45 protein-coding genes, 1 tRNA gene and 1 pseudogene (1 of these 47 only partly in view) are annotated in these 57381 nt (G+C 73.3%); 13 read left to right on the top strand and 34 right to left on the bottom strand.

Annotated elements, in window-relative coordinates:
- Window positions 1-66: 66 nt before the first annotated feature.
- From ACSNOG_RS05825 to rsmI, 11 genes are all read right to left on the bottom strand, one after another.
- Complete coding sequence (locus tag ACSNOG_RS05825; RefSeq protein WP_436751444.1) at window positions 67-1881, bottom strand: ABC-F family ATP-binding cassette domain-containing protein; 1815 nt, start codon at window positions 1879-1881, stop codon at window positions 67-69.
- 61 nt (window positions 1882-1942) lie between these two features.
- On the bottom strand, window positions 1943-4471 hold the full coding sequence (locus tag ACSNOG_RS05830; RefSeq protein WP_436751445.1) for an ABC transporter permease: 2529 nt from the start codon (window positions 4469-4471) through the stop codon (window positions 1943-1945).
- 85 nt (window positions 4472-4556) lie between these two features.
- Window positions 4557-4739 (bottom strand): DUF397 domain-containing protein, encoded by a 183-nt coding sequence (locus ACSNOG_RS05835; protein WP_436751446.1) that lies wholly within the window; start codon window positions 4737-4739, stop codon window positions 4557-4559.
- Window positions 4736-5545 (bottom strand): helix-turn-helix domain-containing protein, encoded by an 810-nt coding sequence (locus tag ACSNOG_RS05840; protein ID WP_436751447.1) that lies wholly within the window; start codon window positions 5543-5545, stop codon window positions 4736-4738. The genes ACSNOG_RS05835 and ACSNOG_RS05840 overlap by 4 nt, the downstream gene beginning before the upstream one ends.
- A 113-nt stretch (window positions 5546-5658) precedes the next feature.
- Window positions 5659-6078 (bottom strand): hypothetical protein, encoded by a 420-nt coding sequence (locus ACSNOG_RS05845; protein WP_436751448.1) that lies wholly within the window; start codon window positions 6076-6078, stop codon window positions 5659-5661.
- A 51-nt stretch (window positions 6079-6129) separates the two neighbouring features.
- Entirely contained in the window at window positions 6130-7029 is a 900-nt protein-coding gene (locus tag ACSNOG_RS05850; protein ID WP_436751449.1) for a 4-(cytidine 5'-diphospho)-2-C-methyl-D-erythritol kinase, read from the bottom strand.
- Window positions 7030-7285: 256 nt separating this feature from the next.
- The gene (rsmA, locus tag ACSNOG_RS05855) at window positions 7286-8161 is read right to left on the bottom strand and encodes a 16S rRNA (adenine(1518)-N(6)/adenine(1519)-N(6))-dimethyltransferase RsmA (protein WP_436751450.1); all 876 of its coding nucleotides are present in this window, start codon (window positions 8159-8161) and stop codon (window positions 7286-7288) included.
- A complete protein-coding gene (locus ACSNOG_RS05860; RefSeq protein ID WP_436751488.1) occupies window positions 8158-9414 on the bottom strand; it encodes a ubiquitin-like domain-containing protein in 1257 nt (418 codons plus the stop codon). Before ACSNOG_RS05860 ends, rsmA begins: the two co-directional genes overlap by 4 nt.
- 555 nt (window positions 9415-9969) lie before the next feature.
- Window positions 9970-10956: a TatD family hydrolase gene (locus tag ACSNOG_RS05865; RefSeq protein ID WP_436751451.1), complete on the bottom strand. Its 987-nt coding sequence runs from the start codon at window positions 10954-10956 to the stop codon at window positions 9970-9972.
- A gap of 32 nt (window positions 10957-10988) precedes the next feature.
- Window positions 10989-11471 (bottom strand): hypothetical protein, encoded by a 483-nt coding sequence (locus tag ACSNOG_RS05870; RefSeq protein ID WP_436751452.1) that lies wholly within the window; start codon window positions 11469-11471, stop codon window positions 10989-10991.
- Window positions 11472-11666: 195 nt separating this feature from the next.
- A complete protein-coding gene (rsmI, locus tag ACSNOG_RS05875; protein WP_436751453.1) occupies window positions 11667-12512 on the bottom strand; it encodes a 16S rRNA (cytidine(1402)-2'-O)-methyltransferase in 846 nt (281 codons plus the stop codon).
- A 174-nt stretch (window positions 12513-12686) separates the two neighbouring features.
- On the opposite strand from rsmI, the gene ACSNOG_RS05880 reads away from it, so the two are divergent.
- From ACSNOG_RS05880 to ACSNOG_RS05895, 4 genes are all read left to right on the top strand, one after another.
- Window positions 12687-14447 (top strand): dolichyl-phosphate-mannose--protein mannosyltransferase, encoded by a 1761-nt coding sequence (locus ACSNOG_RS05880; protein WP_436751454.1) that lies wholly within the window; start codon window positions 12687-12689, stop codon window positions 14445-14447.
- Window positions 14448-14639: 192 nt separating this feature from the next.
- Complete coding sequence (locus ACSNOG_RS05885) at window positions 14640-16295, top strand: penicillin-binding transpeptidase domain-containing protein (protein WP_436751455.1); 1656 nt, start codon at window positions 14640-14642, stop codon at window positions 16293-16295.
- 89 nt (window positions 16296-16384) lie between these two features.
- The gene (locus tag ACSNOG_RS05890) at window positions 16385-17740 is read left to right on the top strand and encodes an acyltransferase family protein (protein WP_436751456.1); all 1356 of its coding nucleotides are present in this window, start codon (window positions 16385-16387) and stop codon (window positions 17738-17740) included.
- A 49-nt stretch (window positions 17741-17789) separates the two neighbouring features.
- Complete coding sequence (locus tag ACSNOG_RS05895; protein WP_436751457.1) at window positions 17790-18641, top strand: EamA family transporter; 852 nt, start codon at window positions 17790-17792, stop codon at window positions 18639-18641.
- Between the two features lie 25 nt (window positions 18642-18666).
- Here ACSNOG_RS05895 and ACSNOG_RS05900 read toward each other — a convergent pair whose 3' ends face one another.
- From ACSNOG_RS05900 to ACSNOG_RS05920, 5 genes and pseudogenes are all read right to left on the bottom strand, one after another.
- A complete protein-coding gene (locus ACSNOG_RS05900; RefSeq protein WP_436751489.1) occupies window positions 18667-19452 on the bottom strand; it encodes an SDR family NAD(P)-dependent oxidoreductase in 786 nt (261 codons plus the stop codon).
- A 157-nt stretch (window positions 19453-19609) separates the two neighbouring features.
- The gene (locus tag ACSNOG_RS05905) at window positions 19610-20788 is read right to left on the bottom strand and encodes a serine hydrolase domain-containing protein (protein WP_436751458.1); all 1179 of its coding nucleotides are present in this window, start codon (window positions 20786-20788) and stop codon (window positions 19610-19612) included.
- A 90-nt stretch (window positions 20789-20878) separates the two neighbouring features.
- Complete coding sequence (locus ACSNOG_RS05910) at window positions 20879-21673, bottom strand: energy-coupling factor ABC transporter ATP-binding protein (RefSeq protein ID WP_436751459.1); 795 nt, start codon at window positions 21671-21673, stop codon at window positions 20879-20881.
- A 38-nt stretch (window positions 21674-21711) separates the two neighbouring features.
- Window positions 21712-22491 carry a cobalt ECF transporter T component CbiQ gene (cbiQ, locus tag ACSNOG_RS05915; RefSeq protein WP_436751490.1) on the bottom strand — a complete coding sequence of 260 codons (780 nt, stop codon included), beginning with the start codon at window positions 22489-22491 and terminating at the stop codon, window positions 21712-21714.
- An 18-nt stretch (window positions 22492-22509) separates the two neighbouring features.
- Window positions 22510-23595: pseudogene (locus ACSNOG_RS05920) on the bottom strand (energy-coupling factor ABC transporter permease); the annotation flags it as partial.
- 169 nt (window positions 23596-23764) lie between these two features.
- Between ACSNOG_RS05920 and ACSNOG_RS05925 the strand changes: the two are divergent.
- Both ACSNOG_RS05925 and ACSNOG_RS05930 read left to right on the top strand, forming a co-directional pair.
- On the top strand, window positions 23765-25813 hold the full coding sequence (locus tag ACSNOG_RS05925) for a DHA2 family efflux MFS transporter permease subunit (RefSeq protein ID WP_436751460.1): 2049 nt from the start codon (window positions 23765-23767) through the stop codon (window positions 25811-25813).
- 285 nt (window positions 25814-26098) lie between these two features.
- The gene (locus tag ACSNOG_RS05930) at window positions 26099-26959 is read left to right on the top strand and encodes an HNH endonuclease family protein (RefSeq protein WP_436751461.1); all 861 of its coding nucleotides are present in this window, start codon (window positions 26099-26101) and stop codon (window positions 26957-26959) included.
- Between the two features lie 23 nt (window positions 26960-26982).
- Here the strand turns inward: ACSNOG_RS05930 and ACSNOG_RS05935 are convergent, their stop codons facing one another.
- From ACSNOG_RS05935 to ACSNOG_RS05945, 3 genes are all read right to left on the bottom strand, one after another.
- The gene (locus ACSNOG_RS05935; protein WP_436751462.1) at window positions 26983-28179 is read right to left on the bottom strand and encodes a MarP family serine protease; all 1197 of its coding nucleotides are present in this window, start codon (window positions 28177-28179) and stop codon (window positions 26983-26985) included.
- Between the two features lie 479 nt (window positions 28180-28658).
- Entirely contained in the window at window positions 28659-30875 is a 2217-nt protein-coding gene (locus ACSNOG_RS05940; protein WP_436751463.1) for an MMPL family transporter, read from the bottom strand.
- A 111-nt stretch (window positions 30876-30986) separates the two neighbouring features.
- On the bottom strand, window positions 30987-31586 hold the full coding sequence (locus ACSNOG_RS05945) for a TetR/AcrR family transcriptional regulator (RefSeq protein WP_436751464.1): 600 nt from the start codon (window positions 31584-31586) through the stop codon (window positions 30987-30989).
- 170 nt (window positions 31587-31756) lie between these two features.
- On the opposite strand from ACSNOG_RS05945, the gene ACSNOG_RS05950 reads away from it, so the two are divergent.
- A complete protein-coding gene (locus ACSNOG_RS05950; protein WP_436751465.1) occupies window positions 31757-35089 on the top strand; it encodes a S41 family peptidase in 3333 nt (1110 codons plus the stop codon).
- Window positions 35090-35153: 64 nt separating this feature from the next.
- Here the strand turns inward: ACSNOG_RS05950 and ACSNOG_RS05955 are convergent, their stop codons facing one another.
- The 4 genes from ACSNOG_RS05955 to ACSNOG_RS05970 form a co-directional block, all read right to left on the bottom strand.
- Entirely contained in the window at window positions 35154-35345 is a 192-nt protein-coding gene (locus ACSNOG_RS05955) for a hypothetical protein (RefSeq protein ID WP_436751466.1), read from the bottom strand.
- 14 nt (window positions 35346-35359) lie between these two features.
- Entirely contained in the window at window positions 35360-35542 is a 183-nt protein-coding gene (locus tag ACSNOG_RS05960) for a hypothetical protein (protein ID WP_436751467.1), read from the bottom strand.
- 117 nt (window positions 35543-35659) lie between these two features.
- Window positions 35660-36538, bottom strand: coding sequence for an SDR family oxidoreductase (locus tag ACSNOG_RS05965; RefSeq protein WP_436751468.1), 879 nt, complete (start codon window positions 36536-36538; stop codon window positions 35660-35662).
- On the bottom strand, window positions 36535-38058 hold the full coding sequence (locus ACSNOG_RS05970) for a flavin-containing monooxygenase (RefSeq protein WP_436751469.1): 1524 nt from the start codon (window positions 38056-38058) through the stop codon (window positions 36535-36537). Before ACSNOG_RS05970 ends, ACSNOG_RS05965 begins: the two co-directional genes overlap by 4 nt.
- 160 nt (window positions 38059-38218) lie before the next feature.
- On the opposite strand from ACSNOG_RS05970, the gene ACSNOG_RS05975 reads away from it, so the two are divergent.
- Window positions 38219-39019, top strand: coding sequence for a MerR family transcriptional regulator (locus tag ACSNOG_RS05975; RefSeq protein ID WP_436751470.1), 801 nt, complete (start codon window positions 38219-38221; stop codon window positions 39017-39019).
- A gap of 188 nt (window positions 39020-39207) precedes the next feature.
- Here ACSNOG_RS05975 and ACSNOG_RS05980 read toward each other — a convergent pair whose 3' ends face one another.
- Complete coding sequence (locus ACSNOG_RS05980) at window positions 39208-39996, bottom strand: exodeoxyribonuclease III (RefSeq protein WP_436751471.1); 789 nt, start codon at window positions 39994-39996, stop codon at window positions 39208-39210.
- A 35-nt stretch (window positions 39997-40031) separates the two neighbouring features.
- Between ACSNOG_RS05980 and ACSNOG_RS05985 the strand changes: the two genes are divergently transcribed.
- Window positions 40032-40529 (top strand): GNAT family N-acetyltransferase, encoded by a 498-nt coding sequence (locus ACSNOG_RS05985; RefSeq protein ID WP_436751472.1) that lies wholly within the window; start codon window positions 40032-40034, stop codon window positions 40527-40529.
- Window positions 40530-40557: 28 nt separating this feature from the next.
- Here ACSNOG_RS05985 and ACSNOG_RS05990 read toward each other — a convergent pair whose 3' ends face one another.
- Together ACSNOG_RS05990 and ACSNOG_RS05995 are read right to left on the bottom strand one after the other, a co-directional pair.
- The gene (locus tag ACSNOG_RS05990) at window positions 40558-41052 is read right to left on the bottom strand and encodes a hypothetical protein (RefSeq protein ID WP_436751473.1); all 495 of its coding nucleotides are present in this window, start codon (window positions 41050-41052) and stop codon (window positions 40558-40560) included.
- A 37-nt stretch (window positions 41053-41089) separates the two neighbouring features.
- Window positions 41090-42373 carry an ATP-binding protein gene (locus tag ACSNOG_RS05995; RefSeq protein WP_436751474.1) on the bottom strand — a complete coding sequence of 428 codons (1284 nt, stop codon included), beginning with the start codon at window positions 42371-42373 and terminating at the stop codon, window positions 41090-41092.
- A 260-nt stretch (window positions 42374-42633) separates the two neighbouring features.
- Here ACSNOG_RS05995 and ACSNOG_RS06000 point away from each other — a divergent pair, with 260 nt between their 5' ends.
- Window positions 42634-44982: an alpha-N-acetylglucosaminidase gene (locus ACSNOG_RS06000; protein WP_436751475.1), complete on the top strand. Its 2349-nt coding sequence runs from the start codon at window positions 42634-42636 to the stop codon at window positions 44980-44982.
- A gap of 74 nt (window positions 44983-45056) precedes the next feature.
- On the opposite strand, the gene ACSNOG_RS06005 is transcribed toward ACSNOG_RS06000, so the two are convergent.
- The 7 genes from ACSNOG_RS06005 to galU all read right to left on the bottom strand — a co-directional run bounded on the left by ACSNOG_RS06005 (window position 45057) and on the right by galU (window position 50470).
- Window positions 45057-45130, bottom strand: a tRNA-Ala gene (locus ACSNOG_RS06005).
- Between the two features lie 91 nt (window positions 45131-45221).
- Entirely contained in the window at window positions 45222-46355 is a 1134-nt protein-coding gene (sepX, locus tag ACSNOG_RS06010; protein WP_436751476.1) for a divisome protein SepX/GlpR, read from the bottom strand.
- A gap of 146 nt (window positions 46356-46501) precedes the next feature.
- The gene (locus ACSNOG_RS06015) at window positions 46502-47071 is read right to left on the bottom strand and encodes a GNAT family N-acetyltransferase (protein ID WP_436751477.1); all 570 of its coding nucleotides are present in this window, start codon (window positions 47069-47071) and stop codon (window positions 46502-46504) included.
- Between the two features lie 56 nt (window positions 47072-47127).
- On the bottom strand, window positions 47128-47634 hold the full coding sequence (locus ACSNOG_RS06020; protein WP_436751478.1) for a MogA/MoaB family molybdenum cofactor biosynthesis protein: 507 nt from the start codon (window positions 47632-47634) through the stop codon (window positions 47128-47130).
- A complete protein-coding gene (gene moaC / locus ACSNOG_RS06025) occupies window positions 47631-48134 on the bottom strand; it encodes a cyclic pyranopterin monophosphate synthase MoaC (RefSeq protein WP_436751479.1) in 504 nt (167 codons plus the stop codon). The genes ACSNOG_RS06020 and moaC overlap by 4 nt, the downstream gene beginning before the upstream one ends.
- A gap of 82 nt (window positions 48135-48216) precedes the next feature.
- A complete protein-coding gene (gene glp / locus ACSNOG_RS06030) occupies window positions 48217-49497 on the bottom strand; it encodes a molybdotransferase-like divisome protein Glp (protein ID WP_436751491.1) in 1281 nt (426 codons plus the stop codon).
- Between the two features lie 70 nt (window positions 49498-49567).
- The gene (galU, locus tag ACSNOG_RS06035) at window positions 49568-50470 is read right to left on the bottom strand and encodes a UTP--glucose-1-phosphate uridylyltransferase GalU (protein WP_436751480.1); all 903 of its coding nucleotides are present in this window, start codon (window positions 50468-50470) and stop codon (window positions 49568-49570) included.
- Between the two features lie 51 nt (window positions 50471-50521).
- Between galU and ACSNOG_RS06040 the strand changes: the two genes are divergently transcribed.
- Window positions 50522-51145: a 5-formyltetrahydrofolate cyclo-ligase gene (locus ACSNOG_RS06040; protein ID WP_436751481.1), complete on the top strand. Its 624-nt coding sequence runs from the start codon at window positions 50522-50524 to the stop codon at window positions 51143-51145.
- A 151-nt stretch (window positions 51146-51296) separates the two neighbouring features.
- Here the strand turns inward: ACSNOG_RS06040 and ACSNOG_RS06045 are convergent, their stop codons facing one another.
- A complete protein-coding gene (locus ACSNOG_RS06045; RefSeq protein WP_436751482.1) occupies window positions 51297-54149 on the bottom strand; it encodes a penicillin acylase family protein in 2853 nt (950 codons plus the stop codon).
- 253 nt (window positions 54150-54402) lie between these two features.
- On the opposite strand from ACSNOG_RS06045, the gene ACSNOG_RS06050 reads away from it, so the two are divergent.
- Window positions 54403-55980, top strand: a complete 1578-nt coding sequence (locus ACSNOG_RS06050) for a potassium/proton antiporter (protein WP_436751492.1) — start codon at window positions 54403-54405, stop codon at window positions 55978-55980.
- Between the two features lie 214 nt (window positions 55981-56194).
- Window positions 56195-57381 carry the 5' portion of an MFS transporter gene (locus tag ACSNOG_RS06055; RefSeq protein WP_436751483.1) on the top strand. The gene runs 85 nt beyond the window's last position, so only the first 1187 of its 1272 coding nucleotides appear in the window; it begins with the start codon at window positions 56195-56197; its stop codon lies beyond the right edge, outside the window.

Raw genomic sequence — 57381 nt, forward strand, 5'->3', positions numbered from 1 at the left:
GCCCGCGCCGGACAACCAGGTTCAAGGAAGCGCAGCTTCCTTGAACCTGCGGGCCGCCCGCAAGGCCTAAGCGTCTTCCGCCAGTTCCAGCCAGCGCAGCTCCAGGTCCTCGCGCTCGCTCGCCAGTTCCCTCAGCTCGGTGTCGAGTTTGGCGACCGCCTCGAAGTCGGTGGCCTGTTCGGCGATGCGCGCGTGGAGCTTCGTCTCCTGTTCGCTGATGCGGTCCAGGCGGCGCTCGATCTTCTGGAGCTCCTTCTTCGCGGCGCGCGCGTCCGCGGCGGACTTCTGCCCCGGCGCGTTCGCCGCCGGGGCCGCGGCCGGTGCGGCGGCGGGCACGGCGGCCTCGATGACGCGCTGACGCCGCTCCAGGTACTCGTCCAGGCCGCGCGGCAGCATCCGCAGCGCTTGGTCGCCGAGGAGCGCGAAGACGCGGTCGGTGGTGCGCTCCACGAAGTACCGGTCGTGGCTGATGACGACCATCGAGCCCGGCCAGCCGTCGAGGAGGTCCTCCAGCTGGGTCAGCGTCTCGATGTCCAGGTCGTTGGTGGGCTCGTCCAGGAACAGGACGTTCGGCTCGTCCATCAGCAGGCGCAGGATCTGCAGACGCCGGCGCTCACCGCCGGAGAGGTCGCCGACCGGCGTCCACTGCTTCTCCTTCGTGAAGCCGAACTTCTCGCACAGCTGCCCCGCCGTCATCTCCCGGCCCTTGCCGAGGTCGACGCGGTCGCGCACCTGCTGGACGGCTTCCAGCACCCGCTTGGCCGGGTCGAGTTCGGCGACCTCCTGGGAGAGGTACGCCAGCTTGACGGTCTTGCCGACCACGACCTTGCCCGCGGCGGGCTGCTTCTCGCCCTCGCTGCCGGCCGCCTCGGCCAGCGCCCGCAGCAGCGAGGTCTTGCCCGCGCCGTTGACGCCGACGAGGCCGATCCGGTCGCCCGGGCCCAGCTGCCAGGTCAGGTGCTTGATGAGGACCTTCGGGCCCGCCTGGATCGTCACGTTCTCCAGGTCGAAGACCGTCCTGCCCAGGCGCGAGCTCGCGAACTTCATCAGCTCGGCGCTGTCGCGCGGCGGCGGCACGTCCGCGATCAGCTCGTTCGCGGCCTCGATCCGGAAGCGCGGCTTGCTCGTGCGGGCCGGGGCGCCGCGGCGCAGCCAGGCGAGCTCCTTGCGCATCAGGTTCTGCCGCTTGGCCTCTTCGGTCGCGGCGATGCGCTCGCGCTCCGCGCGGGCGAAGACGTAGTCGCTGTAGCCGCCCTCGTACTCGTGGACGACTCCGCGCTGCACGTCCCACATGCGCGTGCAGACCTGGTCCAGGAACCAGCGGTCGTGCGTGACGCAGACGAGCGCCGAGCGGCGCCCCCGCAGGTGGCTCGCGAGCCAGGAGATGCCCTCGACGTCGAGGTGGTTGGTGGGCTCGTCCAGGACGATCATGTCCTGGTCGGCGATCAGCAGCTTCGCGAGGGCGATGCGGCGGCGCTCACCGCCCGAGAGCGGGCCGATGACCGTGTCCAGGCCGTCGGCGAAGCCCGGCAGGTCCAGGCCGCCGAAGAGGCCCGTGAGCACGTCGCGGATCTTCGCGCTGCCCGCCCACTCGTGATCGGCGAGGTCGCCGATGACCTCGTGCCGGATCGTGGCGGCCGGGTCCAGCGAGTCGTGCTGCGTGAGCACGCCCAGGTGCAGGCCGCCGGCGTGCGTGACGCGGCCCTTGTCCGCCTCCTCCAGCTTGGCGAGGATCCGGATCAGGGTGGTCTTGCCGTCACCGTTGCGGCCGACCACACCGATCCGGTCGCCCTCGTTCACGCCGAGGGAGATGCCGTCGAGCAGTGCACGGGTGCCGTACACCTTGTCGACGGCTTCCAGATTGACGAGGTTGGCTGCCATGCCGCTCCTTGTGTGGGTTCCTGGCTTCCAGGATCCCATGCCGGGAAACGTCGCCCGGAGGTCAGCCCCGGGCCGCCTCCACCGGCCGGGACCGCAGCGCCCACCACGTGGGGACCAGGGTCGCGGCGAGCGTCAGGGCGAGCCCCCCGCCGATCACCGTCAGGGCGATCGACGGCGGCCCCGAGAGCGTCCCCGCGCCGCCCAGCGCGTACCCGAACGGCACCAGCGTGCTCGCCGCCGCCACCCCGCCGAGCAGCAGGCCGACCGCGGCCACCAGGGCGCCCTCCACCGTCATCATCCGCAGCACCTGCCCCCGCGTGGCTCCCGTGAGCCGCTGCAGCGCGAACTCCTTGCGGCGGTCCCCCACGGCGACGGCCGTCGTATTGACGACCGACAGCGCGGTGTACGCGACGAGCATCGCGATGATCAGGTGGTTCACCGACGCCTGCGTGCGGTTGTTCTGTGCCTGCGCGGCCGTCACCGCCTCCCGCCCGGCGACCTTCAGCCCCGGGTGCTCCGCGGCCAGCGCAGTGAGGTCGGCCATCAGCCGGTCGCGGTCCCCGGACGCCCGCACCAGCAGCTGCGCCGGCAGCCCGGCCGTGGTGTGCGGCGCCAGCAGTTCCGCGCTCGTCAGCGCCGTGTCGAACCCCTCGCGCCCCGCGAACAGCGCCACGATCCGTACGTCCGCGCGCTCCCCGTCCCCCAGCCGCAAGGTGATCGTGTCCCCCACGGTCCGGTGCATGCGGTGCGCCACGGTCTCCGGCAGGGCCACCGCGTTGCCGCGCAGCCCGTCCAGGCTGCCCGCGCTCGCCTCGACGGCGAGGATCCGCCCGACGCCCTCCGCGCTCACGCCCTGCAGCGGCAGGCCCTTCTTGTTCTCGTCCCCGTCGTGCGGCTGCTCCGTGTGCGCCCTGCTCGTCACGTACGCGCCGGCTCCGGCAGCGGACGGCAGCGCGCGCACGCGGGCCAGCAGCGCCGGGTCCACCCCGCCCGCGGAGGAGGTGACGACGGCGTCCGCACGAAGGTTGTCCGCGAAGGCCTTGTCGGCCACGGCGGCCGTCGTCGTCTGCAGGTACAGGTTCCCGGTGGCGATGGCGCTCGCGAGCATGACCGGCGTCGCGATCGCCGCCACCTTCGCCGTACGGGCCCGGCAGTTGAGGGCCGCCAGACGGCCCGCGGGCCCGGTCAGGAGCCGCACCGGCCAGTGGAGGAGGAGAGTGACGGCTTTCGCGAACCACGGCCCGAGGAGAGCGAGGGCGATCGCACAGCACATGACCGTCGGCCCCGCCGTACTGGCGGCCACCGGCCCGCGCAGGACCAGCGCCGTGACGAGCGCCAGGGCGACCGTCCCGGCCAGGAACAGCAGCCCCGCCACGATCCGCACGGGGTGCAGGCCCGGCTTGCGGACCGCAGCCTCCCCGAGCGCCTCCACGGGCTTGGCCCGCACCGCCCGCACACTGCCGAGCAGTCCGCCCGCCAGGGCCGTGAGGAGCAGCGCCCCGTACGCGGGCATCGCCGGGATCCAGCCCTGCCGGAACCGGACCGCGTCCGCGACCATCCCGCTGTCGACCAGCGTGTCGAACAGCCAGCGCCCCACGGCGGGCCCGGCGGGCCAGGCCGCGGCGCCCGCCAGGGCCATGACCATGAGCGTCTCGCCGAGCAGCATCCGCCGCAGCTGCCGCGTCGTCGTGCCGACGGCCCGCAGCAGCGCCAGCTCGCGGCTGCGCTGCGACGCGGACAACGCGACGGTTCCGGCGACGACGAACGCCGCGACGAGGACGACGAGCCCGCCGACCACGCCGGACAGCGCGATCAGGTCCTCACCGCCCTGCAGCACCTCCGGGTGCTCTACGGCGCCCCGGTCGTCACCGGAGAGGAGAGTGACGGGATTGCCGGTGAGGGCTTCCCGCAGGCCCTCGCGGACGTCATCGAGGCGCGCGCCGGGGGCGAGAGTGACAGCGATGTCCGCAACGCTCTCCGGCCGCCCGGACAGGCGGCTCGCCTCCGGCGCGGAGAAGAAGACAGTGGCCTGGGGCACGCCCTGCGCGGCAGCGACCCCGCTCACGCGGTAGACGGCGGAGTCGCCGTGCGCGGCGATCCGTATCCGCTCGCCGGTCGTCACGCCTGCGCGGCGAGCGGTGGCGTCATCCAGCACGACCTCGCCTGCGGCGGGCTCGCGGCCCGACGTGAGCCCGTACGGGGTGAGCGCCGCGGACTCCCAGCCGTGCGCCTGGACCTTGGCCTCGGCGCCTCCGCCGAGCACGGCCGCGTCGAAGGTGCGCTCCCCGGTCGCCGACCGCACGCCGGGCACGGCGCGCGCCTTGTCGACCAGGGATGCCGGAAGTACCACCCGCTCCGGCAGAGCCGTCGTCTTCTTGTGCTTCTTGCTGGTCGCGACCTCGTGGGTCCGGTCCCCCGTGACAAGCAGGTCGGCGCCCGCGAGCCGCTGCGGCGGGGCGTCGTTACGAATGCCGGTCTCCATGAGACCGCCGCACGCCATCACCAACGTGGCGCCGATGAACAACGCGAGGAAGGTGGCGGCAAAGCCGCCGATTCTGTAGCGCAGCGACCGCGCTGCGAGCTTGCCCATCACCGGGTTCACGCTAGGGAACGGGGGGACTCCGTCCCATGGGAACAGCCGGTGAGTGGGAGTGGGGGTAGCCCTACCCCTACCGTCACCCGTACGTCGCGTAGGCGACGAAGGCCGCCCAGGTGCGGGGGCCTATGGCCAGTTGGGGGCCGTCCTTGCGCTTGGAGTCGCGTATTCGGATGGCTTGGGGGAGCACGGCAACTTCGACGCACACACCAGCGTCGTCATCGCTGTAGCTGGACTTGAACCACACCAGTTCACCGTTCACAGTTCCTCTGCCACCCTTCTGATCAGTTCGGCCGAGCTCTCCGCATCGAGTGCGCTCATGCGGATCATGGAATGGCGCTTCGTGAGGGCGCCCACCCGGTCCAGGTCCGTGTACAGCATGCTGGCCCCCTGGCCCTCTTGATAGCCGTAGACCCTGTGGTCGGTAGTCTCCAGCACAGAGAACGGGCCACCGATCGCAGGACCGGCACCCTGCCCGAGAGGCAGCACTTGGATGGACACGTTGCGCAACTTGCCCACCTCCAAGAGGTGGTTGAGCTGCCCCTTCATCACTTCGGGGCCGCCGACGAGTCCCCTCAGGGCAGCCTCGTGGATCACGAAGCTGAACAGCGTCGTCTGCTTCTTCAGCAGTTCCTGACGCTCCAGTCGGCCCGCCACTCGCGCTTCGACAGTCTCGTCATCGACCGGCGGGCAGTGACTGGCCATGAGTACGCGGGCGTAGTCCTCGGTCTGCAGCAAGCCGGGGATGACCAGCACGTCGTACCAGTGGTGGGCGACAGCCTCGGCTTCGATGCCCATGTACTCGCGGATCCGGTTGGCGTACCGGTCCGGCTCCAGGTACGGATGCGCCGACTCCAGCTTCCCGTTCGCGCCGAACATCGCGTCCGCCACCTGTAGCAGGTGCTGGGACGGCCTGCGCCGTCCCATCTCCATCGACCTGACGGCCTCGACTCCGTACCCCGCCTCCGCCGCGAGCTCTTCACGGGAGACGTTCGCCGCTTGGCGCCACAGCTTGATCTGGTTACCGCACAGCCGCCATGCCATCGGCGCATCGGGTCGTGCTTCCATCCGGCATCCCCGCCCTTCTGCCTACTTCCGTCGGTAGCAACGGACGCTAGGGCGGGCAAGCCGCAAACACGCCGGAGTCGAAGAACTACTCCACGAACGGGTGAACTAGGGAACTAAAGCCACTGCTGGCCAGAGCCCTGGTTGGGCATCTGCGCGGGGGTCGGCGGCGGGAGCTTCTGCAGCTTCGACTTCACCGTCATGTTCCAGATCAGCGTGAACGGCGTGAAGATCGCCAGGGACATCGGGCCCCACCAGCCCTGCCACAGCGTCTTGCCCGTCATCTCGCGTTCGACCGCGAGACCGCAGTTCCGGCAGAACGGCCCCTTCAGATGCATGAAGGTCATCCAAAAGAGTATTCCCCGGTGCTGGCGGATCGTCGCCTCGATGGCGGGGAACCCGCCGCACATGCGGCACGACGGCCCCGCGGGCATCGGGCCGGGGCCCGGCGCGGGCGCGTGCCCCTGTGCCGGGTAGCCGTACGGGTTCTGGCCCTGGTACGGGTTCTGCTGCTGGTAGGGCGGCGGAGTCGCCACGGTAAAACCCCCGATTCGGGCGCCCCGCATCGGGGCGCGGAAGCGCAGAGCCTAACCGACAGTGATCGTCGCCCCGGGCACCGGCCCCGCCGCCACCCGGACCGCCCGGCACGTACCGGACGTGCGCAGCGCCTCCGCGACCTTCTCCGCCTGGGACTCGTCACTCACCAGGAACGCCGTCGTCGGGCCCGAGCCCGACACCATCGCCGCCAGCGCGCCCGCCGCCGTACCCGCGTCCAGCGTCGCGCGCAGCGACGGCCGCAGCGATACCGCCGCCGCCTGCAGGTCGTTGCTCACCGCGCCCGCCAGCGCCGCCGCGTCGCCCGCCCGCAGCGCCGCCATCAGCTCGGGCGACGGGTCCGGCGCCGGCACGAACGCCTCGCCCCGCAGGCGGTCGCACTCCCCGTACACCGCCGGGGTCGACAGGCCGCCGTCCGCGACGGCGAACACCCACCAGAAGTTTCCGCCCGTCTCGACAGGCGTCAGGAGTTCGCCCCTGCCCCGCCCCAGGGCGGCCCCGCCCACCAGGCTGAACGGCACGTCGCTGCCGAGCTCGGCGCAGATCTCCAGGAGCTCCTCGCGCGACGCGCCCGTGCCCCACAGCTCGTCACACGCCACCAGCGCCGCCGCGCCGTCCGCACTGCCGCCCGCCATGCCGCCCGCGACGGGGATGTCCTTCTCGATGTGGATGTGGACGTTCGCCTCGCGCCCGTACCGCGCAGCCAGCGCCGCTGCGGCCCGCGCCGCCAGGTTGGAGGGGTCCAGCGGAACCCTGTCCGCGTCCGGGCCCGAGCACGTCACCCGCAGCTCGTCCGCCGACGTCACCGTCACCACGTCGTACAGGCCGACCGCCAGGAACACATTGGCCAGGTCATGGAAGCCGTCGGGCCGCAGCGGGCCGACGGCGAGCTGGACGTTGACCTTGGCGGGGACGCGAACGGTCACGGACACGGAGCGGGCTCCTCAGGTCGTACGGGACGGACGGGGTCGCCCACGATCGTACGGGGGACGTGGGCGTCAGCCGGAAGACGGCAGGAGGTGACGGGGGCGCAGGGGCGGGGGTCCGGGACGCTGACGTGTATTTGCGGGCCCGACGGGGCAGAGGATGCCATCGCGTCACCGCTTACGGGCCCGTAAATATACGGTCCCGGACCCCCGCCCCGGAGCCCCCGGCGCCGCACCCACGACGCACCGCACCCCGCGCCGCTCAGCCCTGCTTGTTCTCCGCGATCGCCGCGAACTCGTACACCGTCAGCGCCTCGCCCCGTGCCTGCGGCGAGATCCCGGCGGCGACCAGCGCGGCCTCCGCCGCCGCGGCCGAGCCGGCCCACCCGGCCAGCGCGGCCCGCAGCGTCTTGCGCCGCTGGGCGAACGCCGCGTCGACGACCGCGAACACCTCTTCCTTCGTCGCCGTCGTCTCGATCGGCTTGTCCCGGCGGACGAGCGACACGAGCCCCGAGTCGACGTTCGGCGCGGGCCAGAAGACGTTCCGGCCGATCGCTCCGGCCCGCTTGACCTCCGCGTACCAGTTGGCCTTGACGGACGGCACGCCGTAGACCTTGTTGCCGGGACGGGCGGCGAGCCGGTCGGCGACCTCCGCCTGGACCATGACCAGCGTGCGCTCGATGGTCGGGAAGCGGTCGAGCATGTGCAGCAGCACCGGCACGGCGACGTTGTACGGCAGGTTCGCGACGAGCGCGGTGGGCGCCGGGCCCGGCAGCTCCTGAACGTGCATGGCGTCGCTGTGGACGAGAGCGAAACGATCCGCCCGCTGCGGCATGCGCGCCGCGATGGTCGACGGCAGGGCCGCCGCCAGCACGTCGTCGATCTCGACCGCGACGACCCGGTCGGCCGCCTCCAGCAGGGCGAGGGTCAGCGACCCCAGCCCGGGCCCGACCTCGACGACGACGTCGTCGGGCCGCACCTCCGCGGTCCGGACGATGCGCCGGACGGTGTTGGCGTCGATCACGAAGTTCTGACCGCGCTGCTTGGTGGGGCGCACCCCGAGGGCTGCGGCCAGCTCCCGGATGTCGGCAGGGCCGAGCAGGGCGCCGGACTCGTCTGTACTGGGGCTGGAGCTCACCCGTGAAGTTTACGGCCGCACACGGGCCACGGGCTCGCCCCCCGGCTGACGTACAGCTTCTTGGCCCGCAGGGTCTGCTCGGCGGCGGACGCGTCCTGCGGCCGTCCGGTGCCGCCGAGGGAGCGCCAGGTGTGCACGTCGAACTGGTAGAGGCCCCCGTACGTACCCGACGGGTCGACGGCGTTCGGGCGGCCGCCGGCCTCGCACTGGGCGAGCCCGTCCCAGTTCAGGCCGTCCGAGCTCTGCACCGAGACGGGCCGGGCCTTGGTGCCGACCTTGACGATCTGGGTGCGGGGCTGCCGGACGGTCTCGGAGGCGATGCGCCTGGGCTTCTGCTTGACGCCGTTGACGGTGCGCAGGGCGTACGTGATGCGTTCCACGCCCTTCTCGCCGCGCTGGGCGACGACCTCGGTGCCCTTGAAGAGGTCGGGGTCGTCGTGCCGCTCGGTGGTGAAGTCGATGGGCTCCTCGCGGACCTCCTCGCTGCCGGTGATCCGCATGACGGAGATCGTCTGGCCTTCGCGGGGGAAGCTGTCGGGGCTGACGGAGGTGGTGTCCTCGCCGTGGAGGGTGATGCCGGCCTGCTCGACGGCCTCGTGGACGGTGGCGGCGTTGGTGCGGATGGTGCGCTCGCGGCCGTCGGCCATGAAGGTGACGGTGCGCTCGGTGCGGACGTGGAGGTCCAGGCCGTCGCGGCTGATGGGAGCGGTCCGGTCCGTGGACAGGTAGGCCCCTTCGGCGCGCACGCCGAGCTGGCGCAGGGCGCCGTCGACGGTGCGGGCGGTGGTCCACATGCGCTGGTGCTCGCCGTCGAGGGTGAGGGTGACGGGTCGGCCGTAGCGGACGGTGATCTCGTCGCCGCGGGCGAGGTCGTGGCCGTGCCCGGGGTAGACGGCGTCGTGCTCGCCGAGCGGGATGCCCTGGTCGGCGAGGAGCTCGTCGACGTCGTCGGCGAAGGTGTGGAGCTCGCGCGAGGTGCCGTCGATGTTCAGGTGAACGGTTTTGTCGTCGGCGACGAAGGCGGAGGTACCGCCGGCGAGGAACGCGACGACGAGGGCCTGCGGGAGCAGCTTGCGCAGGGCATCGGGGCGGTCGGCACCGGGCCGTTTGCGCCCGCGGCCGCCGGAGCGCCGGTCGGGGGCGGGCGCGGGCACGGACGAGGGCGCGGACGAGGGCGCCACGGGCGAGGGGGCCCCCGCGGGAAGGGGGGCGACGGGGAGCTCGTCCACGGCGGGCTCGGCCACGCGGTACACGGCGGTGTCCGCGACCGCGAGGTCCGCGGCGCCGTCGTAGGGCTCGCCCTCCCCCGCCGCGTACCCCCGGATGACGGGCTGACGCGGCAGGTGGGCCGCCTCGTAGCCCCGCTCGTAGCCCCGCTCGTAGCCGGCACCGGCACCCGCACCCGCACCGGCACCCGCACCGGCCTCGCGAGGCTCGGGCAGGAAGGGGTCGTACGGCCCGGAGGAGTCGTACGCCCCGGAGGCGCCGGGCACGGGAACCGGGCCGACGGGGACCGGCTCGTATATCGGGTAGGGCCCGGCGGGCGCGCCGTAGGCGGCGTACGCGTCGTAGCGGCCGGCGTGCGGATCGTACGGGTCGTACGGCGCATACGGGCCGTAGGGGTCATACGGGTCGTACGGCGGTGCTTCCGCCGCACCGCTGCGTGCGGCGCGGGGGCTGCCCTGTGCATGAGTCACGTGACGCTCCCCTGGGTCGGGCTTCGGCCCGGGACTGTAGCGGAGGGAGCATCACTCTCCAAAGTCGGATCATCACACGGTGTCGCGACGGGAGGGGGCGCGGAGTGACCGTCAGTAGCCGAAAGCCCGCGCGGTATTCGCCGCTACGGCTGTGGCCAGCGCGTCCTCGTCGATCTCCTTGTAGCCCGCCATGGCGCGCAACGTGACCGGAATGAGGTACGGCGCGTTGGGCCGTCCGCGATAGGGGGCGGGCGTCAGGAACGGCGCGTCGGTCTCGACCAGGATCAGGTCGAGGGGGGCCACGGCGAGGGCGTCGCGGAGCGGCTGGGCGTTCTTGAAGGTGACGTTGCCCGCGAAGGACATGTAGTAGCCGTTGTCGGCGCAGGTCTTCGCCATGGCGGCGTCGCCGGAGTAGCAGTGGAAGACGACGGCGTCGGGCGCGCCCTCCTCGTCCAGGACGCGCAGGACGTCGGCGTGGGCGTCGCGGTCGTGGATGACCAGGGCCTTGCCGTGCCCCTTGGCGATGTCGATGTGGCGGCGGAAGGAGTACTCCTGGGCGGCCATGCCGTCGGGGCCGGTGCGGAAGAAGTCGAGGCCGGTCTCGCCGACGCCGCGGACGTGCGGCAGGGCCGCGAGGGCGTCGATCTCGGCGAGGGCGGCGTCCAGGGCGGCCTCGCCGCCGGCCGGGCGGGCGCCCTGGCGGGACCAGCCGTCGGGGTCGCCGTGGACGATGCGGGGGGCCTCGTTGGGGTGCAGCGCCACGGTGGCCCAGACGGCGTCGTGGGCGGCGGCGGTCTCGGCGGCCCAGCGGGAACCGGCCACGTCGCAGCCGACCTGGATGACGGTGGTCACGCCGACGGAGGCGGCCTTGGCCAGGGCCTCGGCAACTGCGTCGTGGCGGTCACCACCGGTGGGGGCACCTCCCAGCGGTAGCTGGGGGAGCATGTCGAGGTGGGTGTGCGAGTCGGCGACCGGGACGTTGAGCGGGGCCGGGAGCGGCGGAGGGGCGTCCTTGTCGGTCTTGCTCCGCGCGCTGCCGGACTCTCTGCTGCTACCGCTACCGCTACTGCTGCTGTTCGATGCTGTCGTTGCCGCCATGCCCGCGATTCTAGGGAGTGGCGGGGTGGGGACTACCTGCTGCGATGCGAACGGAAGGGGTGCAGGAGGTCCGAGAGGTGCCAGTGGTGCCCACTGCCCTCCGCCGGGCGCTCGGGGTGATCGCGGCGGTCCGGGCGCTCGGGCCCGCCCGCGTGCAGCGGCCCCGCCGGAGCCTGCTGCGTGGCCGGAACCTCGTGCGCGGGCCGGTGCAGGACGTCCGCGATCAGGGAGACGCGGCCGGACCGCATGATGCGTACGACGTGCTCGCCACAGTTCACGCAGGTGGGGCGGGTCAGCGGGGACGGCACGCGCTCGCCGTCCGCGTAGTAGATGACGAAGGGCCGACCCGCGGCGTCCGTGTGGTGCTTGATCTCGTACGACTGCTCCCAGCCGTGGCCGCACCTCATGCAGGCGAAGGAGTACGACTCGTGCGCCGTCTCGGTCTCCAGCACGGTGGGGGGTGCGGTGGCGGCTATGGAGTGGACACCGTTCGAGGTTCCTGCGATCTCGCTCATGGCAGCTCCTCTTGTCCTGAGGACAAGTCTCTCCGGGACCGGACGTCCCACATCCAGGGAACGCCCTTCCCGGCGAAGACGCAGCAGCCTATCCCCCGAATTGGGGCAAACTTGGCGTCGTGCTGCCCAAAGTGCCAGGCTGCCAGGCCTAAGCTTTGCTTTTCAGATTATCCCTTTACCTTGCGATGGGGCCTGTTATGGCGCATTTTTTGCTGCCACGACGGCATCGAAGACCTCGCGCTTGGGTAGGCCTGCTTCCGCAGCTACGGCCGCAATGGCCTCCTTGCGGCGCTCGCCCGCCTCCTCGCGCGCCCGCACACGGCGCACGAGCTCCTCGGCGGTCAGATCCTGCGGGCCGGGCTCGGGGGCGCCCTCCACGACGATGGTGATCTCGCCGCGCACGCCCTCCGCCGCCCAGGCGGCCAGGTCCTTCAGACCGCCGCGCTTGACCTCCTCGTAGGTCTTCGTCAGCTCGCGGCAGACCGCCGCGCGGCGGTCCGGGCCGAAGGCCTCGGCCATGGCTGCGAGGGTGTCGTCCAGGCGGTGCGGGGCCTCGAAGTAGACGAGGGTGCGGCGCTCGGCGGCGACCTCGCGGAGACGGCCCAGGCGCTCGCCGGCCTTGCGGGGCAGGAAGCCCTCGAAGCAGAAGCGGTCCACGGGGAGGCCGGAGACGGCCAGGGCCGTCAGCACGGCCGACGGGCCCGGGACGGCCGTGACCTTGATGTCGCGCTCCACCGCGGCGGCGACCAGGCGGTAGCCCGGGTCGGAGACGGACGGCATGCCGGCGTCGGTGACCAGCAGGACGCGCGCGCCGCCGGCCAGCGCCTCCACCAGCTCCGGCGTCCGGGCGGACTCGTTGCCCTCGAAGTAGGAGACGACCCGGCCGGTCGTGTGCACCCCCAGCGCCTGCGTCAGCCTGCGCAGACGGCGGGTGTCCTCGGCGGCGATCACCTCGGCGGCGGCGAGCTCGGCGGCGAGGCGCGGGGGCGCGTCCGCCACGTCGCCGATGGGGGTACCTGCAAGTACGAGCGTTCCAGTCACCCGCCCATCCTCGCAGGCCGGGGGTTCCACCGGCCTCCGGCCGCGAGGCGCCCGCCGCGGGCACCCCGCGGCGGCGCCCGCGGCGGCACCTCCCGGCGGCACCCCAGGTCGTTCCCGGGGGAACATGCCCGCCGTGATCCGCCGTCGCACAGGGTCGTTCCCTACGATGGCGCGGTGACCAGTGACACCGCGACGCACGCCCCGCAGGGCCAGACGGCAGATGAGCGACCGCCACCGTGGCAGCTCAGACTCCGCCGGTTCGGCTACGCGGCCCGGCCGCAGCCGGACGTGCGGGCGCGGCTCGTACCGCCGTTCCCGGAGCCGGGGACGCGCGTGTGGGCGACGCTCGGCCTGCGCCCGGACGCGGCGCAGCGGCTGGCGCGCTGGTCGGGGTGGACGGGGCCGCTGCTGGTCACGCTGTTCGCCGGCCTGCTCCGGTTCTGGCACCTGGGCAGCCCCAAGGCGGTCATATTCGACGAGACGTACTACGCCAAGGACGCGTGGGCGCTGTGGAAGTACGGCTACGAGGCGAAGTGGCCGGACGACATCAACGACAAGGTCATCGCGGGCTGGACGGACGTCGCGGACGCGCCGGGCTACGTGGTGCACCCGCCGATGGGCAAGTGGGTCATCGGCCTGGGCGAGTGGCTGTTCGGGCTGGACCCGGTCGGCTGGCGCTTCATGGTGGCGCTGCTGGGCACGCTGTCCGTGCTGATGCTGTGCCGCATCGGCCGCCGTCTCTTCCGCTCGACCTTCCTCGGCTGTCTGGCCGGCGCCCTGATGGCGGTGGACGGCCTGCACTTCGTGATGAGCCGCACCTCGCTGCTCGACTCGGTGCTGATGTTCTTCGTGCTGGCCGCGTTCGGCTGCGTCCTGGTGGACCGGGACCGCTCCCGTGCCCGCCTGGCCGCGGCGCTGCCGGTCGGCGAGGACGGCGTGCCGCGCCCGGACGACGCCGTCGGTGACGGCCTGCGCCTCGGTCTGCGCCCCTGGCGCATCGCGGCGGGCGTGTTCCTGGGCCTGGCGTGCGCCACGAAGTGGAACGGCGCGGTGTACCTGGCCGCGTTCGGTGTGCTGATCGTCCTGTGGGACGCGGGCGCGCGGCGCGCGGCGGGCGCCCGCCGCCCCTTCCGCTCGGCGCTGCGGCGCGACGTGCCGTGGGCGTTCCTGTCGACGGTGCCGGTGGCGATCGGCGTCTACCTGGCGTCGTGGACGGGCTGGTTCGTCAACAGCGGCACGTACAGCGAGAAGGACGGCTGGCAGCACAGCGGTTACTACCGGCACTGGGCGGAGAACGACGGCGGCTACGGCACGGACGGTTTCCTCTCCGGGGTCCTCAACCCCCTGCGCAGCCTGTGGAAGTACGAGCAGGAGGTGTGGCACTTCAACACCACGCTGTCCTCGCCGCACACGTACCAGTCCAACCCGTGGAGCTGGCTGGTCCAGGCCCGCCCGGTCTCGTACTTCTACGAGTCGCCGAAGCCCGGCCAGGACGGCTGCCCTGCGGACGCCACCGACAAGTGCGCGCGCGAGGTGCTCGCGCTGGGCACCCCGCTCCTGTGGTGGGCCGCGTGCTTCGCGCTGCTGTACCTGCTCTACCGGTGGGCGCTGCGGCGCGACTGGCGGGCGGGCGCGGTGCTGTGCGGTGTCGCGGCCGGATATCTGCCCTGGTTCATGTGGCAGGAACGCACCATCTTCGTCTTCTACGCGGTGGTGTTCCTGCCGTTCCTGTGCCTGGCGCTGGCGATGATGGTCGGCGCGATCCTGGGGCCGCCGGGCTCCACGGAGCGGCGGCGGGTGGCGGGCGCGGTCGGTGCGGGCACGCTGGTGCTGCTGATCGCCTGGAACTTCGTCTACTTCTGGCCGATCTACACCGGGCACGCGATTCCGATAGAGGCGTGGCGGAACCGGATGTGGTTCGACTCCTGGATCTGATGGGCCGTCACACCGCCACTTCCTCGCACCGCTCATCCTGAAGGACCAGTTCCGGCCATTGCGCCCTCTCTTGCCCCACCCTTCCCGTACAGTGCCGACGCAGAGGTTTTAATCGGATGATTAAACCGGGCCGAGGCCGAGACCGGGCCTGGGGGGTCCGGGGGCCCGGACGGGTCCGGAGGGGGCAGACACATGCACAAGGGTGCGAAGATCGCCATCGGCGTCGTGGCTGCGGCCGTGGTGGGTGCGGCCGGCCTGGGCGCGTACAACATCGTGGACGCCGTGGCGGGTGACGGTTCGACAGGTGCGCACGGGGAACCCGCACCTGCGAGAACCGGCCCGCCGACGGCGGACGAGATCGAGAAGACGGCGCGCGACTTCCTCGCCGCGTGGGAGGCCGGCGACGCCTCCAAGGCCGCGGGCCTCACCGACAACGCGGCCGCGGCCACCACCGCACTCACCGGCTACCGCGAGGTCGCCCACGTGGAGAAGGTGACGCTGAAGCCGGGGACCCCCCAGGGCGCCAAGGTGCCGTTCTCCGTGAGCGCCGAGATCTCCTACGGCAAGCAGCGGTCCACCTGGACGTACGACTCCTCGCTCGAAGTCGTCCGCGGTCAGAGCACCGGACACGCGCTCGTCGACTGGCAGCCCGCCGTCGTGCACCCCGGACTCGCGCGCGGCGAGACGCTGAAGACGGACGCGGGCGCGCCCCCGCAGGTCGACGCGCTCGACCGGAACGGCACGAAGCTCGATGCCAAGGACTACCCCTCGCTCGCGTCCGTCCTGCCGCAGCTGCGCAAGCGGTTCGGCGAGAAGGCGGGTGGCGAGCCGGGCGTCGAGGTGCAGGCCGTGCCGGAGGGCGGGGCGGGCGCGGCGGCGGCCGGGGCGGCCGGGGCCGGGACCGGGGCGCCCAAGACGCTCCACGTCGTCTCGAAGGGCAAGCCCGCCACGCTCAGGACGACCCTGGACGCCGGTGTGCAGCGGGCGGCCGAGTCCGCCGTCGAGCGGCGCGCCGGCGCGTCCGTGGTCGCCGTCAAGGCCAGTACGGGCGAGATCCTGGCCGTCGCCAACTCCAAGAAGACCGAGTTCAACACCGCGCTGATGGGGCAGACCGCGCCCGGCTCCACGATGAAGATCGTCACGTCGGCGATGCTGCTCGAACAGGGCAAGGCCGCGCCGGGCAAGCCGCTGCCCTGCCCGAAGTACGCGACGTACGGGATGCGTTTCCACAACGTGGAGGAGAGCGAGAACCCCGGCGCGACGTTCGCGCAGGACTTCGCGGCCTCCTGCAACACCGCCTTCATCTCCCTCGCGGGCGAGGTCGGCGACGGGGCGCTCGCGGCGGAGGCACGGGACGTCTTCGGGCTCGGGCTGGAGTGGAAGACGGGCGTCGGCACGTTCGACGGCAGCGTGCCGGCCGAGTCCGGGGCGGGCAAGGCGGCGGCGATGATCGGGCAGGGCAAGGTGCAGATGTCCGCGCTGAACGTGGCCTCCATGGCGGCCACGGTGCGGGCCGGCTCCTTCCACCAGCCGTACATCGTCGACCCGTCGCTCGACGACCGGCAGCTCGCCCGCGCGCCCCGGGCCCTGCCCGGCACGGTCGCGGAGCAGCTGCGCTCGATGATGCGGCTGACGGCGACGTCGGGCACGGGCGCCCGGGCGATGTCCGGCCTCGGCGGCGACATCGGCGCGAAGACGGGCTCGGCGGAGGTCGACGGCCAGGCCAAGCCGAACGGCTGGTTCAGCGCGTACCGCGGCGACGTGGCCGCGGCCGCGTACGTCGAGCAGGGCGGGCACGGCGGCGACTCGGCGGGCCCGGTGGTGGCGGCGGTCCTGAGGGCGTCGTAACGGTGCCCGGCCGCTCGCCGGGGTACTCAGAGGCGATCTGAGTACCCCGGCGGTGGTGCCGCCGGCCCGTGGCGGCCGAGGGTGGGCTCATGGGACGAAAGATCAGTGTGCGGGAGCTCGCCGCGGCCACGCCCGGGGCGCGGGACCGCGTCATCGACCTGTTGCGCGTGGCCTCCCTCGGGACCGTCGTGCTCGGGCACTGGCTCATGGCCGCCGTGACCGTGGACGGCGACGGCCGCGCCGCCGTCGGCAACCTGCTCGCGGTCGAGCCGAAGCTCCAACTGCTCACCTGGGTCCTGCAGATCATGCCGGTGTTCTTCTTCGTCGGCGGCTTCTCCCACGCCCTCTCCTACCGTTCCCTGACGCGCCGCACCGGCGGCCCCGCCTACGCGCTCTTCCTCCGCGCCCGCCTCCAGCGCCTCCTGCGCCCCACGATGCTCTTCGTCGCCGTCTGGGGCGCGGGTGCGCTCGCCGTCCAACTCGGCGGTCACGGCGGCGCCCTGGCGGACATCGCGGCGCGCCTGGTCGCCCAGCCGCTGTGGTTCATCGGCATCTACCTGGCCATGGTGGCCTTCACGCCGCCCCTCCTGCGCCTCCACGAGCGCTACGGCTGGGGCGCCTTCGCCGCCCTGGTCGCCGCGGCCGCGACCGTCGACGCGCTGCGGTTCGCGGCCGGCGTCCCGTACGTGGAGTTCCTCAACTTCGGCTTCGTCTGGCTGGCCGTCCACCAACTCGGCTTCCTGCGCGCCGACGGGCGCCTGCGCCTGCCCTGGGCGCTCGCCGCGGCCGGGCTCGCGGGCGCGGTCGCCCTCGTGGCGCTCGGGCCGTACCCGCTGTCCATGGTGGGCATGCCCGGCGAGAAGATCAGCAACATGGCGCCGCCCACCGCCGCCCTGCTCTGCCACGGCATGTGGCTGATCGGCGCCGTCGAGCTGCTGCGCGGCCCGATGACCCGCCTCGTGGCCCGGCCGCGCGTCTGGCGCGCCGTCATCGCCGCGAACGGCGTGGCGATGACGGCGTTCCTGTGGCACCTCACGGCGATGCTGGGCGTGTACGGGGCGATGCTCGCGCTGCACGTGCCCCTGCCGGAGCCGGCGGGCGCGGCCTGGTGGCTGCAGGTGCCGCTGCGCATCGCGGCGGCCGCGGCCCTCACCGCGCTGCTGGTCGCCGTCTTCCGCAGGGCGGAGCAGCCGCCGGCTCCTGCCGCCGCGCCGGCCGGTGGCCTCGCCCGCCGCGGTAGCGGCCCCGCCGCCGCCCTCGGCGTCACCCTCACCCTCTTCGGCGTGCTCGGCCTGTCCATGGTGGGCTTCGGCGGGCTGCTGGACGGGCACTCCGCCGTCCTCGTCGCCGTACGCGTCACCGCGCCCCTCACCGTCGCCCTGTGCGCCGCCGGCTGGCTGCTCGTCGAAAGGGCGGGAAGGAGCACGGCAGCGAAGACGGCGTGAGACACGCAACATCGCGTCCGCCCCACCTGCAGCGCTAGCGTCAAGAGCCGTGCCCCCTCTGGTCGCTGCAGCAGTCCTCATAGCCGCCGTCACGCACGCCGGCTGGAACGCCATCGCGCACGGCATCAAGGACCAGCTCCTCGCCTTCACGCTCGTCGGGGGCGGCGGAGCGGTGTGCGGACTGGCGATGGCCGGCTTCGTCCCGCTCCCGGCCGGCGCGGCGTGGCCGTACCTGCTGGCGTCCGCCGTCCTGCACGTCGTCTACCAGGCGCTGCTCATGCGGTCGTTCACGCTCGGCGACTTCGGGCAGATGTACCCGATCGCCCGCGGCACCGCCCCGCTCGCCGTGACCGTCCTGGCCGCCGCGTTCGCCGGGGAAACGCCCGGCGGCTGGCAGGCGGCGGGCGTGGCCGTGGCCTCGGCCGGGCTGGTCGGGCTCGCCGTGTGGGGCATCCGCGGCTCCGGGGCCCGGCCGCAGTGGGCGGCGATCGTCGCCGCCGGGGCGACGGGGCTGGCCATCGCCGCGTACACGGTCGTCGACGGCCTGGGCGTACGCGCCTCGGGCACGCCGCTCGGCTACATCGCGTGGCTGATGATCCTGGAAGGGGCGCCCATCCCGCTGTACGCCATGGCGGCGCGGCGCGGCACGTTCGCCGCGGAGATCAGGCCGTTCGTGGTGCGCGGGCTGCTGGGCGGAGTGCTGTCGGTGTCCGCGTACGGGCTGGTGCTGTGGGCGCAGACGCGCGCGGACCTCGCGCCCGTATCGGCGCTGCGGGAATCGTCGATCCTGGTGGGGGCGGCGATCGGGGCGGTGTTCTTCAAGGAACGGTTCGGGGCGCCGCGGATGGCTGCGGCGGGGCTGATGGTGGCGGGGATCGGGATGATGCTGCACGCGGGGTGACCTGCGTTTTCCTGCGCTCGCGCGCTTACTCGCCTCTGAACGCCCTCTGCAGGCCGATGTTGCCGATGAGGATGCCGCCGTCCACGGGGAGGGTGACGCCCGTGATCCACGCGGCGTCGCGCGAGGCGAGGAAGGCGACCGCCGCCGCGATGTCCTCCGGCTCGCCGACCCGGCCCAGCGGGTACTGCCCCGCCGCCCGCTCCAGCGCGCCGGGACGGTCGTCCCAGCCCGGGGTGCGGACCGTGCCCGGGGCGACGAGGTTGACCCGTACGCCGCGGGCCGCGCACTGGCCGGCCAGGGTCCGGGTCAGGCTCGCCAGGCCGGCCTTGGCGGCGCTGTAGGCGTGATTGCCGTAATCCTGCTCGCCGTTGACGGAGCCGATGCTGACGACCGCGCCGCGGCCGTCCGGCGCGGCCGCCAGGTGCGGCATGGCGGCCCGCACGCAGCGGAACGCGCCGGTCAGGGTGATGTCGAGGTCCCGCGACCAGGCGTCGTCGGGGACGTCCTCCACGAGCGGCGGGTCGGCGTGGAAGGAATACGCGTTGTTGACCAGGACGTCCAGGCCGCCGAACCGCGCCACGGCGTGCGCCACCGCCGCCTCGACGGCCGCCCGGTCGCCCACGTCACAGGCCAGCGCCTCGGCGGCGAGGCCGTCCGCGCGGATGCGGGCGGCGGACGCGGCGGCGCGGTCGCCGTCGGCGTCCGTGACCAGGACGCGCGCGCCCTCCGCGGCGAGGCGGTGCGCGGTGGCGGCGCCGATGCCGCGGCCCGCGCCGGTGACGAGGGCGGTGTGGCCTTCGAAGCGCTGCATGGGCTGCATGGGTGGATACCGTAGGCACCCACCGCCGAGACGAAAAGAGGACCTGCCGGCAGGGACGGCGGCTCCGACGCCGGGAGGCGGTGCGGGCGCTCCGGCAAAGGCGACCCGGGCCTGAGCGGCCCGCGGCCGCCGTCTCCGGCAGTCGCCGTCAGGACGTCAGTGCTCGGGACAGGGCGCGGACCAAGGACTGGGCTCGGGGGTCCGCTGTGATGTTTTTCTGCATGCCGTTCGTGACGTAGCCGAAGGAGACCGACGACTCCGGGTCCGCGAAGGCCAGGGAGCCGCCTCGGCCCGGGTGGCCGAAGGAGCCGGGGGCGAGGAGGGGGGAGGACGGGCCGTGGAGCATGTAGCCCAGGCCGAAGCGGGTGTTCACGACCAGGACGCGGTCCGGGCCGGCCGATTCCTCCGTGCGGGCCAGCGTCAGCGTCGCCGGGGCGAACAGGCGCCGTACGCCCTCCACGTCGCCGATCAGGGACGCGTAGAAGCGGGCGAGCGCGTCGGCCGTCGCGATGCCCGCCGAGGCGGGCAGTTCGGCGGCGCGGTACGCCGGGTCGTTCTCGTCCGCCGCCGGGGAGATCGCCGCGAAGGCCCGCCGTGTCAGGGACTCCGGGTCGCGGTAGGCGTCGGTGACGGCCTGCTTCGGGCGGACCCGCAGCCCCGCCGACGCCGGTGCCTGCGGCGCCTCGATGTCCGCGATGCGGCCGACGCGGCCCGCCTGCTCCGCCTCCGGCAGGCCGATCCACAGGTCCAGGCCCAGCGGCCCGGCCACCTCCTGGGCGACCCAGCGGCCTATCGACCGCCCGGTGATGCGCTCGACCAGCTCGCCGAGCAGCCAGCTGTACGTCTGCGCGTGGTAGCCGTGCGCCGTGCCCGGCTCCCACGCCGGGGCCTGCGCGGCCAGCGCCGCCGGCCCGCTGACGCCGTCGACGGCCTGCGCCGGGGTGAGCGGCACGTCGAGCGCGGGCAGACCGGCGCGGTGCGACAGCAGGTGCCGGACCAGGACCCGCTCCTTGCCGGCCGCCTTGAACTCGGGCCAGTACGTGCCGACGGGCGCGTCCAGGTCCACCTGTCCGCGCTGGTGCAGGAGCAGCAGGACGGCCGCGGCCACGCCCTTCGTCGCCGAGCGGACGATCTGCGCGGTGCCGCGCTCCCACGGCTCCTCGCCGCCGTCGGCGTCACGCACGCCGCCCCACAGGTCGACGACCTTGCGCCCGTCGCGGTAGACGGCGACGGCCGCACCCCGCTCGCCGCGCCGGGCGAAGTTCTCCGCGAAGGCGTCCCGGACCGGTTCGAAACCGTCCGTCACCGTGCCCTGGACGTCCACCACTGTTGCCTGCTCCTGTGCCGATTGCCGCAAATTCCTCCACCATGGTGCAACGCGTTCGTCAATGCGCGTAGACCGGGGGTGGAGGACCCGTCACCTCCCGGCGCCCCGGACGGCCGCGTCCGGCCCCGCCGGCCGTGCCGTGCGCGGGTCGAAGCCGAACGGCAGCTCCAGGCGGTGCGCGCGCATGAGGTCCTCGTCACACAGGAGGTCGCCGGTCGGGCCGTCCGCCGCGATGACGCCCTCGCTGAGGACGACGGACCGCTCGCACAGCTCCAGGGCGTACGGGAGGTCGTGCGTGACCATGAGCACCGTCACGTCGAGGGAGCGCAGGACGTCCGCGAGCTCGCGGCGCGAGGCCGGGTCCAGGTTGGACGAGGGCTCGTCCAGGACGAGGATCTCGGGCTCCGTCGCGAGGACGGTGGCCACGGCCACGCGGCGCCGCTGGCCGAAGGAGAGGTGGTGCGGCGGGCGGTCCGCGAAGCCGGACATGCCGACGCGCTCCAGGGCCGCGTCCACGCGCGCCGCCAGCTCGGCGCCCCGCAGGCCGGCCGCCGCCGGGCCGAAGGCGACGTCCTCGCGGACGGTCGGCATGAACAGCTGGTCGTCGGGGTCCTGGAAGACGATGCCGACGCGGCGGCGGACCTCGGCGAGGTTCCGCTTCTCGACGGGCAGGCCCGCGACGCGGACGCGGCCCAGCCCTCCGCCGAGGATGCCGTTCAGGTGGAGGACGAGGGTGGTCTTGCCGGCGCCGTTCGGGCCGAGCAGCGCGACGCGCTCGCCGCGGGCGACCTCCAGGTCGACGCCGAAGAGCGCCTGGTGGCCGTCGGGGTAGGCGTAGGCCAGGCCGGACACTTCCAGGGAGGGGGGCGGCGCGGTGGTGGTCATAGGGGTCCTTCTGGTCTGGGAGAGGGGGTGCTACGGGGTCAGCTTCCGGCGGTGCCGGTCACCGTCCACGCCGCCAGTGAGACCGCCAGCGCGGTCAGCGGGAGGGCCGCCGCGCGCGCCCACTGGGCGCGGGTCGCCGCGACCTCGTCGGGCGCCGGCATCGTCCCCGCGTAGCCCCGGCTGACCATCGCCAGATGGACCCGCTCCCCGCGCTCGTAGGAGCGGATGAACAGCGCGCCCGCGGACCTGGCCAGGACGCCCCAGTGGCGCACGCCGCGCGCCGTGAAGCCGCGCGATTCGCGGGCGATGCGCATGCGGCGCATCTCGTCGGTGACCACGTCCCCGTAGCGGATCATGAAGGAGGCGATCTGGACGAGGAGCGGGGGCATGCGCAGGCGCTGCAGGCCCAGGAGGAGCGAGCGGAGCTCGGTCGTCGAGGCGAGCAGGACGGACGCGGCGACGCCGAGCGTTCCCTTGGCCAGGACGTTCCAGGCTCCCCAGAGGCCGGGCTCGCTGAGCGACAGCCCGAGGACATGCGTCCTCTCCCCCGGCACGACGAACGGCATCAGCAGCGCGAACGCCACGAACGGGATCTCGATCAGCAGGCGGCGCAGCAGGAACCCGGCGGGAATGCGGGCCGCTGCGGCCGCGGCGGCGACCAGCAGGGCGTACAGGCCGAAGGCCCATACGGCCTCGCGCGGGGTCGCCACGACCGCGAGGACGAACGCGAGGACCGCCGCGATCTTGCAGTGCGGGGGGAGGGCGTGGACGGGGGACTGCGCGTGCCGGTAGAGCTTGTGCGCGTGGCCGGCACCCATCGTCAGACGCCCTCGGGGCCGGCGGCGGCGCACGACCACGAAGACGGCGGTGCCGGCGGCGAGCGTCGCGCCCACGCCGATCACTCCGGCGAGCCCGCCGGAGATGCGCTCGTCGGCGACGTCCTGGACCTGGTAGTCGGCGAGGGGCGAGTCCTTGGCGGCGTGCTCCTCGGCCTTGCTGTCGATGCCCTTGTCGTGCGCGACCTTCTCGAGCCCGTCGGGGCTGGTGGAGGCGTAGTAGCTGACCCCGCCGGCGCAGACGAGCGCGACGGCGAGGCCGACGGCCCAGACCCGCCGCGTGGACCGCGGCGCGGAGCCGCCTGCGGCGGGCGCGGGAGAGGATGCCGGGCCCCCCGGCGCCGCGGGCGCCCCCGCGTCCGCCGGATCGCGCCGCGCCGCCTGATCGCCGTCGCGGCGGAGGGACGATGCCGGTGCCGTGCGCAGTTCCAGGGGGCGGAAGGTGTCCCGGGCCGCGTGGACGAGGTCCGGGCGGACCGCTGCCACCGCGCTGACCGTCAGGGCCGTGATGGCGGCCTCGCCCAGTCCGATGAGGGCGTGGACGCCGACCATCGCGGTGAAGACCTTGCCGACCGGGACGTCCGTCGTGCCGCCGACCGCGTAGATGAGGGTGAACGCGGCGGCCGCGGCGGGGACGGAGACGAGGGCGGCGGCGAAGGAGGCCGCGGTCAGGCTCGTCCTGCCCCGGGGCAGGACCTTGAGCAGGGCGCGGAACACCGCGTAGGCCACGACGGTCGTGACCACGCCCATGTCGCTGATGTTGACGCCGAGCGCCGACAGCCCGCCGTCGGCGAAGAGCACACCCTGCATGAGCAGGACGACGGATATGCAGAGCACTCCCGTGTACGGCCCGACGAGGATCGCGGCGAGCGCGCCGCCGAGCAGGTGCCCGCTGGTGCCCGCCGCCACGGGGAAGTTCAGCATCTGGACGGCGAAGATGAACGCCGCGACCAGCCCGGCCAGCGGCGCGGCCCTGTCGTCCAGCTCGCGCCGGGCACCGCGCAGGCTCACGGCGACGGCGCCCGCGGCGAGCACGGCCGTGGCGGCCGAGACGGGTGCGTCGATGAATCCGTCCGGTACGTGCATGACGTCTCTCCTTCTCCGCCGTGGCCGGAACCGCTCGATGATAGGGGCGTTCTGCAAAGCTCTCGCAAGAGCTTGTACAGCGCTCCTGCGCGCCCCTCGCTCACTCGCGCGCCGTCCCCGGTGGCGGCCCCGGTGGCGGCCCCGGCCCCCTGCCCGAATGCTGGGCAGTATGACCACGGCCCCCGCGCCCCCGGCGAACGTCCCCGCGGCCCCGCCGCCGCTGGGTCGCCGCCGCACGAACCTGGTCTTCGTCACGATCGTGCTGGGCATGCTGCTCGCGGCCCTCGACCAGACGATCGTCTCCACGGCGTTGCCGACGATCGTCGCGGACCTGGGCGGCGGCGGGCACATGGCGTGGGTGGTCACGGCGTACCTGCTCGCGGAGACCGTCGCGACCGTCCTCGTCGGCAAGTTCGGCGACCTCTTCGGCCGGAAGGTCGTCTTCCAGCTCAGTGCCGTCGTCTTCACCGCCGGGTCGGTCTTCGCGGGTGCGGCCGACTCGATGCTGATGCTGATCGCCGCCCGCGCCCTGCAGGGCGTCGGCGGCGGCGGCCTGATGGTCACCGCGATGGCTCTGATCGCGGACGTCATCCCGCTGCGCGAGCGCGGCAAGTACCAGGGCGCGCTGGGCGCGGTCTTCGGCGTGACCACCGTCGTCGGCCCGACCCTGGGCGGCGTCTTCACCGACCACGCGACGTGGCGCTGGTGCTTCTACGTCAACGTGCCCGTCGCGATCGTGATGGTCGTCATGGCGGCCCGCACGATCCCGGTGGTCCGCTCGGCGGTGCGGCCCGTCATCGACTACCTGGGCATCGCCCTGGTGGCGGCCGGCTCCTCCGCGCTGGTCCTCGGCCTGGAGTGGGGCGGCAACACGTACGCGTGGAGCTCGGCGGTCGTCATCGGCCTGTTCGCGGGCGCGGTCGTCCTGCTGACCGGCTTCGTCCTGGTGGAGCTGCGGGCCCAGGAGCCCATGCTCCCCATGCACCTCTTCCGCAACCCCGTCTTCACCGTCTGCTCCCTCCTCAGCTTCATCGTCGGTTTCGCGATGCTGGGCGCGCTGACGTACCTGCCGACGTACCTGCAGTACGTGGACGGGGTGTCGGCCACCATGTCGGGCGTGCGGGCGCTGCCGATGGTCGCGGGGCTGCTGGGCGCGTCCATGCTGTCGGGCATCGTCGTCAGCCGCACCGGCCGCTACCGGATGTTCCCCGTGGCGGGCATGGCGGTGATGGCGCTGGGGCTGTACCTGATGTCGACGATGGGGGCGTCGACGGGGGCGTGGCTGGAGTCGCTGTACATGTTCGTGCTGGGCGTGGGCATCGGGCTGGCCATGCAGGTGCTGACGATCGCCGTGCAGAACACCGTCCCGTACCACGAGCTGGGCACGGCCACTTCGGGCGTGACCTTCTTCCGCACGCTCGGCAGCTCCTTCGGCACGGCCATCTTCGGCACGCTCTACAGCAATCAGCTCAAGCCCCGTCTGACGGAGGCGCTGGCCCGCTCGCCCGGGGTGCCGCCGTCCGCCGTGGTCAGCCCGCAGGGGCTGGCCGCACTACCGCCGGAGCAGGCGCGGCCGGTCGTCGACGCGTACGCGGAGACCGTGAACTACGTCTTCCTGTGGGTGGTGCCGGTGGCCCTGGCGGGCTTCGTCGCGGCGTGGTTCCTCAAGGAGGTGCCGCTGCGCGACAGCGCCCGGGCGGGCGCCTCCGACATGGGCGAGGGTTTCGCCGCCCCGGATTCCGCGGAGGCCGAGCGGCAGCTGGAGCGGGCGGTGGCGGGCGTCCTACGCAAGGCCAAGGGGCCGGTGAGCCGCCAGGTCCTCGCGGATTCGGGCAGTCCGCTCGGGCCCGCGGAGGCGTGGACGCTGAGCCAGATCCACTGGCGCCTGCGCGTGCGCGGCGAGGCGGCCCTGTCGTCGGTGGCGGCCGCGCACCGGATGCCGCCGGAGGTGCTGAAACCGGCGTTCGCCCGGACGGCGGAGGCCGGGTACGCGCGCGTGGACGGCGACCGGCTCTCCCTGACGCCCGCGGGCGAGGCGGAGATCGAGCGGCTGGGGACGACGTGGCGCGCGTGGCTGGCCGCGCGCCTGGACGACTGGGACGTCGGCGGGCCCGAGGACCGCGCCCGCCTCGACCGCGCCCTGGACGCGGTGGCGGAGCGGCTGCTGGAGGAGGCGGAGGCCGCGGAGGAGGAGGGGCAGGAGCGGATCGCCGTGTGAGGGCCTTGCGCACGCGGAGGCCCTGCCGCAGGACCAGTGGTGCGGCACGCTGCAGATGCTGAGGGCGGAGATCGCTGCGTGAGGACCCGTTCAGGCGTGAGGTCACCGTGCAGGCGTGAAGTCCACTGTCCAGACGGGTGAATTAATCAGAACATACGCTCATTTGACTCGTTCTTGGTCAATTCCTCATGTCGGCCACTTCGGCATCCGCCACTTCGGCACCCGCCGCATCGGCACCCGCCACATCGGCATCCGCAGCAGCCCGACGATCCGAGGAGATGCGTCATGCGCCGGTACAGACGCCCGGGAATCGCCTTCACCCTCGCCCTCGCCACCGCCGTCCTTCCGGCGGCGCTCCCCGGGGCCGCGGCCCGGGCCACGCCCCCGCCGCCGGAGCCCGCGGGCCCGCAGGCCGCACAGCAGGCCGGGCGGCACCAGCACCGGGCCCCGATGGACTTCGACGAGAACGACTGCGAGGGGCCCGCCGACGACGAGGGGGACATCTACACGCGGCCGCCCAAGACCGGCCCGTCGACCACGCCGGCGGACCGCCGCGACCGCGCCCGCGCCCTGCCGCTGAAGTGGCCCCGCAACCTGCCGGACCGCAAGACGGCCGTGCGCATGCTGGGCGAGCTGGAGGTCAGGGCGTTCAGCAGCAAGGGCTACCAGCGCAAGCACTTCGGCTCCTCCTGCTGGGTCCCGCACGGCGTCGACCGGTGCACCACCCGGCAGATCGCCCTCAAGTTCCAGTCCGTCGTACCGGCGACGCTGGAGGGCCGGTGCAAGGTCGTCGGCGGGCGGTGGCACAGCGAGTACGACAACCGGGACATGGCCGACCCGGCGCACGTCGACATCGACCACGTGGTGCCGCTGCGGCACGCGTGGGGGTCCGGGGCGCGCTCGTGGACGGCCAAGAAGCGGCAGGAGTTCGCCAACGACCTGGCCGCCTCGCCGCAGCTGATCGCCGTGTCCACCTGGGCCAACCGGCGCAAGGGCGACAAGGGACCGGACCAGTGGATGCCGGTGGCCGGCGCCGAGTGCACCTACAGCCGGGCGTGGATCGGAGTGAAGGACTACTACGGGCTGTCCGTCACCCGGAAGGAGAAGGCCAAGCTGCAGGCCGTGCTCGCCGCCTGCAAGAAGTGACCTCGAGTGCCGGGCGGCGGCCGCTACAGCGCCGCCCGGCTCCCCGTGGTCACCGGCGCCGTCGCCGTGGCCGCGCGCTCGGCGGCCTCCGCGACCTGCGTCGCCGTCAGCACGTAGCCCGTCTCCGCGTCCGCCGTCGAGCGGGCGAAGACGACGCCGTAGACCCGGCCGGAAGGCGTCAGCAGGGGACCGCCGGAGTTGCCCGGGCGGATCGTGGACCGGACGGAGTAGACCGTGCGCGTCGTGACGCCGTCGCCGTAGATGTCCTGGCCCTTGGCCCGGAGCTCGTTCGCGACCGTGGCCGCGCGGATGTCCAGGCCACCGTTCTGCGGGAAGCCGGCGACGACCGCCGTGTCCCCGCGCTTCGCCGACTTGTCGAACGGCAGCACGGGCGCCCTCAGGCCCGGTACGTCCAGGACGGCGACGTCCGTCCTCGGGTCGAAGAGGACGACCTTCGCCCGGTACGCCTTGCCGACGCCGCCGACGCGCACGGTCGGGCTGTTCACCCCCGCCACGACGTGGGCGTTCGTCATCACGTGCTGGGCGGCGTAGACGAAACCGCTGCCCTCCTGGCCGCGGCGGCCCTCGCCCGTCTCCGCGACGCCCTCGACCTTGACCACGCTCTCCTTGGCCGCCCTCGTCACGGCGGGGGTGACGGCGTCGCCGGACGGCTCGGGCACGCTCGTCGCCGGCTCGTTCTCGAAGGGGTTGAAGACCTGCGGGAAGCCCGCGCCGTTCAGGGCGTCCGTCGTGCGGCTGAACCACGTCGGCGCCTGCTCGGGCATCGCCTTCTGGACGGCGCCCAGCAGCGTCGACTCCCGGATCTGCCGGTTGAGCAGCGGCGCGTTCGCCGAGGCCAGCACGCTCGCCGCCACCCAGCCGACCAGCAGCACGGCCAGGGAGTTCACGACGGCGCCGCCGACGCCGTCGATGCCGCGGACCGGGGCCCACGTCAGGCGGCGGCGCAGACCGTAGGCGAGGCGGGCCGCCAGGGCGTGGCCGATCGCCGCCGGGACCAGGACCACCAGGACGGCGACGACCGCGGCGGTCGCCGTCCCCGCCTCGAAGGGCTCCAGGGCGAACGGCAGCGCCCACACGCCGATGACGGCCCCGCCGAGGAAGCCGGCGAGCAGCACGACGCTCGCGACCAGGCCGCGGCGGAAGCCGGAGACGGCGTAGCCGAGGACGACGAGCAACAGCAACACATCGAGCAGGTTCACCGTGGAGCCCTTTCCTTCGCGCGCGCCCCCGAACGCACCCGCGGGTCGGCGACCCGTGGACTGGGGAAAACGCCGCCCCGGTCGTCCCCGGTTCCCAATCCGGTCGAATTCATGGCGTACGCCACGTTGTGATGGGGCGCGGGGCGTACGACCACGGTGCGCTCGGCACCGCCGGGCTCGTCGGCGATGGCCGAGCGCCGTCGCGGCGGGGACTTTTCCCCTGACCCGCCCCTTCCCGGAACCGGGGCGCTGCCCCGGACCCCTCGGGGGGCCGGGTGCTCCCCGGGAAACGGCGAAAGGTGGGACCGGGGCCTTTTCTCCCGCCGCGACGGCGCTCGGCCGAGGCTGCGCGGGCCGGCGGTGCCGGACCCACCCCCGCGGGGACCTCCGCTGCCGCCGGAAACGGCCGCGGCCCGGCCGCGCCTCGCTCACCCGCGTGGGTGAGGGGCGCCGCCGGGCCGCGGCCGTGAACGAAGGGGTCAGGCCTTGACCAGCTCCCGGTCCTCGTCCGCCTCCGGCGCCTTCGGCGCGCCCGGCTCGGCCAGACGCTTCTGAAGGCCCTCGCCCTCGACGTCCACGTTGGGGAGGATCTTCGCGAGCCACCCCGGCAGCCACCAGGCGGACTTGCCGAGCAGCGCGAGGACGGCCGGCACGATCGCCATGCGGACCACGAACGCGTCGAAGAAGACGGCGATGGCCAGGCCGAAGCCGATCATCTTGATCATCTGCTCGGACGAGCCGATGAAGCCGGCGAAGACGCTGATCATGATGATGGCCGCGGCCGTCACCACGCGCGCGCCGTACTTGAAGCCGGTCACGACGGCCTGCCCCGGGCGCTCGCCGTGGACGAACGCCTCCCGCATGCGGGTCACGAGGAAGACCTCGTAGTCCATGGCGAGGCCGAAGACGACGCCCACCATGAAGATCGGCATCATGCTCATGATCGGGCCGGTCTCCTCGACCCCGAAGAGGCCGCCCAGCCAGCCCCACTGGAAGACCGCGACGACGGCGCCCAGCGCGGCGACCACCGACAGCAGGAAGCCGAGCGCGGCCTTCAGCGGCACGAGCACCGAGCGGAAGACGATCATCAGCAGCAGGAAGGCCAGGCCCACGACCAGCGCCAGGTAGGGCAGCAGGGCGTCGTTGAGCTTCTGCGAGACGTCGATGTTCATGGCCGTGGAGCCGGTGACGAGCACCTCGGCGCCGGTGTCGGCCTTGAGGGAGTCGCCCTTGTCGCGGATCGCGTGGACGAGGTCCTCGGTGTCCGTGCTGGTGGGCTTGGACTTGGGCACGACGGTGAGCATGGCCGTGTCACCGGCCGGGTTGAAGTGCGCCGGGGTCACCGTGGCGACGTTGTCCAGGCCCTTGAGGGTGTCGCCGACCTTCTGGACGGCGCCCTTGCGGTCCTTGGCGTCCGCGACGTCCGTGATGACCATGAGCGGGCCGTTGAAGCCCGGGCCGAAGCCCTCCGACAGCAGGTCGTACGCCTTGCGCTGCGTGCTGTTCTTGGAGGCCGCGCCGTCGTCGGGCAGGCCCAGCTCCAGGGAGGCCGCCGGGACGGCGATGGCGCCGAGGCCGAGCACGCCGGCCACGAGGACGAGCACCGGCTTGCGCAGGACGAAGCGGGCCCAGCGGGTGCCCATGTTGGGCTTGTCGGCGGCGACGGCGTCCGGCCCGGCCTTGCGGACCTTGCGGGCGAGCACCTGCTTGCCGGCGAAGCCGAGCAGCGCGGGGATGAGCGAGAGCGCGATGAGCACCGCGATGGTGACCGTGCCGGCCGCGGCCATGCCCATCTTCGTCAGCATGGGGATGTTGACGACCATGAGGCCGGCCAGCGCGATCACGACGGTCAGGCCCGCGAAGACCACCGCGGACCCGGCCGTGCCGACCGCCCGGCCCGCCGCTTCCTCGCGCTCGCGGCCCTCGGCCAGCTCCGCGCGGTAGCGGGAGACGATGAACAGCGCGTAGTCGATGCCGACCGCGAGGCCGATCATCATCGCGAGGGTGGAGGTGTTGGTGGAGAGGTCCAGCAGCGGCGCGAGCGCGGCGATCGACGAGACGCCGATGCCGACGCCGATGATGGCCGTCAGGAGCGGCAGCCCCGCGGCGACCAGCGAACCGAAGGTGATCAGCAGGACGACCGCGGAGACGGCGATGCCGATGGCCTCGGAGCCGCCCTCGGGCATCTCCTGCAGCACGCTGCCGCCGACCTCGACGGTCAGCCCGGCGTCGCGCCCGTGCTGGGCGGCGTCCTTCAGCTCCTTGCGCGAGTCCTCGGTGAGGTCGGTGGACTTCACCTTGTACGCGGCGGAGGCGTAGCCGGTGGTGCCCGCCGGGTTGACGGTCTGACCGGCGAACGGGTCGGCGGCCTGGGCGACCTGCGGGCTGTGCCTGAGCTCGCCGATGACCTTCTCGACCGCCGCCTTGTTCTTGGCGTCGGTGAGCTTCTGGCCGTCGGGGGCCTTGAAGACGATGCGGGCGGAGGCGTTCTGCTCGTTGTTGCCCGGGAAGCGCTTCTCCAGCAGGTCGAAGGCGCGCTGGGCCTCGGTGCCGGGGATGGAGAAGTCGTTGTTGGTGGACTTGGACGCGGTGGCGGCGCCGAAACCGGCGAGGACCAGCAGCGCCACCCATATGAGGGCGAAGTACCAGCGCCGCCGGAAGGCGAGCCGGCCGAGTCTGTAGAGGAACGTGGCCACGAGGAGTGGTGCTCCCGTCGGATCAGTGGGCTAACAGGGCATGGGGAAGCAGCCCGGCGACGAGAGCGGCACGTCAGGTGGGCCGTGTGGGGGAGGGTGAGCTGTGGGGGGTCAGACGCCGAGGGCGGGGAGGACCACGGCGTCGATGTAACGGGACAGGTAGGCGGCGTCCGCGAACTTGTCCTCGATCAGGGAGCGGGCGATGAACGCGCCCAGCATCATGTGCGTGACGAAGTCGAGCGCGGGGTTGTCCGCGGCCACCTCGCCCCGGTCGACCGCGCGCTGCAGCATGGCGCGGAGCCCTTCGTGCTCCGGCAGGATCAGCAGCTCGCGCAGGGCTTGATGCAGGTCGCGGTTGGTGTGGATCGCGTGCCCCAGGCCGCGCATAAGGGCGGCGTCCTGCGCCATCCGGTCATCGTCCACCTCGCACGCCATCTTGCGGAGGTCACCGCGCAGGGAGCCGGTGTCGATGTCCGCCAGCTTGACCGGCTTCTGGTGCCGCAGCGCGCTCGCGACCAGCTCGGGCTTGCCCTTCCACTGGCGGTAGAGGGTGGCCTTGCTGGCGTGCGTGCGGGCGGCGACGCCGTCCATGGTCAGGCCGTCGTACCCGACCTCGCGCAGGATCTGGAGGACCGCCTCGTAGAGCTCGGCCTCGCGCTCGGGGGTGAGCCGGGTGCGGCGCGCCGCGGGCTCGGTCGGTTCCGTGGTCACGTCCACCTCCAGGACCCTCCCGTACGAAACGGTTTCGTACACCTATGACGATACGACGGCGCCGCATCGAAACGGTGCCGTTTCGCACGTGTTCTCCGTCACGGCCCGTGACCGCCACGGCCCCCGCCGACCGAGTTGCCGCGGCACCCGGGGGCCGAAACGATGGTGGAGTGAGTGATTCTTACCTGAGATTTCCTCATCTCCACGGCAACCTCCTCTGCTTCACGGCCGAGGACGACCTGTGGCTGGCCCCCCTGGAGGCCGCGGCCGGAGCCCCGGCCCCGCCCGGCCGGGCCTGGCGGCTGACCGTCGACCGCACCCGCGTCGGCCACCCCCGCTTCTCCCCCGACGGCCGCCACATCGCCTACACGAACTGGCGCAGCCTCGACCCCGAGATCCACCTCGCCCCCGTCGACGGCGGCCCCGCCCGCCGCCTGACCTACTGGGGCAGCAGCGACGCCCGCGTGTGCGGCTGGGCCCCCTCGGACCGCAACGGCGGCCACGACGTCCTCGCCGTCTCCTCGCACGGCCAGCCCTTCTCGTACTTCTCGTGGGCCTACCGGGTGCCGGCCGAGGGCGGCCCGGGCCTGCGGCTGCCCTGGGGCCCGGTGTCCGACATCGCGATCGGCGAGGTGGAGGGCGAGCACCGCACGCTGCTGCTGACCGGCAAGCCGCCGCACGAGCCCGCCGCCTGGAAGCGCTACCGCGGCGGCGCCATGGGCCGGATGTGGCTGCACGGCACCCGGCTGGTGCCGGACATCGGCGGCCACCTCGACTCGGTGATGTTCGCCGGCGGCCGCATCGCCTTCCTCTCCGACCACGAGGGCGTCGGCAACCTCTACTCCTGCCTGCCCGACGGCTCGGACCTGCGCCGCCACACCGACCACGACGACTTCTACGCCCGGCACGCCTCGACCGACGGCGAGCGCGTGGTCTACCAGTGCGCGGGCGAGCTGTGGCTCGTGGACGACCTCGGCCCGGGCGGCAGGGCGCGCCGCCTGGAGGTCACGCTGGGCGGGCCGCGCGCCGGGCGCCGCCCGTACCAGGTGCAGGCCGCCTCCAACGTCGACGGCGTCACGGTGGACACGACGGGCCGCGCGAGCGCCGTCCAGGTGCGCGGCAGCCTCTACTGGCTCACCCACCGCGACGGCCCCGCCCGCACCATCGCCGACACCCCGGGCGTACGGGTGCGGCTGCCGGAGATGCTGGGCGCCTCGGGGCGGGTGGCCTACGTGACGGACGCGGAGGGCGAGGACGCGATCGAGATCGCCCAGCTGCCGCGCGCCGCCGGGCCCGCCGAGCCGCGCCGCATCGGCGCGGGCCGGATCGGGCGGGTGCACGAGACGCTGGCCTCCCCCGACGGCGAGCGGCTGGCGCTGGCCACGCACGACGGCCGGCTGCTGCTCGTGGACACCGCGGCCGACGGCGAAGGGTCCGGACCGGCCGAGGGCGAAGGGACCGGACCGGCCGGGGGCGCCGGGCCGGGCGACGGCGCGGACGGGGTCAGCGAGCTGATCCGGTCGGACAACGGCCCCGTGCGCGACCTCGCCTTCTCCCCCGACTCGGAGTGGCTGACCTGGTCCCACCCCGGTATCGGCCGCTCCCTGCGCCAGATCAAGATCGCACGGCTCAAGGACCGCACGGTCGTGGACGTCACCAACGGCCGCTTCGAGGACGAGCAGCCGGTCTTCACCCGCGACGGCCGCTACCTCGCCTTCCTGTCGTGGCGCGGCTTCGACCCGGTCTACGACGTGCACACCGGCGACCTGTCCTTCCCCCTGGGCTGCCGCCCCTACCTCGTGCCGCTGTCCTCGGCGACGCCCTCGCCGTTCGCGCTGACGGCCGAGGGCCGGCCCGCGGGCGGCGGGCTCGACCAGGACGACACCGGGCCCGGCGGGCCGACGCTGGTGGAGGTGGAGGGGCTGGAGAGCCGGGTGACGCCGTTCCCGGTGGCCGCCTCGAAGTACTCGGCGCTGCGTCCGGTCAGCGGTGGGGGCCTGGTGTGGCTGCGCTGGCCGATCTCCGGCGCGCTCGGCGAGACCTTCGCCAACCCCGCCGACACCTCCGGCCGCCCCACCCTCGAACACTTCGACCTGGCCAAGGCCAAGCGCACCGAACTCTCCGGCTCCCTCGACTGGTTCGCGGTCAGCGGCGACGGCTCCCGGCTGGTCATCAATGACGAGGGCGACCTGCGGGCCGTCCCCGCCACGGACACCCCCGACCCCGAGTCGACGGTCTTCATCGACATGCGGCGCATCCTGCACGACGTGGACCCGGGCGCCGAGTGGCGGCAGGCGTACGAGGAGGCGGGCCGGATCGTCCGCGCGTACTTCTGGGAGCCGGGGATGTGCGGCATCGACTGGGACGCGGTGCTCGACCAGTACCGCCCCCTGGTCGACCGGGTCGCCTCCCCCGACGACTTCGCCGACCTGCTGCGCGAGGTCCTCGGTGAGCTGGGCACCTCGCACGCCTACGTCGTCCCGGCCCGCCGCAACGAGGGCCCGCCGCACTACCAGCGCGCCATCGGCCTGCTCGGCGCCAACTTCACGCACCAGAAGGACGGTTCGTGGACGGTCCGGCGGATCCTGCCCGGTGATTCCTCCGACTCCAAGGCCCGCTCCCCGCTGGCCGGTTCGGGCATCCGGGAGGGCGCGGCGCTCACGCACGTCGACGGCCGCCCGGTCGACCCGGTCGCCGGCCCGTACCCGCTGCTCGCCGCCGCGGGCGGCACCACCGTGGAGCTCACCTTCCGGCCCGCCGAGGGCGAGGGCCACGCGCGCCGCGTCGCCGTCGTCCCGCTGATCGACGAGCGCCCGCTGCGCTACCAGGACTGGGTGGCCAAGCGCCGCGCCGTCGTCCGCGAGCTGAGCGGCGGCAAGTGCGGCTACCTGCACATCCCCGACATGGGCGGCTCGGGCTGGGCGCAGTTCAACCGCGACCTGCGCATGGAGATGTCGCGCCCGGCCCTGATCGTGGACGTCCGCGGCAACGCGGGCGGCAACATCAGCGAGCTCGTCGTGGAGAAGCTGACCCGCACCATCATCGGCTGGGACCTCACGCGCGACGCGCAGCCCGTGTCGTACGCGAGCAACGCCCCGCGCGGCCCGGTCGTCGCCATCGCCGACGAGATGACCTCTTCCGACGGCGACATGATCACCGCGGCGTTCAAGCTGCAGGGCATCGGTCCGGTGGTGGGCCTGCGCACCTGGGGCGGCGTGGTCGGGATGACCGGCCGGCACCGGCTCGGGGACGGCACGTCCATCACGGTGCCGATGAACGCGGCGTGGTTCGACGCGTACGGCTGGACGGTCGAGAACCGCGGCGTCGACCCCGACGTCGAGATCGACCGCACCCCGCTCGACTGGGCCGAGGGCCGCCACCGGCAGCTGGACGACGCGGTGCAGATCGCGCTCGACCTGCTGGAGCGGCACGGCGCGGCGCAGCCGCCGGACTACTCGAAGGTGCCGGACCTGCGACGGCCGAAGCTGCCGCCGCGGAGCTGACGATGTAAGGGGCGCCCCTCCAGGAGGGGCGCCCCTTACGCGGATCCACCTGCTGAACCCGCCGTCAGATCTCGAAGTTCTCGTCGAACGTGTCGCGACGGTCCCACTCCTCCTGCTCCTTGCGGATCATTTCCTGGCGGGCCTTCTCGCTCGCGTTCTCCTGAGCCTTCTTGCCGGACCTGCCCGTCCCGCCGGCGCGGTCGGCCAGTTCCTTCTGCTGCTCGGCCTTGCTCTTGGCCTTGTCTCCCTTGGCCATGAGGTCCAGCTCCCTCAGGTGCGGTCGTCCAGCTCGTCGCGCAGATCGTCGAAGGACTGCTGACGGCCCTCCTCCTCGCGGCGCTGCTTGAGCCGGTCCTGCGCGTCCTGGCCCTTCTGCTGCGCCTGCTCCTTGGCCTGCTCCATCTTCTGCTTGGCCTGCTGGGCCTTGCCCTGCATCTCGTCCTTGATGCCCATGGCTGCACTCACTCCTCATTGAGGGGAATTCGGGGCGTTTTACCCTGAAACAGCCTGACATGCACCATCTTAGTCCGCATATCGTATGACTACGCAGTGCTACGCCCCGCTGCGGCCCTACGTCCCCGCGCGCTCCTTCTCGTCCGCCGCCCCTCCGGCACCCACCAGCCCCTCGCGCATCGCGCCGATCCGCGGCTCGAACCGCCGCATCTCGCGCTGCGCCCCGAGCGCGAGCACCCCGGGCAGCCAGCCGCGGGCGCCCTGCAGCAGCCGCAGCCACCCCTGCCCGTAGACGTGCGCCGAGCGCCGCTCGATGCCGTCGACCAGGCGGTCGGCGGCCGGGCCGAGCGGGTAGGTGCGGTTCGCGGGCCACGGCAGGCGCTGCCGCATCTCGCGCATCACCTCGTACGCGTCGGCGCCGCGCACCATGTCCGTGTCGGTCCAGCTCAGATAGGCGACGCCGACCCGTACGCCCTTGTGGGCGACCTCGGCGCGCAGGCAGTGCGCGTACGCCTCGACGCCCGCCTTCGACGCGCAGTAGGCGCTCATCAGCGGCGCCGGGGTCATCGCCGCGAGGGAGGCCACCTGCAGCAGGTAGCCGCGGCTCTCCGCCAGCACGGGCAGGAAGGCGCGGCCGGTGACGGCGCTGCCCACGAGGTTGACGTCGACGACGCGGCGCCAGGTCGCGGGGTCGGAGCCGGCGAAGGGGCCGCCCGCGGCGACGCCGGCGTTGGCGACGACGATGTCGACCTTGCCGAAGCGGGCCTTGACCTCGCGGGCCACCTGCTCCATGGCCTCGTGGTCGGTGACGTCGGCGTGCCAGTGGGCGGCGTCCTCGTGCAGGGAGGCCGCGACGCGCCGCAGCCCGTCCGGCTCCAGGCCCACCAGGGCGACGCACGCGCCGCGCGCGGACAGCTTGCGGGCCAGCTGCTCGCCCACGCCGCGGGCGGCCCCGGTGACGACGGCGACCTGCCCCTCCAGGCTCACGCGGCTCATCGGGCGGCCTCCGCGGCGGCCGCGGGCGCGGCCCTGCGCGGGGCGCGCGGCGGCCGCAGCACCTGGTACTCGGCGAGGTTCACCTCGCGGGTGGCCCTGCGGAACTCCGCGGTGGTGCCGGGCCACACCGTGGTGTTGCGGCCGTTCGCGTCCAGGTACCAGCTGCGGCAGCCCGTGTTCCAGACCGTGCGCTCCATGCGGCGCTGGACGTGCCGGTTCCAGGCGTTCACCGCGGAGGGGCGGGCGTCGAGCGCCGCCTTGCCGCCCAGGGTGTCCAGCTGCCGCATGAAGTCGGCCAGGTAGTTCAGCTGGGACTCGATGATGAGGATCATCGAGCTGTTCCCCAGCGCGGTGTTGGGCCCGATGATCGTCAGGAAGTTGGGGAAGCCCGCGGCGCTGGCGCCGCGCAGGGCCGCCATGCCGCCCTTCCACGCCTCGGCGAGCGTCCGGCCGCCGGTGCCGGTGACGCGGTGGGCGATCGGCAGGTCCGTGACGTTGAAGCCCGTGCCGAAGACGACGGCGTCGGCCTCGGCCTCCGTGCCGTCGGCGGCGACCAGCGTCGAGCCCCGCACCTCGGCCAGCTCCGAGGCCACCAGGTCCACGTTGGGACGGGCGAGCGCCGGGTAGTAGTCGCTGGAGAGCAGGATGCGCTTGCAGCCCAGGCGGTAGTGGGGGGTCAGACGGGCCCGCATGCCCGGGTCCTTGACGGACTTGCGCATGTGGGACAGAGCCAGCTTCTCGACCGCGCGCATCCGCTCCGGGTGCCGGGTGAAGTTGCTGACCTGCAGCTCCCGCAGGCCCCACAGGACGCCGCGGCGCAGCGCCGCCGTCGCGGGCAGCCGGGTGTGCAGCCAGCGCTCGGCGGCGGAGACGGAGCGGTCGAAGCGGGGCAGCACCCACGGCGGGGTGCGCTGGAAGAGGGTCAGGCGGCCCACCTGCGGCTGGATGCCCGGCACGATCTGGATCGCGGAGGCGCCGGTGCCGATCACCGCGACGCGCTTGCCGCGCAGGTCGTAGTCGTGGTCCCAGCGGGCGGAGTGGAAGACCCGGCCGGGGAAGGAGTCCAGGCCGGGCACCTGCGGCACGCGCGGGTCGGCGAGCGGGCCGGCGGCGGAGACCACGACGTCGGCGGTGTAGTCGCCGCCCGCCGTGGCGACCTCCCAGTGCAGCTGCTCCTCGTCCCAGCGCAGCTGCCGCACCTCGGAGTTGAAGCGCAGGTGCGGCCGCAGCCCGAAGGTGTCGGTGACACGCTCCAGGTAGGCGCGGATGTGGGGCTGCCCGGAGAAGCTGCGCGGCCAGTCGGGGTTGGGGGCGAAGGAGAAGGAGTAGAGGTGCGACGGCACGTCGCAGGCGCATCCGGGATAGGTGTTGTCCCGCCAGGTGCCGCCGACGGAATCCGCCCGCTCCAGGACCACGAAGTCGGTGATCCCCTCGCGCCGCAGCCGGACGGCCGCCCCCAGTCCGCCGAAGCCGGACCCGATCACCGCCACCCGTACGTGCTGACGCTCGTGCTCGGCCATGCCGCCGCCTCCCGGATTCGACACAACTGTGCCAGCAATCACTGGCACGATGGGGAGCGTAGGGCAGTGCCTCACGAAGCGATAGGGGTACAGGGAAAGGAAGTTACCGGCGGTCGCACGTACGCTTACGCTTCGCGGTGGCCACGGACGAGGGGGCGCGATGGGCGACGAACGGGGCCGGCACGAGCCCCCCACCACACAGCCGCCCGAAGCCGCCGCACGGCAGTACCGCACGGCCGAGCTGGCCGAGGCGGCCGGCATCACCGTGCGCACCCTGCGCTTCTACCGCGAGCGCAAGCTGCTCCCGCCGCCGCGCCGCGAGGGCCGCATCGCCTGGTACGGCCACCAGCACCTGGCCCGGCTGCGTACGATCGGCGCGCTCCTGGAGCGCGGCCACACCCTCGGCGGGATAGCCGAGCTGCTGAGCGCCTTCGAGTGCGGGCGGGACGTGGGAGAACTGCTGGGGATGGCGGGAGCCGCCGTCACCGTCCCGTGGACGGAGGAGGCGGCCGTCCGCCTCACCCCGGAGGAGCTGGCCGACCGCTTCGCCGGCGAGGTCACCCCGGAGAACCTGGCCACCTCGCTCGACCTCGGCTACCTGGGCGTCGACGGCGAGGAGATCGTCCACGTCAGCCGGCGGCTCCTGGACGCCTCGACCGACCTGGTGCGGCACGGCATCCCGCTGGCCGCGGTGCTCGCCGCGGGCCGCGAGGTGCGGGCCCACGCGGACGCCCTGGCCGCGACCTTCACCGGCCTCCTGCGCGACCACGTGCTGACCGGCCTGCCGCCGGGCGAGGACGGGGCCGCCGCCGAGACCCTGGGCCGGCTGCGCGCGCTGGCAAGGACGGTGGTGGACGCCGAGCTCGCGATGGCCGTGGACCGGCGCGTGCGCACCGAGCTCGATAACTGGCTCGGTGCGCACGGCGCCGCCGGCGAACCGGGACCCGCCAGACCCGGCTGACGGCGGCGAGGACGTACGGGCGCGCCATGCCGCGACCACACCCGCACGCCGGCCGGTCGGACCAACGGTGCTCGTGCAGAAGAGAATTGAAGCAGCCCGGCCCGCCCCGGAGGGCGGGAAGCCAAGGTCTGCTCACGCAAACGGCGTGATTGCGCCGAAAGCAGTGCGGGCCGGCCCGGGCGGGCTGCTCAGCCGAAGACGCCGGTCACCGGCGCGTGGTCCGACCAGCGCAGGTCGTGCGAGGCCGCCCGCTCCACGGTCGCCTTCAGCGCCCGCTCCGCCAGCCCCGGCGTCGCGACGAGGTAGTCGATGCGCCAGCCCGAGTCGTTGTCGAAGGCGCGGCCGCGGTAGGACCACCACGAGTACGGGCCGTCGACGTCCGGGTGGAGGGCGCGGACCACGTCCGTGTACTCCTCGAAGACCTTGGTCAGCCAGGCCCGCTCCTCGGGCAGGAAGCCCGCGCTCTTGCGGTTGGCCTTCCAGTTCTTCAGGTCGGCCTCGGTGTGGGCGATGTTCCAGTCGCCGCAGACCAGGACCTCGCGGCCGTCCGCCGCCGCGCGGGCCTTCAGGCCCACCAGGTACGGCAGGAACTCCGCCATGAAGCGTTCCTTCTCGTCCTGCCGCTCCGTGCCGACCTCACCCGAGGGCAGGTAGAGGCTCGCGACCGTCACGCCCGGGAAGTCCGCCTCCACGTAGCGGCCGCTGCCGTCGAACTCGGCCGAGCCGAAGCCGGTGCGCACCGCGTCCGGCTCCCGCCGCGAGTAGATCGAGACGCCGGCCCGGCCCTTGGCCGCCGCCGGCGCGTGGACCGTGTGCCAGCCCTCGGGCTCACGGACCTCGTCGGGCAGCTGGTGCGGCTCCGCGCGGACCTCCTGCAGGCAGACCACGTCCGCCCCGGTCTGCGCCAGCCACTCCACGAAGCCCTTCTTGGCGGCCGCGCGCAGCCCATTCACATTTACGCTCGTAACGGTCAGCATTCCGGCACGATACCGACTTCCGTACGATGCCTTGAATGCAGATCTTGCCGGTCGCGTACGACCACCCCGACGCCGTGAAGCTCCAGGACCGGGTGCAACTGGAGTACGCGCAGCGGTACGGAGACGGTGATCTCACCCCGCTGGAGCCGGCGCAGTTCGCACCGCCGCGTGGCCTATATCTCATCGCCTACGAGCCGGACGGCACGCCGGTGGCCACCGGCGGCTGGCGCGGCCACGAGGCGAACGACGAGGGGTACGCGGACGGCGACGCCGAGCTGAAGCGGATGTACGTGGTGCCGGAGGCGCGCGGGCGCGGCCTCGCGCGGCGGATCCTCGCGGCGCTGGAGGACAGCGCACGGGAGGCGGGCCGCATACGCATGGTCCTGGAGACCGGCGACAAGCAGCCCGAGGCGATATCCCTGTACGTGTCGAGCGGGTACGCGGCGGTGCCGGAGGCGGAGAAGTTCGGCCTGTACCGGGGCTACGCGAGCAGCCGCTGCTTCACGAAGCCGCTGGTGCCGGCGGCCCGCTGACCACGGCCCCCACGGCCCGGCCCGCGCCTCACTTCTCCGCGATCGCCGCCTCCACCTCGTGGCGGATGTCCTCCGTCCGGTAGCGCGTCGCCTCCCCGTAGGGGGCGAGGATCGCATCGGCCTCCTCCGGCCCGTCCTCGGCGATCTCGGCGACCAGGACCGTACTGCCCGGCGGGACCTCCGCCGCGAGCATCTCCAGGGCCGCGTTCGCACCCGTCGCCTCGCGCGCGTCGCGCACGCCCCCGATCAGCCCGCCCGCACCGAAGCCGATCATGACGCCGAGCGGGCCGCCGAGGATGCCCAGCAGACCGCCGATCAGGCCGCCGACGGCGAAGGCGCGGGCCGTGCCGGAGTTGTCGACGGCATCGGGGAAGTCGAGGGTGCCGTCGTCCGCGCGGGCGATCACCACGCCCTCGCGGAGGACGAACCGGCGGGCGGTGTGCCCTTCGCGGAGGCCGTCCAGCGCCTTGTGGCCCTTCTCGGCGGAGGCGACGGGCAAGAAGAGGACGTTGTCTTCCTTCATGGCTTCCACTGTTGGGGCAGTCGGCCCCGCCCGCACCTCAGGAAGGGTCCCCGGCGGGACGGGCTTCGCCGGCGGGGCGAGCCCCGGCGCCGTCACCGGACCCCTCCGCGGAGCCGTCCCGCACCGACGCCGTCAGGTCCAGCGTCGCCTGCGCTCCCCCCTCGCCCGGGTTGGCGAAGGCCAGGCCCGCGCCCAGCACCCGCGCCTGCCCCGCCGCGATCGTCAGCCCGAGGCCGAGGCCGGAGCCCGAGCCCGTGCGAAAGCGCTGCGGGCCACAGACCAGCAGGTCGGGCGGGAAGCCGGGGCCGCTGTCGCGGACGTGGACGGTGCCGCCGTCGACCTCCACGCGCACCGGCGCCCCGCCGTGCCGGAAGGCGTTGGTGACGAGGTTGGCCAGGATCCGCTCGACGCGGCGGGCGTCCGTCTCGACCAGGCAGTCGCGCACGACCCGCACCTCCGCCGTCTCCTTGCCGTCCGCCACGGCCGAGCGGACCGCGCGCCGCGTCAGCTCCCCCAGCGCCCGCAGCTCGGTGTCGGCGCGCTCGGCGGAGCCGTCCAGGCGGGCGACCTCCAGCACGTCCTCCATCAGCGCCCGGACCCGCTCCGCCCGCTCCCGCACCATCTCGGCGGGCCGGCCGGGCGGCAGCACCGCGGCCGCGGCGACCAGGCCCGCGACGGGGGTGCGCAGTTCGTGGGCGATGTTGGAGGTGACCTCGCGCTCGGCCTGAAGGCGCGCCTCCAGCGCGTCGGCCATGGTGTTGACGGCGACGATCAGGCGGGCGATCTCGTCCTGCCCGCCGCGCGGCTTGAGGCGGGCGCTGAAGTCGCCGTCGGCGATGCGCTCGGCCGTCCGGGCGGAGGCGTTGAGGCGGCGGCCGGCGACGGTCGCGAGGCCCACGCCGACGATGCCCGCGAAGGCGGTGCCGAGGCCGCCGGCCCACCACAGGGCCTCGTCGAGCGTGCGCAGGTTCTGGGCCTGCCGGGCGTAGGGGTGCTTGACGACGATCGTGTCGCGGCCGGCGCGGCTGCCCGCCCACAGCATGGGTACGCGGCCGCTGTCGTCCAGGTGGACGGCGCGGCCGCGCTCGTCGATGCCCTTCCGCAGCGGCCCGGGTATGTGCTCGGGGTTGACGAGCGTGCGCGGCCGGTGGACGCCCGCGGCGTGGTCCTCCACGGCCGTGACGAGCCGGCCCTCGATGGCCTCGCGCGCGGTCTCCAGCTGGTTGCGGGCGGTGCGGTGGTGCACGACGAGCCCCATGATGACGGCGACCAGGGCTGCGGTGGCGGTGATGGCCACACCGATCTTCGTGCGCAGTCCCATGCGTTCCGGCTCCTCGGCGGCGGGTCGGGCCGGCAGGTGACGGCCGCGGGGCCCCCGGACCGGGTCCGGCGGCGGGTGTGCCTATCAGGTCAGGTCGTTCCGATGGGGCCATTCGTGCCAAATGTAACCGGCGTGGCTGGATTACCGACCGCGTCCTTGCCGCGTGGCGGTCATCGGCTCGTAGGATCACCGCGCCTCAGTGGTCCGGTCCAGTCGCTGCAGCCCCTGCAGCGTCACGCTCGTCACGGTGGAGGTCACTCATGCATATTGCCCGTCGCAGGCTCCTCGGTGCCCTCGCAGGAGCGGCCGCCGTCGGCGCGGTGCCCGGCGTGGCCGCCGCGGCCGTCCCCGGGGGGCCGGGAGGCGCGGACGGCACCGAGGGCACGGCAGAGGGTGCGGAGGGCGCCGGCACGGAGTCCGACGCCGACTTCGAGGACGTGACGTCCGCCGGGGACGGGAGCGCGTCGGAGGGGGTCCCCGCAGCCGGGGAGGACGCCGGGGCCGCAGGCCCCACGGGCGCCGCCGGAGCCGCCGCGGCCGCCCTTGCCCGGCTGCTGCCCCGCCACCACCGGCAGGTCACCTTCCGCACGGTGCCGCGCAAGGGCGGGGCGGACGCCTTCCGGGTGTCCGGGCGGGCGGGCGCGATCGTCGTGTCGGGCACGACGCCCGCGGTGCAGCTCACCGGCTTCCACTGGTACCTCAGACACGTCGCCCACGCCCACTTCTCCTGGAACGGGGCGCAGACCGCCGCCCTCCCCGACCGCCTCCCCGGCGTCCGTACCCCCCTCGTCCGGGCGGCGAACGTCCCGCACCGCTTCGTGCTCAACGACACGAACGACGGCTACACCGGGCCCTACAACGGGTGGGACTACTGGCAGCGCGAAATCGATGTGCTGGCGCTGCACGGCTTCAACGAGGTCCTCGTCTACGCGGGCGCCGACGCGGTCTACCACCGCACGTTCCGCGAGCACGGCTACGGCGACGCCGAGCTGCGCGCCTGGCTGCCGGGCCCCGCCCACCAGCCGTGGTGGCTGCTGCAGAACATGGACTCCTACGGCGGCCCGCTGTCCGCCGGGCTCCTTGAGCGCCGCACGGCCCTCGCCAGGAAGATCGTGGCCCGGCTGCGGGAGCTGGGCATGACGCCGGTGTTCCCCGGCTACTACGGCACCGTGCCGCCCGGCTTCGCCAAGCGCAACCCCGGCGCCCGCACCGTGCCTCAGGGCACCTGGGGCGGCTTCCGCCGGCCCGACTGGCTCGACCCGCGCACCGCGCACTTCCGCCGCGTCGCGGCGACCTTCTACCGGGTACAGAAGGAGCTCTACGGCCCGACGTCCCTGTACAAGATGGACCTGCTGCACGAGGGCGGGAAGCCCGGCGACGTGCCCGTCGCCGACGCCGCCCGCGCCGTGGAGAAGGCGCTGCGCGCCGCCCACCCGCGCGCCACGTGGGCCATCCTCGGCTGGCAGGAGAACCCGCGGCGCGAGATCGTCGACGCCGTCGACCGCAAGCGCATGCTCATCCTGGACGGCGTCTCCGACCACTACCCCAAGGTCACCGACCGCGAGGACGACTGGGGCGGCACCCCGTACGCCTTCGGCTCCATCTGGAACTTCGGCGGGCACACCGCCATGGGCGCCAACACCCGCGACTGGGCGGCCCTCTTCGAGGACTGGCGCACCAAACGGGGCAGCGCCCTCAAGGGCATCGCCCTGATGCCGGAGGCCGCCGACAACAACCCCGCGGCCCTCGCCCTCTTCAGCGACCTGGCCTGGACGGAGGGCCGGGTCGACCTGGAGGACTGGTTCGCGCGGTGGCCCCGCTACCGCTACGGCGCCGCCGACCCGCACGCCGTGCGCGCCTGGGACGTCCTGCGCCGCACCGCCTACGGCACGACCCGCGCCGACGGCTGGAGCGAGGCCGCCGACGGCCTCTTCGGCGCCCGCCCCGACCTGGCCGTCACCCACGCCGCCGCCTGGTCGCCCCGGCAACTGCGCTACGACCCGGACGCCTTCGACAAGGCCCTCCCCGAACTCCTGGCCGTGGCCCCGCACCTGCGCCGCAGCTCCGCCTACCGCTACGACCTCCTGGACGTCACCCGCCAGTCCATCGCCAACCGCAGCCGCACCCTCCTGCCCCGCATCAAGGACGCCTTCGAAGCGGGCGACCGGGCCCGCTTCCGCGAGCTGACGGACCAATGGCTCGACTGGATGACCCTCCTGGAAGAAACCGTCGCCACCGACGAGCACCACCTGCTCAGCCGCTGGACGTCGGCGGCCCGCGCCTGGGGCTCCTCGGCGGCCGAACGCGACCGCCTGGAACACGACGCCCTCACCCTGCTGACGACGTGGGGCCCGCGCGCCTCGGCCGACGCCGGCAAGCTCCACGACTACGCCAACCGCGAGTGGTCGGGCCTGGTGGGCGGCCTCTACCGCAAGCGCTGGAAGACGTACTTCAAGGAGTTGGACGCCTCCCTTTCGACCCGCCGCAGGCCGAAGCCGATCGACTGGTACGCCCTGGAGGACGACTGGCTCCGCCACCGCCCGTCCCCGCGCACGAAGCCGGCGGGCGACGTGGTGAAGGTCGCGCGGAAGGTGGCCCGGAAACTCTGAGCGCTCACGAAAGTGCCGACCCCACGTCAAAGCCCCCGCCGGACTTATCCGACGGGGGCTTTGATGTGTTGTTGTGGACCTGAGGGGATTCGAACCCCTGACCCCCTCGATGCGAACGAGGTGCGCTACCGGACTGCGCCACAGGCCCTTGCAACGAGTGAAACTCTAGCACCCCCATCCGGGTGCTCGGAAATCCGCTCGCCGCTGGTCAGCGGCGGGGGCCCCGCGAGTGGCGCGGGTCACTCGTTGGCGGCGCGGGGGCGGTCGTCGTCGGCGTACTGGTCGAAGAGGGGGGTGCGGCCCGATTCCCGGGGGCGGCGGCGCGGGCGGGAGCCGCGGCGCTCCTCGGCTGCGGCCCGCGCCCGGTCCGCCGCCGGGTCGGCGGTGCTGGAGCGGGCGGAGCTCCAGGTGTCGGGGGCGCCCAGGTCGACGCTGTCGCCGGCGCGCGGGGCGACCGGCGCGGTGACGTAGGTGGGCAGGGGGACGGGGACCGGGTCCCAGCCCTCGGCCGCGCCGCGGTCGCGCTGCTGGTCGACCCACTCGGCGTGGTCGGTCTGCTCCACGAGGGCGCGGCGGCCCGCGGCGGGCGAGGGCTCGGGCGCCCGCTCGGCGGCGGGCGAGGGGCGGGCGACGGTGTCAACGGGGTCGGCGGCGTCGTGGGGGTCCGCCGCCCGGTGAGGGCGGAGGCGGCCCTCGCGCAGGCGCTGGGCGGCCAGTTCGGCACGGCGCTGGTCCATGGTGAAGGCGAAGCGGCGCCGCTCCTGGAGCCTCAGGTAGACGATGTACGCGCTGAGGAGGACCGCCGGGACGGCCGGGACCCACAGGAACGCCAGCCCGCCGACGCCGGCGAAGACCGCGCCGACGGTGAAGGTCAGGAAGAGGACGACCGTGGTGCGGCGACGGCGCGCGAGGACTTTCGAGCGCCGGGCGCGTGCGGCGGCGGCCGTCGGGGTCGCGGACGCCGAGGCGCGCTCCCCCGCGGCTCCCTGGGCGCCCGGGGACGCCGCCGGGCCCGGGAGGCCGCCGGGCGGGCCCGCGGAGCCCGGCGCTTCCGCCGGGGCCCCGCCCCCTCCCCCGGGCATGCCGAAGGGCCGGACGTCGACCATTTCGGTCGGCGCTTCCGGCTCGGGCGCACGGGCCGCCGGTTCCCCGGGCTCGCTTGAGACCGGCGCGTCGTCGGCGGCGCGCACTTCCAGGTCCTTGGCGTAACGGCGCTCCATCCCCGCCCGGCCCGACAGGAGCCGGATGGCGGTGCTGAAGCGTTCCGTCGGACGGGCTTCATTGAGCTCGTCCTGCCTACGGAGCCACATCGGCACCAAGTAGGCGGCCCAGGCCCCGACGATGACTGCGTAGATGAGGCCGCTGCTGCTCACACTTCACACCGTAGAGGGGTACGCGCAGGGGATTCCGCCAATTGGCCCGGTGTGTCGCACGATCCGGCTGATATCTCGAACTTTTTTTGTGATTGTTGAGACCGAGTCCACTCGAATACCGTCGATTGACGGTCACTTTCGAATATCTATTCTATTTCCGCGGGGTTCCCCGGCCGGGAGCGGTGCCACCGCTGCAGCAGCCCCTCGGGGACCTCCTCGGCCGTCAGCGCGTAGACGAGGTGATCGCGCCAGGCGCCGTCGATGTGGAGGTAGCGCGGCCGCAGCCCCTCCTCCCGGAAGCCCAGCTTCTCCACCACCCGGCGGCTGGGCAGGTTCTCCGGCCGGATGCACACCTCCACGCGGTGCAGGCCGACCGAGCGGAAGCAGTGGTCGACCGCGAGCGCGACCGCGGTCGGCATCACGCCGCGGCCCGCGACGGCCGCGTCCACCCAGTAGCCGATGTGGGCCGAGCACATCGAGCCCCAGGTGATCCCGGCCACGGTCAGCTGGCCGGCCAGCCTGCCCCGGTAGTCGATGACGAACGGCAGCATCCGCCCCGCGTGCGCCTCGGCCCGCAGGTGGCGCACCATCTGCCGGTACGTGGGGCGGTGCGCGACCGGCCCGCCCGGCGGGGGCGGCGGGATCGTGGCCTCCCAGGGGCGCAGCCAGTCGCGGTTGCGCCGGTTGACCTCCCGCCAGGCCTGCTGGTCGCGCATCCGGATGGCGCGCAGGACGACGTCGCCGTCGGCGAGCGCGGCGGGCCGGCCGGCGCTCAGTGCGGGCCCCCCGGTCTCGGGTGGTCGCCCCCGCGCACCTGCTCCACGGCGTGGACCAGCACCCGGCCCAGCACGGCGAGGCCGTCGCGGACGCCGCCCGTCGACCCGGGCAGGTTCACGATCAGCGTCCGCCCGGCCAGGCCGGCCAGCCCCCGGGACAGGGCGGCGGTCGGCACCGCGGCCAGCCCCTCGGCACGGATCGCCTCGGCGATGCCGGGGACCTCCCGGTCGAGGAGGGGGCGGGTCGCCTCGGGCGTGCGGTCGGTGGGCGACAGGCCGGTGCCGCCGGTGGTGACGATCACGTCGTAGGCGGCGGCGACGCCGTCGCGCAGGGCCGCCTCCACCGGCGGCCCGTCGGGGACGACGACGGGCCCGTCCACGGCGAACCCGAGATCTTCCAGCCCGGCGGCCAGGAGCGGCCCGCCCTTGTCGGGGTAGACGCCCGCGGCGGCCCGGTTGGAGGCGGTGACGACGAGGGCGCGGTAGCCGTGGGGCGCGGTCATGAGGACTCCCTCACGTAACGGCCCGACTTCCCGCCCGTCTTCTCCTCCACCCTGATGTCCGTGATGGTCGCGCCCTTGTCCACGGCCTTGACCATGTCCACGACGGTCAGGGCGGCGACGGCGACGGCCGTCATGGCCTCCATCTCCACGCCGGTGCGGTCGGTCGTCCTCACCGTGGCCGTGATCTCCACGGCGTCGTCGGCGACGGACAGGTCGACCTTCACCCCGGAGACGGCCAGCGGGTGGCACAGCGGGATCAGGTCGGGGGTGCGCTTGGCGCCCATGATGCCGGCGATGCGGGCGGTGGCGAGGGCGTCGCCCTTGGGGACGCCCTCCCCGCGCAGCAGCTCCACCACGCGCGGCGCGACGAGGACCCGCCCGCTGGCGCGGGCCGTGCGGGCGGTGACCTCCTTGGCCGAGACGTCGACCATGCGGGCCGCGCCCGCACTGTCGATGTGGGTGAGGCGGGAGGGCTCGGGCGGGTCCTGGGCGCTGCTCATGGTTCTCCTGGTCCGGGTCCTGTTGGGCAGACACCGTACCGGCAGCGCACCGCGGACCACCGGCCGAGGAGCCGGCCGGCCGTCAGCCGAGGAGCACCACGTCGACCTCGGTGCCGGCGGCGACGGAGGTGGTCTCCTCGGGGACGACGACGAGGGCGTCGGCCTGGGCGAGGGCCTTCACCAGGTGCGAGCCGGCGCCGCCGACGAGCGAGACCGTGCCCGTACCCGGCTCGTAGCGGGCCCGCAGGAACTGGCGGCGGCCCTGCGGCGAGGAGGCGACGGCGTCGGTGCACACGGCGCGCACGGTGGTGCGGTCGACGGGTTCGAGCCCCATCAGCGCCCGCAGGGCCGGGCGGACGAAGAGTTCGAAGGACACGTAGCAGCTGACGGGGTTGCCCGGGAGGGCGAAGAGCGGCACCCGGTCCGGGCCGATACGGCCGAAGCCCTGCGGCTTGCCGGGCTGCATCGCCAGCCGGCGGAAGGAGACGCTGCCCTCCTCGCCCGCGAGGCCGGAGAGGGTCTCCTTGACCACGTCGTACGCGCCGACGCTGACGCCGCCGCTGGTGACGACCGCGTCGGCGCGGATGAGCTGGTCCTCCAGGGTGGCGCGCAGGACCTCGGCGTCGTCGTCGACGGCGCCGACGCGGTAGGCGATGGCCCCGGCGTCGCGCGCGCAGGCGGACAGCACGAAGCTGTTGGAGTCGTGGATGCGGCCGGGGGCGAGCTCCTCGCCGGGCTGGACGAGCTCGCTGCCGGTGGACATCACGACCACGCGGGGCCGCGGCCGCACCAGGACGGTGGCCCGCCCGATGGCCGCCAGCAGGCCGATCTGCGCCGGGCCGAGGACGGTGCCCGCGGCGAGGGCCAGCTCGCCCGTGAGGGCGTCGCTGCCGCGGGCGCGGACGTGGGCGCGGGCGGCGACGGGCCGGTGGACGCGGACCTCCCCGCCGGAGCGCTCGGGGACCTTGCTGTGGGCGTCCATGGCGACGGCGCGGCCGCCGCCGGCGCCCCCGTCCGTCCACTCCACGGGGACGACGGCCTCGGCCCCGGCCGGCAGCGGGGCGCCGGTCATGATCCGGGCGGCCTCGCCGGGCCCCACCGTGACGGCCGCCCCGCCGCTGCCCGCCGCGATGTCGCCGACGACGGTGAGGACCGCCGGGAACTCCTCCGTGGCGCCCTCGACGTCGGCCGTACGGACCGCGTAGCCGTCCATGGAGCTGTTGTCGAAGGGCGGGAGGGCGGCCGGGACGGTGACGTCCTCGACCAGGACGCAGCCCTGGGCGTCCGGCAGCTGCAGCTCGATCGGCTCCAGGGGGCGGATCTTCCCCAGGACGTCGGCGAGGTGCTCCTCCACCGTCCACAGGCGGTCCGGGTCGTCCGTCGCGGCGGGGACGGGGTCGGTGGCCGTGTCGGCGGCGGTACTGCTCAAGGTGCTACATCTCCTCGGTGACGTAACGGCGGAGCCAGGCGCGGAAGTCCGGTCCTAGATCCTCACGCTCGCAGGCCAGTCTGACAATGGCGCGCAGGTAGTCACCGCGGTCGCCCGTGTCGTAGCGGCGGCCCTTGAAGATCACGCCGTGCACGGGCCCGCCGAGGCCCGGCTCGGCCGCCAGCGCCTGCAGGGCGTCGGTCAGCTGGATCTCGCCGCCGCGGCCGGGCGGGGTCTCGCGCAGCACGTCGAAGACGGCCGGGTCGAGGACGTAGCGGCCGATCACCGCGTAGTTGCTGGGGGCCTCGGACGGGTCCGGCTTCTCGACCAGGCCCGTGACCTGCACCACGCCGTCGGTGTCGGTGGGCTTCACGGCCGCGCAGCCGTACATCCCGACCTGGGCGGGATCGACCTCCATGAGGGCGATCACGCTGCCGCCGTGCTTGCGCTGGATCGCGACCATGTGGGACAGCAGCGGGTCCCGGACGTCGATGAGGTCGTCGCCCAGGAGGACGGCGAAGGGCTCGTTGCCGACGTGCGGGGCGGCGCACAGGACGGCGTGGCCGAGGCCGCGCGGGTCGCCCTGGCGGACGTAGTGCATCGTCGCCAGGTCGCTGGACTCCTGCACCCGCGCCAGGCGCGAGTCGTCGCCCTTGCGGCGAAGCGCCTCCTCCAGCTCGTAGTTCCGGTCGAAGTGGTCCTCGAGCGGGCGCTTGTTACGCCCTGTGATCATGAGGACGTCCGAGAGGCCGGCGAGGACGGCCTCCTCCACCACGTACTGGATCGCCGGCTTGTCCACGACAGGCAGCATTTCCTTGGGCGTGGCCTTGGTGGCAGGCAGAAATCGGGTGCCGAGACCGGCTGCCGGGATGACAGCCTTGCTGATCCGAGGACGCGAGTGAGTCATGGGCCGAACACTATCCGTTGAGATTGTGCGGAGGACGAGGCTCCACCGAGTATGCCCCCAGGCAAGGAGTTTGTACGCACAGTGATCACATACGACGGTAGTAAGGCAGGGTTGCGGCGCGGTCTCCTGGCGGTGAGATCCGGGTTGACCTCGGATGACGTGGCTAGGGCGGGGGACGCCCTGGCCCGCCGCGCACGGGAGCTCCCCGAGCTCGCACAGGCCGCGACGGTCGCCGCCTACGTCTCTGTGGGGCGCGAACCGGGTACGCGCGCGCTCCTGGAGGCGCTCCGCCGACAGGGGGTACGGGTGCTGCTCCCGGTCCTCCTGGAGGACAACGATCTCGACTGGGCCGTCTACGAGGGCCCGGACCGTCTCGTACGGGCCGGGCGGGGGCTCCTGGAGCCGGACGGGCCCCGGCTCGGGCCGGAGGCCGTGACGTCCGCGGACGCGGTGCTGCTGCCCGGGCTCGCGGTGGACGCGCGGGGGATGCGGCTCGGGCGCGGCGGGGGGTCTTACGACCGGGTGCTCGCCCGGCTCGAGCGCGCCGGGGCGACTCCGTCGCGGGTCGTCCTGCTGTACGACAGCGAGGTGATCGCCGAGGTGCCGGCGGAGCCGCACGATGGTCCGGTGGACGCCGTAGTCACCCCGAGCGGCCTGCGGCGCTTTTCGCGCTAGCGCGCTCGTCCTCAAACGCCGGACGGGCTGGATAAATATCCAGCCCGTCCGGCAATGCATGCCCGCCGCAGCGGCGCTCAGCCCCCACCGGCGTGACCGGCGGTGCCCATCCGGGCGGAACCCCTCCGTGGAAAGGCGCCGCCCGCAGGGCTTACGGCTTGAGGGTCAGCTCGGCGTCCGTGCCCTTCTTCACCGCGTCCGGGCTGAAAGCCCACGGCAGGAGCTCGCCCTTCGCCCACTTGTCGGTCTGGTCGTAGTAGTGCGCGTTGTACGCGTGACCGGACGCGCCGGTGAGGTTGATCCACCGGGACTTGTCGAGGTCGGCGAGGTTGACGACCATCCGCATGGACGGGACCCAGACGACGTCGTAGCCGCCGGCCGCGTTCCAGCCCGCCGCGTTGACGGTGGCCTCGCCGCCGGCGAGGTTCCACGGGCCGCGGTTGAGCATCCAGCGGACGATGCCGGGGCCCTCCTTGCCGAGGGTCTGGTTCTTCAGGTTGAGCTGGTGGAGGCGGCCCCAGCTCCAGGAGTCGACGTCCTTGCCGAGCTTGGAGGTCAGCTCCCAGCGGGCGTCCTTCATGGCGCGGGCGAGCAGCTCGTCGCGGTTGCCGGCCCCGGCGCGGCCGCCGGTCTTCCACCAGTCGTCCTCGGGCTTGTCGAGGATGCCGCGGACGACCTCGAACCAGCGGTCGCCGCCGTCGGGCTGCGCCGAGTCCGGCTCGCGCTCGCCGCACTCGCGCACCAGGCGGGTGTTGCCGTCGAGGTCCTCCTGGGGGCCGGCGTCGTTGGCCGGGCGGACCCGCAGGCACTGGCCCTTGACGCGCAGCTCCTTGGGGAGCTTGTTGCCGAAGGCGAGCTTGAGGGTGTTGCGCCAGACGGCGTTGAAGTACGCGGCGGCGGCCGAGTCGGCCTCCTGGTTGTAGTCCCAGCCCTCGAGGAGCTTCTGGGCCTCGCGGACGTACTTGGTCTCGCGCTCGTTCTCGGCCTTGATGTCGATCTTCAGCAGGTAGGGCGTCAGCAGCTTGGCGATCTCGCTGTGGTTGTCCATCTGCATCTTCTGCATGTCGTCCGTCGAGATCTTGCCCCCGTCCTTGATCTTCGACTGGATGAGGTCGCTGATCCGCCGGCTGCGGGCGCCGTAGCCCCAGTCGCCGGTGAGGGCGTTCGGGTACTTCTTGTCGGTGACGGCCTGGTTCGCGGTGACGATGTAGCCGCGCTTGGGGTTGAGCTCCCACGGCAGCTCGCCCGGCTTGAGGAAGCCGGTCCACTGGTAGGCGGGGTCCCAGCCGGGCGCGGGCATGCGGCCGTCGCCCTTGCGGACGGGGATGCGGCCCGGGGCCTGGTAGCCGATGTTGCCCTTGGTGTCGGCGTAGATCAGGTTCTGCGAGGGGACCTCGAAGCCGGCCGCTGCCTTGCGGAAGGACGCGAAGTCGGTGGCCCGGTTGAGGTCCATGAGGGCGTCCATCGTGCGGCCGGCGTCGAGCGCGGTCCAGCGCAGCGAGACGGCGTAGCCCTCGGCGCGGTCGGGCGCCGGGTCCTTGACGGGGGCGTCCTGGCCGACCTTGCCGAGCTCGCTGTTGCGGTCGGAGACGACGGGGCCGTTGCGGGTGGAGCGCACGGTGATGGTGCGCTCGTTGCCGCCGGCGACCTTGATGGTCTCCTTGCGGGTGGCGAAGGGGACCTGCTTGTTGTCGTACAGGTAGCTGTCGGAGGTGACCTTCTCCAGGTAGAGGTCGGTCACGTCCGCGCCGAGGTTGGTCATACCCCAGGCGATGTCCTGGTTGTGGCCGATGACCACGCCGGGCATGCCGGCGAAGGTGTAGCCGGCGACGTCGAACGGGCAGGACGGGCCGGTCTTGGTGCAGTGCAGGCCCATCTGGTACCAGAGCGAGGGCATCTGGGGAGCGAGGTGCGGGTCGTTGGCGAGCAGCGGCTTGCCGGTGGCCGTGTACTGGCCGGAGACGACCCACGAGTTGGAGCCGATGCCGTTGCCGGACGGGCCGAGCAGGGCCGGGATCTTGTCCAGGGTGCCGGACAGCGCGGTCAGGCCGGAGCGCAGTCCGCCGGCCGCGCCGGCGCCGCCGCCGGTGGCGGGGCTGCCGTTGTTGTTCTGGGTGCCGGGAGTGCCGTTCGCGCCCGGCGTGCCCGCCGTGCCCGTGCCGCCGGGCTGCCCGTTCCGGCCGTTCTGACCGGCCTGCCCCGTCTGTCCCGTCTGACCCTCCGTCGGGGTGGCCTTCGGGTCGAACTCCTTGGTGGCCGGGTCGATGGCGCCGCCCTCGACGATCGGCTTGTTCCGGTCGTACGGGTACGACGGGTACAGCTGCTCGATCTGCCGGGGGCTCAGGCGCGTCGAGGCGAGCGAGCGGTCGATCTCGCTCTGCAGGTTGCCGCGGAGGTCCCAGGCCATGGCCTTGAGCCAGGCGACCGAGTCGACCGGCGTCCACTTCTCCGGCTTGTAGTCGTTCTCGAACTCCAGGGCCGCGTACTCGACGGAGAGCGACTTGCCCTGATGGTCCTTGAGGTAGGCGTTGACGCCGTCGGAGTACGCCTGGAGGTACTTCTTGGTGGTCGCCGACAGCTTGGTGTCGTACTCCTCCTGCGCGACCTTCCGCCAGCCCATGGTGCGGACGAAGGCGTCGGTCTCGACCTGGCCGTCGCCGAACATCTCGGACAGGCGGCCCGCCGTCAGGTGCCGGCGGACGTCCATCTCCCAGAACCGGTCCTGCGCCTGGACGAAGCCCTGGGCGCGGAAGAGGTCCTCGGCGCTGTCCGCGTAGACCTGCGGAATGCCGTGGTCGTCACGCGCGACCTTGACCTGCCCGTTCAGTCCCTTGAGCTGGAGGGTGCCGCTGGTCTCCGGGAAGGAGGCGCGCACCGTGCTGACGCTCCAGTAGGCGCCGAAGCCGATGCCCGCGACGAGCAGCAGCACGACGGTGATCACGAGCAGGCGGGCACGTCGCCCCTTCTTTTTCTTGCCGGAAGGGCCGGTCTTGTTGGCGGGCATCGCTGTCCTTAGAGGGGCAGGGTGGTCCTGGAGTGCTGGAAGCAACCATAGGCGCAGGGCGCTGAGCGCCCGGACGCGGATGCCGGACCGTGCGGTGCGATCGCCCCCACCCGGCACCCTCGCGAGGCCGGTCGGCGTCAAGAACCCGTAAAATATTAGATGAGGAAATGAAGTTCCCCTCGGCCGGAGGAACGTTCCGGCCGTCGTCCGTGGCAAGACACGCGTCGCAAGGCGCTCGTGAAGGGACCGGCCCCTGACTGTCCACCACCTCAACGAACTCCTGCTGATCTGCTCCCTCGTCCTGCTCGTCGCCGTGGCGGCAGTACGCATCTCTTCGCGCAGCGGGCTGCCGAGCCTGCTCATCTACCTCGGCATCGGGGTCGCCATCGGCCAGGACGGCATCGGCGTCTCCTTCAACGACGTGGGCCTGACCCAGGTGATCGGCTATGCCGCCCTGGTGATCATCCTCGCCGAGGGCGGTCTCGGGACGAAGTGGCACGAAATCAAACCGGCGCTGCCCGCGGCCGCCGTCCTGTCCACCTTCGGCGTCGCGGTGAGCGTCGGGCTGACCGCCGCGGCCGCGCACTACCTCGCGGGCGTCGACTGGCGGCAGGCCCTGATCATCGGCGCGGTGGTGTCCTCGACGGACGCCGCGGCCGTCTTCTCCGTCCTGCGCAACGTCCCCCTGCCGTCCCGGCTCACCGGTGTCCTGGAGGCCGAGTCCGGCTTCAACGACGCCCCCGTCGTCATCCTCGTCGTCGCCTTCTCGGCGGCCGGCCCCGTCGAGCACTGGTACCTGCTGCTCGGGAAGATCGCCCTGGAGCTGGCGATCGGCGCCGCCGTCGGCATCGCGTTCGGCATGCTCGGCGCGTACGGTCTGCGGCACGTGGCACTGCCCGCCTCCGGCCTCTATCCCATCGCCGTGATGGCCATCGCCACCGCCGCCTACGCGGGCGGCGCCCTCGCGCACGGCTCCGGCTTCCTCGCCGTCTACCTCGCGGCCCTGATCCTCGGCAACGCCAAGCTGCCGCACTGGCCGGCCACCCGCGGCTTCGCCGAGGGGCTCGGCTGGATCGCCCAGATCGGCATGTTCGTCCTGCTCGGCCTGCTGGTCACGCCGCACGAGCTGGGCGACGACATCGTCCCGGCGCTGGTCGTGGGGCTGGTGCTGACCATGGTCGCGCGGCCGGTGTCCGTCTTCCTGAGCACGGCGCCCTTCCGGACCCCCTGGCAGGAGAAGGCCCTGCTGTCCTGGGCCGGGCTGCGCGGCGCCGTGCCCATCGTGCTGGCCACCATCCCGATGGTGGCCGGGGTGGAGGACAGCCGCACGATCTTCAACATCGTCTTCGTGCTGGTGATCGTCTACACCCTCGTCCAGGGCCCGACGCTGCCCTGGCTGGCGCGGCACCTGCGGCTGGGCGAGAACGAGCCGGAGGACCTCGGCATCGAGTCGGCGCCGCTGGAGCGGCTGCGCGGCCACCTGCTGTCCGTCGCCATCCCCGAGGGCTCGCGGATGCACGGCGTGGAGGTCTCCGAGCTGCGGCTGCCGCCCGGCGCCGCGGTCACCCTGGTCGTCCGGGACGGCAAGAGCTTCGTGCCCCAGCCCGCGACCGTGCTGCGCCGCGGCGACGAGCTGCTCGTGGTGGCCACCGACCCGGTGCGCGACGCGGCCGAGAAGCGGCTGCGGGCGGTCGGCGAGGGCGGCAAGCTGGCGGGCTGGCTGGGCACGGCGGGCAACCACCGGGAGCCGTCCGGCGGACCGTCCGGGGAGGCCTCTGTGACGAAGGCCATAGGCATATCCAAGGGCACCCGTATGATAAAGAGGAAGTAATCATTCACTCCCGCTCCCAGCGGGAGGTTTCCCCAGATACACACCGAACCAACTCTGCCTGATGCAGGGCTGGCGCGACCGCACGGCGGCCGCGGTCGCACGAGGCGGCCGGAAGGCATCTACCACGGTCCTGCGCGAGAGGACAGCTCTCGGCGCGCTCCGTGGCGGCTTGCCGTCCGGTGGCGCGCTACCAGGCGGCGGAAAGGCCTGGGCCGTGGCATCCACGGTCAACGAACGGCCCGGATACGGGCAGCTGCTGCGCACCCCCGGCGCGTGGACGTTCCTGCTGCCGGGCTTCCTGGCCCGGCAGCCGTTCGCGATGCTGACCATCGGCATCCTGCTGCTGGTCAACGACACCACCGGCTCGTACGGCACCGCCGGCACCGTCTCGGCGACGGCGGGCGTGGCCATGGCCCTGTTCGCTCCGCAGAGCGGCAAGCTCGCGGACCGCTTCGGCCAGGCCGCGGTCCTGATCCCCGGCGTCGTCGTCCACGCGGCGACGATCTCCTTGCTGACGGTGCTCGCGCTGTCGGACGCGCCCCTGTGGGCGCTGCTCGCGGCGGCCGTGCCGGCCGGTGCGTCGACCCCGCAGATCGGCCCGATGGTGCGGGCGCGCTGGGCGAGCAAGCTCGACGGCTCGCCGCTGATGTCGACGGCGGCGGCCTTCGAGTCCGTCACCGACGAGTTCACCTTCGTGATCGGCCCGGTGCTGGCCACGGCGCTGTGCACCGGCGTCCACCCGGCCGCCGGTCTGGTCGCCGAGGCCGTGCTGACGCTGGCCGGCGGTCTGCTGTTCGCCTCGCAGCGGCGCACGCAGCCGCAGGCGAGCCGCGCGGCGTCGGGTGCCGCGGAGGCCGGCAAGCGCGTCTCGGCGCTGTCCGTGCCGGGCGTGCGGGTGCTGGCGATCGTCATGCTGGGCATCGGCACCGTCTTCGGCGGCATGCAGGTGTCGATGACGGCCTTCACCAAGGAGATGGGCGAGCCGGGCCTGAACGGTCTGATGTACGGCGCCTTCGCGGCCGGAAACATGATCGCGGGCATCGCCTGCGGCGTCATCGCCTGGAAGACCGGCCCGCAGCGCCGCCTGCTGCTGGCCTATCCGCTGCTGGTGCTGGCCACCACGCCGCTGTGGGCCGCGCACCACATGGTCCTGCTGGGCGCCCTGGGCATGCTGGTCGGCCTGTGCATCGCCCCGTCGCTGATCACCGGCTACACGCTGGTGGAGAAGCTGGTCCCGGCCGGCGCCCGCACCGAGGCGTTCACCTGGCTGACCGGCGCCGTCGGCCTCGGCCAGGCGGCCGGTGCGACCGTCGGCGGCCGCCTGATCGACGGCCACGGCGCGAGCACCGGTTTCCTGGTGCCGCTGGGCGGCACGGCGGTGGCGCTGCTGGTCCTGCTGGC

This window comes from Streptomyces sp. URMC 124, assembly GCF_051386455.1.
Taxonomy (GTDB): Bacteria; Actinomycetota; Actinomycetes; order Streptomycetales; family Streptomycetaceae; genus Streptomyces.

What these genes read in the sequence shown, in the direction of transcription:
- cbiQ (WP_436751490.1), bottom strand. Translation starts at nt 22,491, where the DNA reads ATGGGTGCCGGCCACGCGCACAAGCTCTACCGGCACGCGCAGTCCCCC.
- ACSNOG_RS05995 (WP_436751474.1), bottom strand. Translation starts at nt 42,373, where the DNA reads ATGGGACTGCGCACGAAGATCGGTGTGGCCATCACCGCCACCGCAGCC.
- moaC (WP_436751479.1), bottom strand. Translation starts at nt 48,134, where the DNA reads ATGAGCAGCGCCCAGGACCCGCCCGAGCCCTCCCGCCTCACCCACATC.
- ACSNOG_RS05970 (WP_436751469.1), bottom strand. Translation starts at nt 38,058, where the DNA reads ATGGCCGAGCACGAGCGTCAGCACGTACGGGTGGCGGTGATCGGGTCC.
- ACSNOG_RS05965 (WP_436751468.1), bottom strand. Translation starts at nt 36,538, where the DNA reads ATGAGCCGCGTGAGCCTGGAGGGGCAGGTCGCCGTCGTCACCGGGGCC.
- ACSNOG_RS06000 (WP_436751475.1), top strand. Translation starts at nt 42,634, where the DNA reads ATGCATATTGCCCGTCGCAGGCTCCTCGGTGCCCTCGCAGGAGCGGCC.
- ACSNOG_RS05955 (WP_436751466.1), bottom strand. Translation starts at nt 35,345, where the DNA reads ATGGCCAAGGGAGACAAGGCCAAGAGCAAGGCCGAGCAGCAGAAGGAA.
- ACSNOG_RS06020 (WP_436751478.1), bottom strand. Translation starts at nt 47,634, where the DNA reads ATGACCGCGCCCCACGGCTACCGCGCCCTCGTCGTCACCGCCTCCAAC.
- ACSNOG_RS05840 (WP_436751447.1), bottom strand. Translation starts at nt 5,545, where the DNA reads ATGGAAGCACGACCCGATGCGCCGATGGCATGGCGGCTGTGCGGTAAC.
- ACSNOG_RS05830 (WP_436751445.1), bottom strand. Translation starts at nt 4,471, where the DNA reads ATGGGCAAGCTCGCAGCGCGGTCGCTGCGCTACAGAATCGGCGGCTTT.
- ACSNOG_RS05885 (WP_436751455.1), top strand. Translation starts at nt 14,640, where the DNA reads ATGCACAAGGGTGCGAAGATCGCCATCGGCGTCGTGGCTGCGGCCGTG.
- ACSNOG_RS05910 (WP_436751459.1), bottom strand. Translation starts at nt 21,673, where the DNA reads ATGACCACCACCGCGCCGCCCCCCTCCCTGGAAGTGTCCGGCCTGGCC.
- ACSNOG_RS06045 (WP_436751482.1), bottom strand. Translation starts at nt 54,149, where the DNA reads ATGCCCGCCAACAAGACCGGCCCTTCCGGCAAGAAAAAGAAGGGGCGA.
- ACSNOG_RS05975 (WP_436751470.1), top strand. Translation starts at nt 38,219, where the DNA reads ATGGGCGACGAACGGGGCCGGCACGAGCCCCCCACCACACAGCCGCCC.
- ACSNOG_RS05930 (WP_436751461.1), top strand. Translation starts at nt 26,099, where the DNA reads ATGCGCCGGTACAGACGCCCGGGAATCGCCTTCACCCTCGCCCTCGCC.
- ACSNOG_RS05870 (WP_436751452.1), bottom strand. Translation starts at nt 11,471, where the DNA reads ATGAGCGAGATCGCAGGAACCTCGAACGGTGTCCACTCCATAGCCGCC.
- ACSNOG_RS05990 (WP_436751473.1), bottom strand. Translation starts at nt 41,052, where the DNA reads ATGAAGGAAGACAACGTCCTCTTCTTGCCCGTCGCCTCCGCCGAGAAG.
- ACSNOG_RS05900 (WP_436751489.1), bottom strand. Translation starts at nt 19,452, where the DNA reads ATGCAGCGCTTCGAAGGCCACACCGCCCTCGTCACCGGCGCGGGCCGC.
- ACSNOG_RS06040 (WP_436751481.1), top strand. Translation starts at nt 50,522, where the DNA reads ATGCCCCCAGGCAAGGAGTTTGTACGCACAGTGATCACATACGACGGT.
- ACSNOG_RS05890 (WP_436751456.1), top strand. Translation starts at nt 16,385, where the DNA reads ATGGGACGAAAGATCAGTGTGCGGGAGCTCGCCGCGGCCACGCCCGGG.
- ACSNOG_RS05960 (WP_436751467.1), bottom strand. Translation starts at nt 35,542, where the DNA reads ATGGGCATCAAGGACGAGATGCAGGGCAAGGCCCAGCAGGCCAAGCAG.
- ACSNOG_RS05980 (WP_436751471.1), bottom strand. Translation starts at nt 39,996, where the DNA reads ATGCTGACCGTTACGAGCGTAAATGTGAATGGGCTGCGCGCGGCCGCC.
- galU (WP_436751480.1), bottom strand. Translation starts at nt 50,470, where the DNA reads ATGACTCACTCGCGTCCTCGGATCAGCAAGGCTGTCATCCCGGCAGCC.
- ACSNOG_RS05985 (WP_436751472.1), top strand. Translation starts at nt 40,032, where the DNA reads ATGCAGATCTTGCCGGTCGCGTACGACCACCCCGACGCCGTGAAGCTC.
- ACSNOG_RS06015 (WP_436751477.1), bottom strand. Translation starts at nt 47,071, where the DNA reads ATGCGCGACCAGCAGGCCTGGCGGGAGGTCAACCGGCGCAACCGCGAC.
- ACSNOG_RS05925 (WP_436751460.1), top strand. Translation starts at nt 23,765, where the DNA reads ATGACCACGGCCCCCGCGCCCCCGGCGAACGTCCCCGCGGCCCCGCCG.
- ACSNOG_RS05865 (WP_436751451.1), bottom strand. Translation starts at nt 10,956, where the DNA reads ATGGCGGCAACGACAGCATCGAACAGCAGCAGTAGCGGTAGCGGTAGC.
- ACSNOG_RS05825 (WP_436751444.1), bottom strand. Translation starts at nt 1,881, where the DNA reads ATGGCAGCCAACCTCGTCAATCTGGAAGCCGTCGACAAGGTGTACGGC.